The sequence below is a fragment of the Streptosporangium sp. G11 genome, from assembly GCF_051192615.1.
GTDB lineage: Bacteria > Actinomycetota > Actinomycetes > Streptosporangiales > Streptosporangiaceae > Streptosporangium.
On the sequence record NZ_JBPJUQ010000043.1, the window covers coordinates 1 to 56,631 of the forward strand.

Below are 56,631 nucleotides of genomic sequence, written 5' to 3' on the forward strand. Positions count from 1 at the left end.
CAACGAGGCCCTCGCAACCCAAATAGCCGCATAGGCTGCGCCATAACATGGCTGTCCGGAATCACCGTGGCCCCTCAAGTGCACGATGCGCGTCGATGTCCGCACCAAGTTGCAGCATGAAGCTACCGGCGATCTCCAGCACGGCGACAGGAGCGAACTTGCGTATCCGGTCGGTCTTGCTGAGCTGGCGGATCTCCCAGTTCCCCGTGACAGGATCTCCGGTATCGCCCCATAGTTGATGAATTCGCCCGTCCGTGGATCGGGAAGACATCTGATGATCGAATACAGATAGCGACTCATCTCGACTCGACCTCTCTTCCAATCAACTCACCGTTCCGCGAATGTCAGGGGTTCTTCCGCTCGTCGTATGGAAGCTGGAACCAGACCGTTCTCCCCGCTTCGACGTGATCGGCGCCCCAGGTGACGGCCAGCCGGTCCACCCAGCTCAGGCCGCGTCCGCTGAGGCTGTCGTCGTCGGTGGCCCGGATCGCGGGGACGCTGGTGGCCGAGCCATCGTCGATCACCTCGATGTGGACAAGGTCGCGGCCCAACCCCACCCGAACCGTAATGATCCCCTCTGACCCGGCCGAGTCGCTGTACAGGATCGCGTTGGTGACCACCTCACTGACGAGCAGTTCAGCCGTTTCCAGCGTCTCGGCGACCACTTGGCCGTCCAGAAGCTCCACCACCCATTTGCGAGCGGCCCCCGCCGACCGTGCGACGCCGGGAAAGTCTCGTTGCCCCACGACGCGCAGCCTGTCCCAGTCGCCGGTCATCGCGCCGTGGCCGACCCGCTCGTGTGCGTTCATACGCACACCGCCGATACGATCATGTCGGCCGCGTTGTCCGCCTCGGCCCAGACCCAATCGTTCCGCCGCCACAGCGCCGACTACCACGGCCGCCAGGTGAAGACCCACCCCCACGCGCGGTGGACGACCCGGACCCGGAGCCGCACCTTGGACGCGGACATGATCTCCAGCACCGGCGGCCCGGTGGCGGGGACGAGCACCGAAGTGGAAATCCCGAGAACTCGCAGATCCCAGCCCAGCCGTACGAGATGGATGTACTGCTCCTGCTGCGGGTCGCGCTTTCGCGCCGGTGTCGCCATCTTCACACCTCCCTGTAGTTGACCGACTACAATTTCGGAAGCTACCGCAGGCTGTATGGCTTTGGTAGTTACCTCTGGAAGTTTCCAAAGAAAGTTTTCGTACGCGACCCTCGAAGGAAGGGGTGGCCATGGCCGCCGACACGAGTCCCACCGTGCGCAGACGTCGCCTGGCGTCCGAGCTGCGGCGGCTGCGCATCGAGCACGGGCTGTCCATGCAGGAGGTGGCGGAACGCATGGAGCTCACGGCGGCCTCCGTCAGCCGGATCGAGACGGGCCGCAGGGGCATCCGGCCGAGAGACCTCCGCGCCTTCCTCGACATGTACGGGGTTCCCGAAGCCGACCGGGAGCCGCTGCTCGCCCTGTCCAGGGAGGCGCGGCAGCGAGGATGGTGGCAGAACTACGGGGACGTGCTCCCCGGCGAGTACGCGACGCTCATCGGTCTCGAAGCCGAGGCGACGTCTCTCAGGACCTACCAGCAGACGCTGGTGCCCGGCCTGTTGCAGACTGCTGACTACGCACGATCGGTCATCGCGGCCACGCGTCCCGGCGATACACCGGAAGAGGTCGAGCGCAGGGTCTCCGTGCGGATGGAACGCCAGAAACGGCTCACGGACGACAATCCGCTGGAACTCTCCGTCATTCTCGGCGAGGGCGTGGTGCATCAGCACGTGGGAACGGCCCAGATCACCGCCGACCAGTTCAAACACCTCGCCGAGGTCGGCCGTCGGCCCAACGTGATGCTCCAGATCCTTCCCTACCGGGCCGGGGCGCATCCGGCGATGACCGGATCGTTCACCGTCGTGGGTTTTCCCGCTTCGAGTGACCTGGACGTCATCTATCTGGAGAACATGTCCAGCGGCCTGTACCTGGAGGACGCCGCGGACGTCCGCCGGTACGTCTCGGTGTTCGACTACCTCAGGGCAGCGGCCCTCAGCCCCGCCGACACGGCGGTTATGCTGATGAACGCGCCGAACAACCTGGCGTGAGTGTCCAGCCGAAGGGGCGCGCGATGTCCAACCCGGTAGACCTGACCAACGCCGCGTGGCGCAAGAGCTCGCTCAGCGGAGGCAACGGCGACTGCGTGGAGGTCGCGGACCTGGGCGACGTCGTGGCCGTCCGCGACTCCAAGAACCCCGGCGGCCCCAAGCTCGTCTTCACCCGCGACACCTGGTCGGCCTTCGTCACACGGCTGAAGAACGACCTGTAGCTCCCCTGGAGACGACCCGGCGCCGCCCGTGCGCCTCCAAGGCGATTCCCCAGCCAACACTGCGGTGGGAGCAGAGCTTCTTCACTTTCTCTAACGCCGCCATAGGCCCTTTCTCCTTGAGCAGGGGCCTATGGCGGCGAACGGCAGGGATGCCTGCCCCTGCCTACAGGCGCTTCACGAGCCTCTCCGCGCGGGCCCCCACGGCTTCGGCGTCATCGAGGGAATGAACCTGGGCGGACAGGTTGGCGAAAATTTCCTGAGCTTCCTCAAAAACATGTTCCTGCGCCGATGTCTCGGGGGGAGCGATGACCACCTGCAGGTCCACGTTCCTGTCGATCGTGCTGACTCGCTGATCGTTCGAGTCGATCACCCTGGCCTCATCACCCTGACGGAGTCTGTCTATGGCGTATCCCCACGCCTTGACCTGCATGGACACACTATCCAAGCTAGATCGTCTAAACGACCAGGCTTGCGTCAACTGCACCGCGCGGCCATTGGCGATCGCGAAGTCCACCGTGTAGTTGACATGAGCACCAACGAACACATGAGGACGGTGATGTATCAACGACTCGTCGATGTCCGCGCGATGGTAGACATCACGTAGTCGACGCGTGAGCACGTCCTTTGTCACTCCCTGGCGGGGCTGAGTGACCGGATCAATGATCACGTGCTGAAACACGCGTTCCAGCGCCTCACGGGCGTTATCGGCCAGGATCGGCGTCGGCGGGCTGAACTGGACAACGTTGCGATGGTCGTGATGCAGCCTCTGCAGCCACTCCTCGCCCAGAGGCTCGTCGCCCTCCTCCGCAAGTGCACGATGCGCGTCGATGTCCGCACCGAGCTGCAGCATGAAGCTACCGGCGATCTCCAGCACGGCGACAGGAGCGAACTTGCGTATCCGATCGGTCTTGCTGAGCTGACGGATCTCCCAGTCCCCTGTGACAGGATCTCCGGCTATCGCCCCGTAGTTGACGAACTCACCTGTCCGTGGATCGGGAAGACATCTGATGATCGAATATAGGTAGCGACTCATCTTGACTCGACCTCCCTTCCCATCAATGCTCGAACGCGATCGGCGACAGCGGGTGCCCTGTGTTCAAGGAACCAGCCGAGTGCCTCCAGATCGTCGTCACCAACTGGCCACGATGCTGGCACGCCACGCAGGACGTTGACGAGAGCATCGCGGTTGATTTTCTCAAGTACGGTCGCCACTTCCCCAACCGCCTCCTCGTTGAGGCCATGTGAGGCGTCAGGCAGCTCGTTGGGTTCGTCGGCGCACTGGATCAGGTAGGGCTTCTTCCACTGTCCGTCGTTCGCCGGGAAGTAGAGACCGTGATCATGGCTGTAGATGCTCTCGTCGTTTTCGAGGTCGTACAGCCACTGGGGGTCACAGCCGAAGCACCAGTCCCATAGTGCGTAGATGGCCGCCTGCCGCCTCTGGTTGTCGTCTCGCGAACGGGAGGCCAGGGCGTGGCGGCGTTCGATGGCGCTAGGGATGGCGAGACTCGCGTGTGCGAGCCCCGCTTCAAGGCGTCCTCGTCCTGCAGATCAACCGGCGAATTCCTCAGGGATGCGGATGAGACTGCTGTCGCACACGGGTGCACCGATCAGCCGGCCAACGCCTGACACCACATACTCGATAGCCACTGACATCTTGGTGTGATCTTCACAGGCATCGATGCACTTGACCCAGTAGCGACGGTCATCGCTGGCCACAGCCAGAAACGGACTCGCGAAGGTGTTCCCGCCCGGGGTTACGAGCATGGTCATGATCAAATCGTTGAAGCTGTCGTCTCGGCCGCCGACTAGCCCAACCCAGTCTTCCAGCTCAGCCAACGCGACCGCCCTTTTTCTCAATGGACTGGAGGGCCCCGCCTGCCAGGACCATAGAACATGCAGCGGTGAGCCGTCACCCGATTTTGCCACACGAGAACCCCCCTGGCTTTACTTTTTCAACTCACTGCACATGGGAGTGGATTACATTCCAACCGAGCCACACTCATACCACTTCCAACAAGTGGGAACAGCGGCAATCCAAGCGTTCCACCGATCAAAAAACGCCGCGAACAGCGAAAACAGCAACAAGACAATGCAGATGACCAAACGAAACATCTGCCCAGAAGCGGATAAATACCGCAACCAGTTGCCCTAGATTAGGCCATTAGCCACAAAATCAATTAATTACGCCAATGACAGTCGCTCGCCAAAGGACGAGGCGAAGCGGGGCTTACACGCTCCCTGCCCACGTACGACTCAGGGGCAGACGTGCTCTCCTCCGGGATCACGCGGTTCGCAGCCCGCGCGATCCCGGCGGATCACGAAAACTTTCCTTGGCGCCCAACAAGAACCGGCGGGTCAGGTGACCAGGTCCGCCACCAGTTCCAGTTGCTCCATCCGGAGCCTGAGCGTCGGAGTGACCAGGCCGACGACGAGGGAGGTCGCGCCCGCCTCGCGGTAGGCGGCGACCCGTTCGCGGAGCTTGCCGGGCGGCCCGCACATCGTCATCGCGTCGACCAGGCCGTCGGGGAGCAGCGACATCGCCTCCCCCTGGCGCCCGTCCAGGAACGCCTCCTGGATCGCCTCCGCCTCCTTCTCGAAGCCCAGGGAGCGGGCCAGGCGGTTGTAGAAGTTGGTACGGCGCGAGCCCATGCCGCCCAGATAGAGGGCGAGCATGGGACGCATCATGTCGAAGGCCAGCTCCTCGTCGTCGTCGACGAGGGTGAGGATCATCGGCGCGACGTCGAAGCCGTCCAGGCTGCGACCGGCTCGTGCCGCGCCCGCGCGCAGCTGGGCCGTGCGCTCGGCCAGGTGCTCGGGCGGGAAGTGGATCGCCAGCCAGCCGTCGGCCAGCTCCCCGGCGAGCGCGGTGGTCTCCGGGCCCATCGCGCCGAGATAGACGGGGAGATGCTTCTGGACCGGGGAGACGCCCAGGGACAGCTCCTTGCCCTGCCCGCCGGGAAGCGGCAGCGTCATGGTCTCGCCCGCGTAGCTCACCGGGCGGCCTTCCAGAGCCAGCCGCAGCACCGACAGGTAGTCGCGGGCGCGGGCCACCGGCCGGTCGAAGCGCTCCCCGTGCCAGCCCTCCACGACCTGCGGCCCCGACACGCCCACGCCCAGCCGGGCCCGGCCGCCGGAGACCTGGTCGATGGTGGCGGCCGTCATCGCCGCCACCACGGGTTTGCGGCCCGACATCTGCAGCACTCCGGTGCCCAGCGCGATCCGCTCGGTCCGGCCCGCGATCCACGCCATCAGGCTCGCCGGGTCGGTGCCGTACGTCTCCGCGGCCCACACCGACTCGTAGCCCAGCCTCTCGGCCTCGCGGACCAGGGTGAGGTGGTCGGCGGGACCGAGCCCGGCGCCGCCCCAGTAGCTCATGCTGTAACCGAGACGCATCCGATCTCCTCTGCGATGACGGCGGCGAGCAGGTCCGGGGTCTCCTCGGCCAGCCAGTGTGAGGCGTCGAGCTCGCGCATCGACGGCCGTGAAACGCTCTGCCTGCGCCAGCCGAGCAGCCCGCCGCGCGACATGGAGCCGTCGCGGCTGCCGTACAGGACGGTGACGGGCACGGGCAGCGGCGGCCCCGGGCGGTGCCGGTATCGGGCGAGCATCCCGAAGTCGGCGCGGAGGGCGGGTTCGAGGATCGGCCTGAGCACCTCGCGCTCGGCCACCTCCGCCGGGACCCCGCCCAGCTCGATCAGCTGGTCCCAGAACAGCCACGACGGCAGGGACGGCAGCCTGCGCAGCAGGAGCGTGACGTCCGGCGCGGCGAAGGACCCCACCAGGAGCCGTTCCGGCCACCGCCCCCCGGCCTCGGCCTCAGCCTCGGGCGAGGCGCCCGGTCCGGGTGACGCCGGAAGCCCGGCCCCGGAGGCCGGGGCGAGTTCGGTCAGGCGGCGGCAGACCAGGTGGGCCAGGAGCGCGCCGCTGCAGTAGCCGAACAGCGCGTACGGCTCGCGGGCGTTCGCCAGCAGGTCGCGGGCCAGAACGTCGACCAGCGCGTCGAGGTCCTCGATCGGCGGCTCGGCCAGCCTGGCCTGACGGCCGGGGAGGTTCACCGCCCACACGTCGACCTCGTCGGGGAACCGCTCGGCCAGGTCGGTGAGCGAGGCGGGGCCGCTGCCCGCGTTGGGGAAGGTGTACAGGCGGATCCGGCCCCCCGGCCGCTCCCCCACCGGCACGAACCACGGCGCGGTCATCTGGGTCCTTCCGGCGTGGAGACGTCAGGTGCGGGCTCCGGGTGACCCGGCCCCGGCTTCGGAGAGAGGATCAAGAGCCCGCCCCTTCCTGGATGAACGCGGCCAGATCGGCCGGGGTGGGATGGTCGAAGACCGCGCGGACGTTGATCGCCCGGCCCGCGAGCTCCTCCAGCGGGGCGATCAGCCGTACGGCGAGCACCGAGTGTCCTCCGTTGAGGAAGAAGTTGTCGTGCTCGCCGAGCCCCGGGCGGCGCAGCGCCTCCCTCCAGAGCCGCAGCACCCCCTCGGCGAGTTCCGAGCTCGCCGGGGCACGGGAGGCGGGCGGGGACTCGTCCTCAGGGACGGTCAGCCCCCGATAGTCGATCTTGCCGTTGGCGGTCGTCGGGAACTCGTCGGCCAGGACGATCCCCGAGGGGACCGCGTAGTCCGGCAGCCGCGTCCCCGCGTACCGCCACAGCTCCTCCCGCAGGGCGGCTCCCGTCTCCCCGCGGGGCAGGTCCGTGGGCTGCACGAACGCCACCAGCCGGTCGTCGTGGACGATGACGGCCGCGACCTTGACGGCGTCGTGGTGGTGCAGCACCGCCTCGATCTCGCCCAGCTCGATGCGGTGCCCGCGCAGCTTGATCTGGCGGTCGTCGCGGCCCAGCAGCTCCAGGGTCGCGTCGTGCCTGAGCCTGGCCATGTCCCCGGTCCGGTAGAAGCGCCCGTGGCGGGGGTGCTCGCCGAACCGCTCGGCGGTCAGCTCCGGCCGGTTGACGTACCCGGCGCTCACCCCGTCGCCCGCCACGCACAGCTCGCCCGGTACGCCCGGCGGCGCCTCGCGCCCGTCGGCGTCCCTGACGAAGATCCGCGTGTTGGCGAGCGGCACCCCGATCGGCACCGGGTCGGCCGGGGGGCCGAGGATCTCGGCGGCGGTGGACCAGATGGTCGTCTCGGTCGGCCCGTAGACGTTGAACAACCGGCAGCCGAGGCCCAGCAGGTCCGCGGCGAGCGCGGCCGGCATGGGCTCTCCGCCGCAGAGCACGACGCGTCCGGCCAGCTCGTCGCGCGCCTCTGGGGCGATGAGCCGCCACGCCGTCGGAGTGGCCTGCACGACGCGTACGTCCCGCGCCGCGATGAGTTCCAGGAACCTGCGCGGCTGGAGCTGGTCGTCGTCGGAGGCGACGACCAGGGTGCCGCCGACCGTGAGCGGGAGCATCAGCTCCAGGGCCGAGATGTCGAAGGAGGTGGTGGTGGACCACAGCACCGCGTCGGCCGCGCCCGCCCCGAGCCGGTCGGCGAAGTCGAGGACGAGGTTGGCCAGGTTGCCGTGGGTGACGGCCACCCCCTTGGGCCTCCCGGTGGACCCCGAGGTGTAGATCACGTAGGCGATCGACTCCCCGGTGACCGTCGCGGCGACCTCGGCCGGATCCAGCCGGCGCGCGGGCGCGCCGTCGCTGTCCGCACTACCGGCTCCAGGAGCCTGCGGCATGGGGAGTACGGGGATCTCCCCCGCCCAGGGAGCCTCGGACTCGGCGATGACCAGGCGGGCCCCGCAGTCCTCCACCTGGTAGGCCAGGCGCAGTTCGGGCTGGCGCGGGTCCAGCGGCAGGTAGGCGGCTCCGGCCGCCCAGACGCCGAGCACGGCGGCGACCATCTCCGCCGAACGGCTCAGGCCGAGCGCCACGATGTCGCCGGGGCCCGCGCCGTGCGAGACGAGGGTGTCCCTGACGGCGGCCGCCCAGGTGAGCAGCTCGTCGTAGGTGACCTCCCGGTCGCCGTCGCGGATCGCCGTCCCGGTGCGGGTGATGATCCGCTCCAGCAGCGTGGCCGGGCCGTCCCAGGTCCGCGCGGTGTCGTTGAGCCGGTCGAGCAGCCGTCGGTCGGCCGCGGAGAGGGAGTCCAGCTCCCGCTGCGGCCGGTTCGCGTCCTCGGCGGCCCGCCGGAGCAGCGCGGTCATCCGCGCGACGAACGCGGAGATCTCGGCCTCGTCGTGGACCTCCGTGCTGTGCCAGACCCTGAGCGTGAGCCTGCCGGGCTCCTGCACCGCGATGCACTGCAGGTCCAGGCGGCTGCGGTCGAACAGGTCCTCGACGTACTCGGGGACGGAGCCCAGGATGCTGACCTGGTCGTCGGTCCACGGCCGGTAGTTGAACATGTGCCGGAACAGCGGCACCCTCCAGTCGCCGGTGCCGTGCCCTCGCTCGACGAGCACCGCCTCCACCGAGGCGTCCGCGTGCTCGACCCCCTCGAAGAAGGCGTCCTCGACCCGCCGGACCAGGGCCGCGAAACCCTCGTCCGGATCGGCGCGCACCCGCATCGGCAGGGTGCTGACGCCGTAGCCGACATGACCGCGCATCGCGGCCGTCCTGGTGGTGACCGGCATCGCGGCCACCAGCTCGGGTCCGGCGCCGTGGGCGCGCAGGGTCAGCATGAACGCGGCGGCCAGCACGATGTTGTCGGTGGTGCGCAGGCCGGTCCGCAGCGTGTCGAGCGCCCGCCGCGTGTCCGCGTCCACCTCCCAGGAGCAGGTGTGCCCGGCGAAGGTGGGCCGGGCGGGCGACGGCCTGCTGCCGGGGAGCACCATCGCGGCCGGATCGACGTCCCTGAGCCGGTCGAGCCAGTAGTCCAGCGACTCCCGCGACGCCTTCCCCGGCTCCAGCATGGGCGCGGTACCGGAGAGCGCGGCGGGAAGCGGCTCCTGGCTCGTCTGCGCGTCGTAGAAGCCGCCCAGCTCCTCGACGAGGAACTGCATCGAGGTGGCGTCGATGACGATGTGGTGGGCCACCAGGCAGACCACGCTCCCGCCGCCGTCGGGCAGCGCGAAGTGTCCGGCCCGGAAGAGCAGGTCGCGGCCCAGGTCGAAGGGCGCGTCCAGGAACCTCTGGAGGTCGGCGACCAGCGTCTCCTCCGTGGTCTCCCCGTTCACCAGCTTGATCTGAGCGTCCTTCGGGGCGGTGAGGTGCCGTACGGGCGCGCCGTCCACCTCGGGGAAGCGCAGGCGTAGCGCCGGATGCCGCTTGAGCAGGCGGTTCACCGCGATCTGCAGCGGGAGCCTGCGCAGCGGCTCGCGGGTCCTGAACGCCACCGCCAGATTGGACACCCCGCTCGACCCGGCGAGCTGCTCCAGCACCCAGAACGAGTACGGGACCGCCTCGGGTCCGCGGAGCGGCTCGGCGGGCTCCGGCAGGCCCTCCGGGACCCGCGACACGGAAGCCGGTACGAGGTCGGGAGCCGGTACGGGAGCGGGCGTCGCCGGGGCGTGGCGGTGCCCTCCCGGGACGGGGAGTCGCTGCAGGGGGTGGTCGGGGTCGAGGGCGACCCAGTCCACCGGGCAGCCGAGTGCCCACAGCCGGGCGAGCGCCACGAGCAGACCCCGGCGGTCGTCCCCGCAGCCGATCGTCCCCTCGCCCGGTGACTCCTCCGCCGTCCCGATCAGGAGGGACGGCGTGCCTCCCGCACCGGTGGTCCCCGGTCCGGTTCCCACCCGGGGCGAGGCCCCCTGCCCCGGGACCACATCGCGGCGGGTCTCCGGTTCGTGGAACGTTTCATGCCCCGGCACCGGCTCGGGCGCCGTGATGTCGACCGGCACCGATTCGGGTGTCGCCAGATCGTCCGGCACCGGCTCGGGTGTCGTCAGGTCGAACGGCACCGGCTCGGGCACCGCCATCACATCGTCCGGCAGCGGTTCGGGCGCCTGCTCCACCACCTGTTCCACGACGGAGGCGGCCACCCGGGCGATCGCCTCGTCCCGTTCGAGCGTTCCCGAGAAGGCGGCGGCGGCGAGTTCGCCGACGCCCTCTCCCGTGCACCCCAGCGGTGTGACACCCCAGCCGGTCAGGGTCACCGCCAGGGAGTAGGTCACCGCGAACGTCACCGGGTCGTCGTCGCGCTCCCCGGCGAGCCAGGCGTCGCAGAGATCGACGCCGTGCCGCTCGAAGCCTTCCAGGCAGACGTCCATCGCCTCGCTGAACAGCCGCTCGACCCCGTACAGCGAGGCCCCCAGCCGTCCGGCGCCACCGGCGGGAAAGACGAATCTCACGCCCGTCCCGGCCACGCCGCCGGAAAGCGGCTCGTGCCCGGACACCGTCTCGGCGGATGAGGCCGCCGGAGCCACGGTGACGGCCGCGGCGAGGGCGGCGGACGCCTCGGCGGAGGTGGCGGCCACGACCGCGCCCCGTACGGGATGCGGGGTGCGGCCCCGCTGGAGGACGGCCACGGCGTCGGCGAACCGGTCGGCGGCGAGGGTCGCGAAGAACCCCGCCAGGCTTTCCCTTACGGCGTCGGCCTCCTCCGCCGTGCGCCCCGACCAGGCGACGACGCGGGGCCGGAGGTCCGCCGGGAGGTGGACCGGCGGGAAACCCTCCCTCACCGCCAACGGGTCTCGCAGGCGCGCGTTCGAGCCGCCTCCGGGCGAACGGCCGCCACCGGGCCCGCTGCGGGCGGGACCGGTGGGACCGGTACGGGAGACGGCGCCGGGCGGGGAGTCGATCACTGCCTCGATCACGGCGCGTACGAGGTCGCCGTCGAGGAGAGCGTCGTCCAGGCGCCTGAGCGCGATCGCGGTGCCCCGTTCCGCGACGGCCCCGAGGCCCGATCCCGAGACGGTGATCGCGAGGTCACAGAGACCCAGCGCGAGGGCCAGGCAGGCCGCCTCGGCCGTGTCGTGGACGGCGAGCGAGCCCGGTGGGCGCGCGGGGTCGTGTCCGGCGTTCTCCAGCGTGGCCTCGACGAGATCGGACAGGACGGCACCGGGAGAGAGCGGGGCGCGCGGGCCCATGCCGATCACGGCGATCGGCGCGGTATTCGTCACCGAGGCGCCCCGCCGTCCCGGCGGATGCGGGCACGCACGTCCCTGCGGCTGCCCCCAACGGGGCGCAGGCGCGCGGGTTCGCTCCTGACGGGCTCCTGCGCGCCCTCGACGAGGCGGCTGAGCGCCCGCACGTTCGGCCGGGTGAACATCGAGGTGACCGGAATGTCGATACCGAGCACCCCCGTGATGTCCGCGTGCAGCTCGACCAGTGCCATCGAGTTGAGCCCGGCCTCGAAGAAGTTCTCGTCGGGGTCGACCGTCCGGCCCAGGCGGGCCTCGATCATTTCCGCGACCGTGTCGGCGGCCGACACGCGCTGCCCCGGGCGGCCCGGTTGGCCCGGCTGGCCTGGAGGTCGCCCCTCGCCCTCCTCGCGTTGCCGCTCCGCTCCCACCGGCCGACTGCCCTGGATCATCCGGCGCCTTTCGTTAAATTTGTCCGGTTTGCATGGCGAGCCCTGTTCGGGCATGCCATGCACCGATCCTCTGACACCTATTCGGACACGACAAGAGCGTATTTTTCGGCTTTTTTGAATCCGCCGTCACGGGCGTCGCGAGGAAGGCCCCGGAAACGCGTACGGCCACCGCCGCAGCGATGGCCGTACGCGTTTCCGTGGATCAGGCGGGGTTGGAGACCGCCGCCCCGATGGTGTGCACACGCAGGGCGTTGGTGGAGCCCGCGGTGCCGGGAGGCGAGCCGGCGACGATGACGACCTTGTCGCCCTTCTCCAGACGGGAGTTGGCGAGCAGCGAGGCCTCCACCTGACGGACCATGTCGTCGGTGTGGTGGACGAACGGCACCTCGAAGGTCTCCACGCCCCAGGTCAGCGCGAGCTGGTTGCGGACGTGGCGGGCGGAGGTGAACGCCAGCAGCGGGATCGGCGAGCGGTAGCGGGCCAGGCGGCGGGCCGTCTCACCGGACATGGTGAACGCCACCAGTGCCTTGGCGCCGACGATGGCGCCGACCTCGGCCGCGGCGCGGGCGATGGCGCCGCCCGTCGTCTCCGGCAGCCGGTCGAGGCTGTGCGTGGCCTGCAGGGAGCTCTTCTCGGCGGTCGTGGCGATGCGGCTCATCGTCTCGACGACCTCGATGGGGTAGTTGCCGACCGAGGTCTCGCCGGAGAGCATGACCGCGTCGGCGCCGTCCATGACGGCGTAGGCGACGTCGGAGGCCTCGGCGCGGGTGGGGCGCGGGGAGGTGATCATCGACTCCAGCATCTGGGTGGCGACGATGACCGGGCGGGCCTTCTCGCGGCAGAGCTCGATGGCGCGCTTCTGCACGATGGGCACCTCCTCCAGCGGCAGCTCGACACCGAGGTCACCGCGGGCGACCATGATGCCGTCGAAGGCCTCGATGATCTCCGGGAGCCGCTCCACGGCCTGCGGCTTCTCGATCTTGGCGAGCAGCGGGAGGCGGATGCCCTCCTGCTCCATGATGTTGCGCACCACGTCGGCGTCGGAGGGACGCCTGACGAAGGAGAGGGCGACCAGGTCGAAGCCGGTGCGCAGGGCCCAGCGCAGGTCGGTCTCGTCCTTGTCGGTCAGGACGGGGGCGCTGACGTTGACGCCGGGGAGGTTGAGGCCCTTGTTGTCGGAGATCATGCCGCCGATGATCACGCGGGTGGTGACGCGCTGGCCGTCGACCCGGGTCACCTCCAGCCGGACGCGGCCGTCGTCGACCAGGATGCTGTCCCCGGGGCTGACGTCCTTGGGAAGCCCCTGGTAGGACGTGGAGACCTGGTCACGGTCGCCGGGGACCTCCTCAGTGGTGATCGTGAAGACATCACCGAAGCCGAGGCGGACGGGGCCCTCACCGAACTTGCCGACCCGGATCTTGGGGCCTTGGAGGTCTGCCAGCAGACCCACGCCACGCCCGAGCTCGGCGGCAGCCTCCCTCACCCTGTCGTAAACCTCCTTGTGCAGCTCGTGGCTGCCATGGCTGAGGTTGAAACGGGCCACGTCCATCCCGGCCGCGATGAGTTCGCGGAGGCGTTCGGGAGAGGAGGTGGCGGGGCCGAGAGTGCAGACGATTTTCGCGCGACGAGTCACGGATCCCACCCTAATTGGTACAGACCACTTGGTCGTGACGTTGGTCATAGCGCCGATGAAAAATTCGGTGACACAAAGCTACCTTGGGTGAACGTGAGGTTGCGAATCGCCTCTCGCCGCCCACCTGCCGGGCACACGTGTTACGAGAGCCCCGGGCCACGGGTGATCGCGCGTCACACGGGCCGGGCCGGCGCGTCACCGGAGCCCCGGGTCAGTCGCGGACGACCTCCTCCATGACCAGCCCGGCCCCGATGCCCAGCAGCCAGACGTCCTTGGCGATGGCGACGCCCTGCTCTGAGGGGCGCAGGCCGCCCTCCTCCCGCAGACCCGGCGTCTTGAGATAGAGGCCGACCAGCCCTCCGGCGAAGGCGGTCAGCGCGGCGCCCACCGGCAGCGACGGCACCACGGGGACCAGCAGGGCCGTACCGAGGGCGATCTCCGCCGTGGAGAGCAACCTCACAAACTTCACCGGGTCCATGTCCTTCAGGAACGGGTAGGTTCCGGCCGCCATCCCGTGCAGCCCCTCGGCGGTCTCCTGCCCGGCGGCCCTCTTGCTCAGCCCCGAGTTCAGGATGATCAAACCCGCGGCGACCCGGGGCGGGATCTGATGCGGACGCGGCAGGAACCTCATTGGTCCTCACAGTGACAGGAGTGACGGGATGGAACCGGAACCGTTCTCCTTCCCCGGTCCGCCCTCGCCACCCGCCGCTTGATCATCTCTTTGACCGATCCGAGGCCTGACCGATCCGAGGCCTGACCGATCCGGGGCTTGGCCGGTGCCCGGGACGACGCCCGTGCCGGCCCCGAGGATCGCCGGGGGTCACGCCCCGGCCTCCCGGGTGAAGGGAGAGCCGGAGCGCGGGTGGCGGCTCTCAGGGGACCCGCCAGGCCCCGGGCCGATGGGATCAGGGAGCGAGGGGGGCGGCCTTGGCGGCCCCGGCGGCGCTGATGAGGCCGTGACCGTAGAAACCGTTGCGCGACTTGGGACCCTCGCACTTGTGGACCTCGTTCACCACGAGGTCGATCTTGTAGGCGTACTCGCGCGGCGAGGGGCAGGCCTTCTCGGTGGCGGTGGAGTACAGCAGGCGCTGGACGTCGGCGGGGGGCATCGTGAGACCGCCCTTGCCGGGCTTGCCGAAGCGGCTGATCAGGATGGCGGCGACACCGGTGGCGTGCGGGGCGGCCATGGAGGTGCCGACGAGATACTGGTAGTAGGCGCAGGTGCCGCCCTCGCACTCCCGGATGATCGAATCGGACTTCGGCGTGCCGTCGGCGGCGATCTGCCCCTTGGCCTTGAGCGCGTTCTCCGGCGCGGCGGCCAGGATGCCCCTGGTGGTGTCGTACGTGCCGCCGCCGTCGAACTCGTCCCCGCCGGGGGCCGCCAGGTCGGCCTGCTCGACGCCGTAATCGGAGTAGTAGGCCTTGCGCCCGCTCTGGCCCACCGAGGTGACCGAGATGACGCCCTTGGACTCGGCCGGGACGTTGAGGCAGGAGTTGTCGACCTTGCGGGTGCGCTCGACGTCCTTGGGGTAGTCGGGGCTGGTCGCGTCCTTGGTGGGCCTGCCGAGGTCGGTGGAGCCGTTGCCGATGGCGCTGATGAGGGTCACGCCGCGCTTGCGGGCGTAGTCGAGGGCGCGCTGCATGCCGGTGATGATGCCGCGCTGCTCCAGCTGCTCGGCCTTGGAGTCACCGGGGTTGGCCTTGCAGTTGAACAGCCACGGGTCGACGTAGAAGCTCATGTTGACCACGTCGATCCCGGCGTCGGCGGCGTAGGTGAGCGCGTCGATGCTGGGCTTGAGGAAGAACAGGCCGGAGTCCTGGCCCGCGCGCAGGTTCACCAGGGACACCTTGGGGGCGACCCCGGCGATGCCCACCCCGTTGAGCGGTGAGGCGATGGTGCTGGCCACGTGGGTGCCGTGGCCGTCGTCGTCCCAGTCGACCGGGTCCTTGCAGCTCTTGAACTCGCAGGGCCCGTCGAGGGCCTTGCCGTTGGGGTCCTTGGGCCAGTCGGTCACGAAGTTGCGGCTCAGGGCGCGGTTGAAGTTGGGGGCGATGTCGGGGTGCTTGCCGTCGATGCCGGTGTCGATGACGCCGACCAGCACCTTCTTGTCGCCGGGCTCGGTGGTGTAGGAGCCCTCCGGGGTGGCGCCGATCATCTTCATGTCCCACTGCCGTCCGGCCAGCGGCTCGGGCGCACCGGTGGAGGCGGCCGGGGCGGAGGGGGTGCCCGCCCGTCCGAGCGCGTCGGCGGAGGGGAAGGTGGCCGGGGTCGCCGGGATCACGGCCTTCGAGGCGGCCCCGGAAACAGCCCCCGAGGCGTTCCCCGCGCGGGAGGCCCCGGCCACGGGAGCGGCGGGAACCGCGGGAGCGGCGGGCATCGCGGTGGCGAAGCCGATCCTGCGGTCGGAGGAGACCCCCTCGACGGCGTCGCTGCCCGCCAGGCTCTCCACGAAGCGGGGGCCGGGACCGCTGGCGAGGACGTAGCCGATCCTGGGGTCGGCCGACAGGGCGGTGCCGCCGCTCGCGGCGATCGCGTCGACTGCCCGGTCACGGGCGCCGTCCGCGTAGAAGACCAGGTACTCGCGGGCCTGGCCCGCCCCCGTCGTGGCCCCGCCGCCCAGGGCTCCCGCCGTGAGGGTCGCCCCCAGGGCGAGCACCGTGGCCGCGCCCGTCAGGCTTCTGATCCCGCGATTCATCAATCCTCCGCACCTGGCCTGACCAAGAAGAATTATCTTTCAGGCATATGTACGACAAAGCAATCTGAACACACGCTCTGCGCATTTTTACCTGAAACAGCTGGTACGCCGGGTGGTCCCGAGCGTGGCGGGCGGCGCCGCACCCGGAAGGGCCGTGACGCGCCCCGACCCGCCGTGTTCCCACCAGACCGACCGTGGCCTGATCAGATCAGCCGTGACATGCGTGAACCGGTCCTGACATGCATGAACCGGTCCGGGTATCCGCCAACTACCATGGCATACCCGGACCGGTCATGACGTGTCAGACCAGCACTCACTCAGACCAGCGGTCGCGCCGTCGGCGGGATCGCCACCGGCAGGGCCGTCTGGCCCGTGAGGTAGCGGTCGGCGGCCGAGGCGGCCGAACGGCCCTCGGCGATCGCCCACACGATCAGCGACTGGCCGCGGCCCATGTCCCCGGCGACGAAGACGCCGTCGACCGAGGACATGTAGCCCCTGTCCCTGGCGACGTTGCCCCTGGCGTCGAAGAACTCGCCTCCGGCGACCTCGGCGAGCTCCTCCAGCAGGCCCTTCTTCTCCGGGCCCACGAAGCCCATCGACAGCGTGACGAGCTCGGCCGGGATCTCCCGCTCGGAGCCGGGCACCGGCTTGAACCCGGCCCCCGGGCCCTCCACCTCGACCAGGCGCAGCGCCCGGACGTTGCCGTCGGCGTCGCCGACGAACTCGGTGGTGGAGACCGCGTAGACCCGGTCGCCGCCGCCGTCGGCCAGCTCCTCGTGGGCGCTCTCCATCTTGAACAGGATGGGGAACGTGGGCCACGGCTGGCTGCCGGGGCGGTCCGCCGGAGGCTGGGGCATGATCTCCAGCTGGGTGACCGAGGCGGCCCCCTGGCGGATCGCGGTGCCGATGCAGTCGGCACCGGTGTCACCGCCGCCGATCACGACGACGTGCTTGCCCTCGGCGCTGATCGGCGAGACCGGGAAGTCGCCCTCCTGGACCCTGTTGGAGGGCGGCAGGAACTCCATCGCCTGGTAGACGCCCTTCAGGTCGCGTCCGGCGACGGGCAGGTCCCGCCACTGGGTCGCGCCCCCGGCCAGGACGATCGCGTCGAACTCCTCGCGCAGCCGCGCCGCCGTGATGTCCACGCCGACGTTGACTCCGGTACGGAACTCGGTGCCCTCGGCCCGCATCTGGTCGAGGCGGCGGTCGATGTGCCGCTTCTCCATCTTGAACTCGGGGATGCCGTAGCGGAGCAGGCCACCGATCCGGTCGGCCCGCTCGAACACCACCACGTCGTGCCCGGCCCTGGTGAGCTGCTGGGCGGCGGCCAGGCCCGCGGGGCCCGAGCCGACGACCGCGACGCGCCGGCCGGTCTTCGAGGCGGCGGGCTGGGGGGTGACCCAGCCCTCGTCGAAGGCGCGGTCGATGATCTCGACCTCGACCCGCTTGATCGCGACCGGGTCGGAGTTGATGCCGAGCACGCACGCCGCCTCGCACGGAGCCGGGCACAGGCGGCCGGTGAACTCCGGGAAGTTGTTGGTGGCGTGCAGGCGCTCGATGGCCTCCTGCCAGTCGTCCCGGTAGACCAGGTCGTTCCACTCGGGGATCAGGTTGCCCAGCGGGCAGCCGTTGTGGCAGAACGGGATGCCGCAGTCCATGCACCGCGCGGCCTGCTTGGTCAGCGCGGGCTTGGGGAAGTCCTCGTAGACCTCGCGCCAGTCGCGGATGCGCACGTCCACCGGGCGGCGCGCCGGCAGCTCGCGTCCGTGAGCGAGGAAACCCTTGGGGTCAGCCATCGGTCGTACCTCCCTTATCCCTGAAAAACCTGAACGACATGAACGGCATGAACGGTCTTCGACATGTACATCCGCGTCACCCCTGGACCGCGGCCGTCATGACGGCCTCGTCGATGTCGCGGCCCTCCAGCCGGGCGGACTCGGCGGCGAGCAGGACCCGCTTGTAGTCCGTCGGCATGATCTTGGCGAAGCGGGACGGGTCCCAGTCGGCGATGAGCGCCTTGGCCACCGTGGAGCCGGTCTCGGCCAGGTGGGCCTCGACGATCTCGCGCAGCGCCTCGGAGTCGGCCTCGGCCAGCTCCTCGATCTCGACCATCTCCCGGTTGACCCGTTCGACGTCGGGGTCGAGCAGGTAGGCGACGCCGCCCGACATGCCCGCCGCGAAGTTGCGGCCCGTCGGGCCGAGGATGACCGCCTTGCCGCCGGTCATGTACTCGCAGCCGTGGTCGCCGACGCCCTCGACCACCGCGGTGGCGCCGGAGTTGCGGACGCAGAACCGCTCCCCCACGACGCCGCGGATGAAGGCCTCGCCGGAGGTCGCGCCGTACAGGCCGACGTTTCCGGCGATGATGTGCCCCTCGAGCGGGGCCGCGTCGTGCGGCTGGACCGAGATCCGGCCACCCGACAGGCCCTTGCCCACGTAGTCGTTGGCGTCACCGGTCAGCCGCAGGGTGATGCCCCTGGGCAGGAAGGCGCCGAAGGAGTTGCCCGCGGAGCCGGTGAAGCGCACGTCGATGGTGTTGTCGGGCAGCCCGGCGCCGCCGTACCGCTTGGTCACCTCGTGGCCGAGCATGGTGCCGACCGTGCGGTTGACGTTGCGGATGGGCAGGTCGAGCGTGACCCTGGAACCGCCCTTGAGCGCGCCCTCGGCGAGCTGGATCAGCGTGTTGTCCAGCGCCCTGTCCAGCCCGTGGTCCTGGTCCACGGTGCGGCGCAGCGAGGCGCCCTCGGGCAGCTCGGGCTGGTGCAGGATCGGCGCGAGGTCCAGCCCGGAGGCCTTCCAGTGGTTCTCGGCCGGGGTGGTGTCCAGCAGCTCGGCGTGGCCGACGGCCTCCTCGATGCTGCGGAAGCCCAGCGCGGCGAGATACTCGCGGATCTCCTCGGCGATGAACTCGAAGAAGTTGACCACGAACTCGGGCTTGCCGGTGAACCGCTTGCGCAGCTCGGGGTTCTGGGTGGCGACGCCGACCGGACAGGTGTCCAGGTGGCAGACGCGCATCATCACGCAGCCGGAGACGACCAGCGGGGCCGTGGCGAAGCCGTACTCCTCGGCACCGAGCAGCGCGGCGATGACCACGTCGCGGCCGGTCTTGAGCTGGCCGTCCACCTGCACGACGATCCGGTCGCGCAGGCCGTTGAGCAGCAACGTCTGCTGGGTCTCGGCCAGGCCGAGCTCCCAGGGGGCGCCCGCGTGCTTGAGCGAGGTCAGCGGGGACGCGCCGGTGCCGCCGTCGTGGCCGGAGATGAGCACGACGTCCGCGTGGGCCTTGGACACGCCCGCCGCGACCGTTCCGACCCCGACCTCGGCCACGAGCTTGACGTGCACGCGGGCGGCCGGGTTCGCGTTCTTCAGGTCGTGGATGAGCTGGGCGAGGTCCTCGATCGAGTAGATGTCGTGGTGCGGCGGCGGCGAGATGAGGCCGACGCCGGGAGTGGAGTGCCGGGTCTTGGCGATCCACGGGTAGACCTTGTGGCCGGGCAGCTGACCGCCCTCGCCGGGCTTGGCGCCCTGGGCCATCTTGATCTGCACGTCGTCGGCGTTGACCAGATACTCCGAGGTCACGCCGAACCGGCCGGAGGCCACCTGCTTGATGGCCGAGCGCCGGGACGGGTCGTGGAGCCGCTCGGGGTCCTCGCCGCCCTCGCCGGTGTTGGACTTGCCGCCCAGCCGGTTCATGGCGATGGCGAGCGTCTCGTGCGCCTCCATCGAGATGGAGCCGTACGACATCGCGCCGGTGGAGAAGCGCTTGACGATCTCGCCGACCGGCTCGACCTCGTCGATCGGCACCGGCTCGCGCACGCCCTCCCGCAGCTTGAACATGCCGCGCAGCGTCATCAGCTTCTCCGCCTGGGAGTCCACCAGGCCGGTGTACTCCTTGAAGATCTCGTAGCGGCGCGAGCGGGTGGCGTGCTGCAGCTTGAAGACGGTCTCGGGGTTGAACAGGTGCGGCTCGCCCTCGCGGCGCCACTGGTACTCGCCGCCGACCTCCAGGCGGCGATGGGCGTTCTCGGCCCGGGGGTAGGCGCGCAGGTGGCGCTGCGCCGCCTCCTCGGCCAGGACGTCGAAGCCGACGCCGCCCAGGCGGGACGTGGTCCCGGTGAAGCAGGCGTCCACGACCTCCTGGCTCAGGCCGAGCGCCTCGAAGATCTGCGCCCCGGTGTAGGAGGCGACCGTGGACACCCCCATCTTGGACATGACCTTCAGCACGCCCTTGCCGTACGCCTTGATGAGGTTGCGCACGGCCTTGTGCCTGTCGACCTTCAGGGCGCCGGAGTCGACCATGTCCTCGACGGTCTCGATGGCGAGGTACGGGTTGACCGCGCCCGCTCCGTAGCCGACGAGGAGCGCCATGTGGTGCGCCTCGCGCGCCTCGCCGGTCTCGACGACCAGGCCGATCTTGGTACGGGTCTTCTCGGCGATCAGGTGGTGGTGGACGGCACCGGTGAGCAGCAGCGAGGGGATCGGCGCCAGGACGTCGGAGGAGCCGCGGTCGGACAGCACGATGATCCGCGCCCCGCCCTCGATCACCGAGGAGACCTCGGCGCGGATCTCCTCGATGCGGCGCAGCAGCGCCTCGCCGCCGCCCGCGACCTCGTACAGGCCGGAGACCACGTGCGGGTGGAAGCCCGGCAGCGCGCCCTCGTCGTTGATGTGGATGATCTTCGCGAGCTCGTCGTTGTCGAGCACCGGGTAGGGCAGCACGAGCTGGCGGCAGGAGGCGGGGCCGGGGTCGAGCAGGTTGCCCTCGGGGCCGATGGTGCTGGCCAGGGAGGTGACGAGCTCCTCGCGGATCGCGTCCAGCGGCGGGTTGGTGACCTGCGCGAACAGCTGGCTGAAGTAGTCGAACAACAGCCGGGGCTTCTCGCTGAGCACCGCGACCGGGGTGTCGGTGCCCATCGAGCCGATCGGCTCGATGCCCGCCCTGGCCATCGGCCCCAGGATGATCCGCAGCTCCTCCTCGGTGTAGCCGAAGGTCTGCTGCCGCTTGATCAGCGCCTCGTGCGACAGGACCTCGCGCGAGCGCGCGGGCAGCTCCTCGAAGCGGACCAGGCCGGCGTGCAGCCAGTCCGCGTACGGCAGCTCGGCCGCCAGCTCGGCCTTGATCTCGTCATCCTCGATGATCTTGCCCAGCGCGGTGTCGACCAGGAACATCCTGCCGGGCTGCAGGCGGCCCTTGCGGACCACGTCCTCGGGGGCGATGTCCAGCACGCCCGCCTCGGAGGCCAGCACGACCAGGCCGTCCGTGGTGACCCAGAACCGTCCAGGGCGCAGGCCGTTGCGGTCGAGCACCGCGCCGACGAGGGTGCCGTCGGAGAAGGTGATCGAGGCCGGGCCGTCCCACGCCTCCATCATCGTGGAGTGGAACTCGTAGAACGCCCGCCGCGCGGGGTCCATCTCGGTGTGGTTCTCCCACGCCTCGGGGATCATCATCAGCACCGCGTGCGGCAGGCTGCGTCCCGCGAGGTGGATGAGCTCCAGCGTCTCGTCGAAGGAGGCGGTGTCGGAGCCGGCCGGGTCGCAGATCGGGAAGAGCCGCGACAGGTTGCCCGGCAGGTTCTCCGTCCGCAGCATGGCCTCGCGGGCGCGCATCCAGTTGCGGTTGCCCTTGACTGTGTTGATCTCACCGTTGTGGGCGACGTAGCGGTACGGGTGCGCCAGCGGCCACGAGGGGAAGGTGTTGGTGGAGAAACGCGAGTGGACCAGCGAGATCGCGGTCTCGTAGCGCTCGTCGCTCAGGTCGGGGAAGAACTGCTCGACCTGCGAGGGGGTGAGCATGCCCTTGTAGACGATGGTCCGGGAGCTCAGCGAGGGGAAGTAGACGTTCGCCTCGTGCTCGGCCCGCTTACGCAGGCAGAAGGCCATCCGGTCCAGCTCAAGGCCGCTCTCGCCGTCCGGGGACGCCACGAACAGCTGGCCGAAGAACGGCATCACCGCGCGGGCGCTCGGGCCGGGAAGGTCGGGGGTGGTCGGGACGTCGCGCCAGCCGAGGACCGTCAGGCCCTCCTCCGCGGCGATCTCCTCGATCAGCCGCACGGCGACCTCGCGGGCCTGCGCCTCGGCGGGCAGGAAGGCCGTACCGGCGGCGTAGGCACCGGCCGCGGGCAGGGGGAATTCCGCCACCACGCGGAAGAAGGCGTCGGGGATCTGCGTCAGGATTCCGGCCCCGTCACCGGTGTCCGGTTCGCTACCCTGGGCCCCCCGATGGTCGAGATTGCACAGAGCGGTCAAGGCCTTCGCGACGATGTCGTGACTACGGCGACCGGCCACGTCCGCGACCATGGCGACACCACAGGCGTCGTGCTCGTGCGAGGGGTGGTACAGGCCCTGAGGCTCGGGAAAGCCGAGGTGGGCAGCAGGCATTGAATCCCTCCCGTCGTCTTGCTTCTCTCGAACAAGCAAGGGACGACGTTGGCCCTGCTGCGTGGTGGGTAGAGATTACCGTACCCTGCCGGATACCTGCCTACCCGGTGAGATCCTGCCGAATTCGTGCAGGTTCGCCCGGTTCGTTAAACACGTCGCGGTGACACAACATTCCAGGTCCGGGCTCTAAGGTGGCCCAATGGAACCGAGCGACCCCGCCGGCCCGGGCGACACCACCGGTCTGACAGACACCAGCACTCCGGACATTTCAGACGTGTCGAGGCGGCCCGGCGCGCCGGAAACCCCCGGCGGAACCGGGGCCGAGGCGCTCGTCGCGGGGGCGGGCGTCGACGGGCGGCGGCTGCGGAACGCGCTGGCGGCCCTGGGGAACGGCCGCTGGTGGACCCTCGCCGACCTGGTCAGAGAGACGGCGACCTCGCGGCGGACCATCGAGGCGCTGCTGCGCGAGGTGGACGGGGAGCTGGAGCGGTCCGGCGACCGCTTCAGGCTCCCGGCCCCTCCGGCCTGGCTGGAGCCGACCTGGCAGCATCCTGCCTGGCAGGATCCGGCCGGGCGGCGAGATCCGGCCGGGCGGGAGGAGCGAGCCTCCACACCGGCCGGCTCAGAAGTGACCGGTTCCACACCGGCCCGACCGGGACCGAGCGGCTCCACCCCGGCCCGAACGGGGGCGAGGACCCTCGCCCCGGCGGACCCGGTGGCCCACCTGCTCCCCGGCCACGCGGACCTGGTCGCGCGCATGGACGAGCTGATCGCCAAGGCGCCCAGGGGCCGCCACACGCTGGACCACGTCGCCGCGACCGGCGAGACCGTGGTCAGGCGGGCGCTGCTGCTGGACGCCCGGTTCTGGCTGGACGGCGCCCGGCTGCTGTGCGTGGGCGACCACGACCTGACCTCGCTGGCCACCGCGATGCTGCACCCGGGCGTCGAGGTGACCGTCGTCGACGTCGACGAGCGCATCCTCGCCTACATCGCCGGTGAGGCCGACCGGCTCGGCCTGGCCGTGCGGACCCGCTGGGCCGACCTGCGCCTGGGCCTGCCCGCCTCCGCGCGGTCCTGGGCCGACCTGGCGATCACCGACCCTCCCTACACCCCCGAGGGCGTGGGGCTGTTCGTCGCCCGCTGCGCGGAGGGGCTGCGCGACCGCGAGCAGGGCCGGATCATGCTGGCGTACGGCGCCAGCGAGCGCACCCCCGCGCTCGCCCTCAAGGTCCAGCAGGCCCTGTCGCAGCTCAACCTCGTCAACGAGGCGATCTATCCCGACTTCAACCGCTACCTCGGCGCCGAGGCCATCGGTTCGGCCGCCGACCTGTACGTCCTGCGTCCCACGACGAAGACCTGGCCCGCCGCGGCCGCCAGGACCGAGGCGTCCGGCACCGCCATCTACACGCAGGGCCCGCAGTCCGTGGAGTCGGCGGCCTCCCCCGCCGCCCCGGCCGCGGACTCCGGCGACGGGTTCGTCCCCGAGGTGCTGGTGGGCGACTGGCCCCGTGACGTGCTGCCCAGGGCCCCCAGGGCGCGCCTGGCGACCTGGCTGGCCAAGCCCTACGCCAGTGACCCCACCAGGGTGGCGATCTCCGTACCCGCCGGTCTGGAGGCCGCGCTGCCCCGGCTGCTGCTGGCCACCCGCGCCCAGGAGGTCCGGGTCACGCTGGCCGCGGCCCCGAAGGACCTCCCCGCCGACCTGCTGGCCCCCGTCTACGAGCTCACCGCCGAGGGCGTGTCCGTGCGCGCCGTACGAGTGGCGCCACCCGCCGGAAACAGCGGAAACACCGGAAACACAGAAAGCGGCGGGAGCGCGGACGACGCGGCCCGGATCCTGCGCCGCGTCCTGGACAACGCGCACGGCAAGCTCGCCAACACCTGGCGCGAGGCCCTGATCAGGGTCAGGGGCGACCTGACGAAGAAGCAGGCCAGGGCGGTCGTCGCCGCCGTGGCCCCGTGGGCGGGCGACGTCACCGTCCTCGAACTTCCCGCCCACCGACTGCTGGAGCTCCGGGCCGCGGTGGAGAGCTCGCTCAGCGCACCAGCCGACGCTGGATGACCAGTCCGAGGCCGTCCACCGCGACCTGCGGATAGGTGAGATCCACCCGGCCCCCCTCGACGAGGGGGGCGACCCAGCTCACCGTGACGTAGTGCCCGAGGCCGCGGACCTGGGCCCAGCTGCGCGAACCGTCGAAGCCGTCGGGCGTGTCGGGGGCGGGCCTGACGAAGCCGCCGCCCTTGAGCGCCGCCACGAGCCTGTCGGCGGCGGCGGAGTCGGCGAGATTGAAGATCAGGAACTGGCCGGAGACCGTGCCGTCCTCGGTCTCGTAACGGGCCCGCAGCACCTGCGTGCACCCGCCGAGCGCGTCCTCCACGCTCCCCCAGACCCCCTCGGCGCAGTCGGCGAGGGTCTCGGTGGTCCTGAGCATGAGCTTGGTCGTGCCCGACGATACCGAGGGGCCGGGGAACATCTCGGCGACGGTCAGCGGCTGGGGGTCGAGGGCGCGGGTCGCGATGGGCGCGTAGTGGGCCGTACCGGGCTCCGCGCGCAGAACGGCGGCGCGCGGAGCGGGCTCGCCCCCCAGCCACAGGAAGGCCCCCACCCCGGCGACCCCGACCAGCACGACGACGGCGATCCACTTGCGCATGGGCAAGGAGCTTACTGTGACCGGCGGGGCACCGCGGGCTACTGGGCCGGGGCGGGCGCCGGGGAGGCGGCGACGATACGGCGGAAGATCGCCTTTTCCGTGGCGCGGACCGTCAGGGACAGCGAGACGAAGTCGTCCCTCGGACCCGGCTCCACGCCGTCGGCCCTGCCGATCCAGACCAGGCCCGCGTAGTGCCCCATGGCGTGGCCGCTGGCCTCGGTGTGGCCACCGGCGGGGAAGGCGGCCCTGGACGCCTCGAGCGGCCGGACCCAGCCGCCCCGGTGCAGGGTGGTCAGCGTGTTCACCAGCGTGTCGGCGGAGGCGGTGTCGCGGAGGTTGAACAGGGTGTACTGGGCGACGTAGCGGCCGTCGGCGCTGGCGTACAGGCCCCTGGCCACCTGGGTGCACCCTCCCTGGGTGAGCAGGTCGGCGAGACCCTGGCCCCAGATCGCCGCCGCGCAGTCGGTCTCCAGCCGGGGGTTGCCCGCCAGCCTCAGCGTGGTCCTGCCCTCCTTGAGGGTCTTGGCGAAGAGATCCTTGGCCGTCAGCGGCTTGGGGTCGGCCTTGCTCTCCGCGATCGGCGCGAACACCTTGGAGGAGGGCCATCCCTTGTAGACGTCGGGCCGGGGCTCGGTGCCGATGACCGAGGTGGTGACCCGCTCGGGCTCGAAGTCGTTGCCGATCGCGGAGATCGCGAGGGTGAGCGCGACCGCGGCGACCAGCACGCCCGCCAGCGATCCGAACACCAGCACCAGCCGCTGCTGGGTCGTGGTCAGCCCCCACTCCTCCAGCTGGGGGACGCTCCAGGTCTTCGCCTTGCCGGAGGTACGGCGACGCTTGCGTCCGGAGGCGGGGGGCGGGGTTGAGGTTGGGGTGGTCACAGTCCGGTTCCTCCCAGGAAGGTGCCCAGGGCGAAGGTCAGGCCGGCGGCGACCGCGCCGACGACGAGCTGGCGCAGCCCGCTGTACCACCAGCTGCGCGCGGTGACCCGGGAGACCAGCGCGCCCGCGCCGAACAGCGCCAGGCAGGAGATCACCGCCGAGGCCACCAGGCTGGTGACGCCGAGCAGGTACGGCAGGAGGGGCAGGAGCGCGCCCACACCGAACGACAGGAACGAGGAGATCGCGGCGGTCCTGGGCGAGGGCAGGTCATGGGGGGTGACGCCGAGCTCGGCCTCGGTGTGCACCTCAAGGGCCCTGTCGGGGTCCATCGAGATCTGCCTGGCCACCTCGGCCGCCACGGCGGGATCGACGCCCCGCTCCTCGTAGAGCTTGGCGAGCTCCTCCAGCTCGGCCTCGGGGTGGCGTTCGAGCTCGCCCCGCTCGACGTCGATCTCGGCCAGGGCGAGCTCACGCTGGCTGGCCACCGAGACGTACTCGCCACCGGCCATGGAGAACGCGCCCGCGGCCAGCCCCGCGATGCCCGCCAGCAGGATGACCCTGGTGCCGGCGGAGCCGCCGGCGACACCGGCGATCAGGGCGAAGTTGGAGACGAGGCCGTCCATCGCGCCGAACACCGAAGGTCGCAGCCAGCCGCCGTTGACGTCGCGGTGCCGGTGGTGCATCTCGGCACGCCCCCCGGAGGCGTCCGGGCTCACCCTGATCCTTCGGGCGGCAGGCCCCGGGGCTCAGCGCCGGGGAAGGACCGCGGGCCACCGATCTCGGCCCCGGGAGGGAGACACGCCCGCGTGCCGAACGATCCGGCGGCGCGTCCGGGGCCCCGGGGCCTCGACCGTGGAAAGAACGTCAACGTCGTTCTTTCTCGCCTTCGGGAACGGCCTTCGTCACGGCCCCCTCCTGGAGATCGTCTCTCTCCGCGCCCGAGGGGGTCTCGTCCGGGCCGGCGGCACCATCGGGGACGGCCGTGTCCGCGACGGTCCTGCCGGAGGCCGTGCCGACCGTGCTCTCCGAAGCGGTGTCCTCAGGGGCGAGCTTGTCCGAGGCGACCTTGTCCGAGGCCGCGGCCGGAATCGTCCTGCCCGGCTCGTTCTCGGCCCGATCGTTCGCGTCGCGGTCGCTCTCCACCGCTTCGGCCTGGTTCGACGGATGAGCCGGGTCGACCGGGTCTCCGGCCTCGGCCGAGCCTTCGGCCGCCGGCGTCGCCAGGGCGGACCTCGTCTCGCCGTCGTCGCCGTTCTCCGACAGGTCGGCCTGGTCCCGCGGATGAGCCGGATCGACGGGGTCTTCCGCGTCCGACGCGGCCAGGGTGGCGGCCCCGCCCTTCGGCGAATCCTCGCCCTCGTCCCCCTCCGGAGCGGTGGCCCCGTCCTCGAGGTCGGCGGGATCGGTCACCGGGGTGACCCGCTCCTCGTCGGTCTTGTTCCTGACGTACCAGAAGTAGGCCATCGCCCCGATGAACAGGATGATCGAGGTCCACTGGTTGAGCCGCAGGCCGAAGATGTGGTGGGCGGTGTCGACCCGCAGGTCCTCGATCCAGAAGCGGCCCACGGTGTAGCCGGCGACGTAGAGCGCGAACAGGCGGCCGTGGCGGAGCACGAACTTGCGGCCGAGCCAGATGAGGACCAGCGCCAGGCCCAGGTCCCAGATCGACTCGTACAGGAACGCGGGGTGGTAGGTGTCCTCGCCCGGCACCGTGCCCGGCCGGTCGGGGTCGATCTCCAGGCCCCACGGCAGGTCGGTCGGACTGCCGAACAGCTCCTGGTTGAAGTAGTTGCCCCAGCGGCCGATGGCCTGGGCCACCGCGATGCCGGGGGCCACGGTGTCGGCCACCGCGGTCAGGGAGATGCCCCGGCCGCGGCAGCCCAGCCAGACGCCCACGCCACCGAGCGCGACGGCACCCCAGATGCCCAGGCCACCGTTCCAGATGAACAGCGCCTCGATCGGCTCGTTGGGCGCGTCGGGCCCGAAGTAGAGCTGCCAGTCGGTGATGACGTGGTAGAGCCGTCCGCCGACCAGGCCGAACGGCACGGCCCAGACGGCGAGATCCACGATCGTTCCAGGGACACCGCCGCGGGCGCGCCAGCGGCGCTCGCCGATGGCGACCGCGACGACGACGCCGAGCACGATGCACAGTGCGTAGGCCCGGATGGGGACCACGCCGAAGAGATGCCAGACCCCCTGGGAGGGGCTGGGAATCGAGGCGAGGGGCATGTCAGGTGACGTTACCGTGTCGCGCGCTACTTGGCGGCATCAAGAACGGCCTGACGTAGCTCGGCGGGTTTGAAAGCCACCTCGGTGTCCACCTCGGTGCCGTTGAGCTTCAGCGTCGGGGTGCCCGTGAGCTTCTGGGTCTTCATGACGTTGTCGCTGTAGGCGATGTGCGCGGGCGCCTTCTCCTGGCTGGTCACGCACTTGTCGAAACCGGGATCGGTCACCCCGGCCTCCTTGCCCCAGTCGATCAGATCGGGAATCTTGAAGCCCTCCACGGTCTCGGAGGGCTGCTCGTCGAACAGCTTGTCGTGGAACTTGCCCCAGGGGGCGCCTCCGGCGATGCACCGGGAGGCCGCCCCCGCGCGCAGGGAGTTGCCTCGGGTGATGCCCTCGTTGGTCTGCTCCTGGAAGATCGTGATCGGGTGGTAGATCACCTTGGCCTTGCCCTCGGCGGCCAGGTTCTTGATCGTGGCACCGCTGGTCTCCTCGAGCGCCCTGCAGGCGGGGCACTGGAAGTCCTCGAAAACCTCCAGGACCGGCTTGTCCACGCCCGCCTTGGCCATGACGACCGAGCCGTCCGAGGCGACGGTGATCGGCGCGAGCGCGCCGCCGACCTGCTCGGACCTGCTGCTCTCGGCGGCGAACCACCAGCCCGCCCCGACGGCGGCGATCGCGACGACGGCGGCCGTTCCGATGGTCGCCATACGCTTGCGCCTTTCCCTCAGCAACTGCTCTTCGCGCTGTGCCTTGATCCGATCACGCGCCGACTGCTCTCGCGCGGCCTTGCCCATCAGTCAGTCTCCTTTTCGTGGTGCTCCTCATCGTCGTCGCCCTCTAGGTCGTCGTACGGCTCCCGTCCCGGGGTGAGCCCCAGGGCGGAGTCCAGCGCGAAGCGGCCCGGAGGGAACCAGGCGACGAGCACGCCGAGTCCGAAGAGACCGAGGTCACGCAGGATGTCGATGAGGTAGTCGGGCTCCACCCCGGCCGCCAGCTGACCGCCGCCGCCGAAGCAGCCGCAGTCGATGCGCAGCCCGCGCGCCCACGCCGAGGCGATCCCGATGACAAACGCCAGCATGAGCAATGCCGAGATGACACCCGCCGCCCGGGTGAGCAGCCCGACGACCAGCAACACCCCCACGACGATCTCCAGGATCGGCAGGCCGTAGCCGACCACCGTGGCGAGCGATTCAGGGAGCAGTTCGTATGCCTCGACCGCCTGAACCGAGAGCACCGGGGTGCCGATCTTGCCCCAACCCGCGACGATCAGCACGCCCGCGAGCACCAGCCGCGAGACGGTCGTTACCCAGGGTAGCGTCGAAATCACGATACGCGACCTATTGGGCGCGGGGTTATCAGAGGTCACGAGCACCATTCTCCTATCCCAGGCCCCCAGGCACGGACGCCTCCGGCGAACGCAAGGTATCCGAAGGAAACCTCATCACGAGCTGGATAAGCGTCGAATAAGCCTGTCTGACAGGCATAGGCCAGGGCGCGGCCCCCCGGTGAGAGGGGACCGCGCCCTGGGCGAATCCTCAGCCTCGGACGCCCGCCGCCAGTTCGGCGCCCAGCTCGCGGACGGACGCGAGACCCGATTTCTCGTCGGGAGCGTCCAGGACACGGCGGATGAACGCCGAACCCACGATGACGCCGTCGGCGTATCCCGCGACCTCGGCGGCCTGCCGTCCGGTGCCGACGCCCAGGCCGACACAGACCGGCAGGGAGGTCTGGAGGCGGGTGCGCTCGACCAGGCCCTGCGCGGCCGCGCCGACCGAGTCGCGGGCGCCGGTGACGCCCATCAGCGACGCCGCGTAGACGAAGCCGGTGCAGCTGTCGACGACGGCCTTGATGCGGGCCTCGGTGGAGCTGGGCGCGACCAGGAAGACCGTGTCGATCTCGGCCTGGGCGCTGGCCTCGCGCCAGGGGCCGGCCTCCTCGGGGGTCAGGTCGGGCGTGATGGTGCCCACCCCGCCCGCGTTCGCCAGGTCCTGGGCGAAGCGCTCGGCACCGTAGCGGTCGATCGGGTTCCAGTACGTCATGACCAGGGTGGCGGCACCGGTGGCGGCCACACCCTCGACCGTGCGGAGCACGTCGGCGATGCGGGTGCCGTTGGTCAGCGCCCGGTGGACGGCGTCCTGGATCGTCGGACCGTCCATGAGGGGGTCCGAGTAGGGCAGGCCGATCTCGATCACGTCGCAGCCCGCCTCCACCATGGCGGTGGCGACGGCGATCGCACCGTCCTTGCTGGGGAACCCAGCGGGCAGGTATCCGATGAGGGCGGCGCGGTCGTCCGCCTTAGCCTTGGCGAACACCGTCTGAAGAGTCGTCATCGTTACTTCCGTTGCGGTTCGTCCTCTCCGGCCCGCCGGAGAGGAGGCAAGTCGGCCGTCAGAGGGGTTTCAGAGGTTGAAGTACTTCATCGCGGTGCCCATGTCCTTGTCGCCCCGGCCCGAGAGGTTGACCAGGATCGTCGCCCCGGGACCCATCTCGCGACCGAGCTTGAGGGCTCCGGCGAGCGCGTGCGAGGACTCGATCGCGGGGATGATGCCCTCGGTGCGGGCGAGCAGCGAGAAGGCGTCCATCGCCTCGGCGTCGGTGATGCCGTGGTAGGTGGCGCGGCCGCTGTCCTTGAGCCAGGCGTGCTCGGGCCCAACACCGGGATAGTCGAGCCCGGCCGAGATCGAGTGCGACTCGATCGTCTGGCCCTCCTCGTCCTGCAGCACGTAGGTGCGCGAGCCGTGCAGCACGCCGATGGAGCCCGCGGTGAGGGTGAGGGCGTGCTCGCCGCTCTCCAGGCCCCGGCCGCCCGCCTCGTAGCCGTGCAGCTGGACGTCCCGGTCGTCGAGAAAGGCGTGGAAGATGCCGATGGCGTTCGATCCCCCGCCGACGGCGGCGGCGACCGCGTCGGGCAGCTTGCCGGTGAGCTCCAGCATCTGGCGGCGGGCCTCGACGCCGATGATGCGGGCGAAGTCGCGGACGATCTCCGGGAACGGGTGCGGGCCGGCGATGGTGCCGAAGAGGTAGTGGGTGCGGTCGACGTTGGCGACCCAGTCGCGGAACGCCTCGTTGATTGCGTCCTTGAGGGTCTGGCTGCCGTTGGTGACCGGGACGACGGTGGCGCCGAGCAGCTTCATGCGGGCGACGTTGAGCGCCTGGCGCTCGCAGTCGACGGCCCCCATGTAGATGACGCACTCCAGGCCCATCAGGGCGGCGGCGGTCGCGGTGGCGACGCCGTGCTGCCCGGCACCGGTCTCGGCGATCACCCGCGTCTTGCCCAGGCGCTTGGTCAGCAGGGCCTGGCCGAGCACATTGTTGATCTTGTGGGCGCCGGTGTGGGTCAGGTCCTCGCGCTTGAGGATGATCCGGGCGCCGCCCGCCTGCTCCGCGAAGCGGGGGATGTCGGTCAGCGTGGTCGGCCGCCCGGCGTAGGTACGCAGCAGGTGGTCGAACTCCCGCAGGAACGCCTCGTCGTTCTTCGCCTTGTCGTACTCCGCCGCGACCTCGTCCAGCGCCGGGATGAGCGCCTCGGGCACGTAGCGCCCGCCGAAGACGCCGAACTTGCCGTGGATGTCCGGATCGTCGCCGTGGGCGGCGTTGCCCGCGAGGTCGGCGGTGGTGATGACGGTTCCCTCGTGCGTTGTCACTGCTTACTGCCCCTCAGGTCGGGATGCGGGATGGGCACCGGCGGTCACCAGGTCGACCACGGCGGCCCGCGGGTCCTTGCCGGTGACCAGACTCTCGCCGACCAGGACGGCGTCGGCGCCCGCCCTGGCGTAGGCGAGCAGGTCGTGGGGGCCGCGCACGCCCGACTCGGCGATCTTGATGATGCCCTCGGGGATCTTGGGAGCCAGCTTGGCGAACACCTCGCGGTCGACCTCGAGGGTCTTGAGGTTTCGCGCGTTGATACCGATGATCTTGGCTCCGGCGGCGAGCGCCCGGTCGAGCTCCTCCTCGGTGTGCACCTCCACCAGCGGGGTCAGCCCGATCGACTCGGCCCGCTCGATGAGCGAGACCAGCGCGTTCTGGTCGAGCGCCGCGACGATCAGCAGCGCCAGGTCGGCGCCGTAGGCGCGGGCCTCCCACAGCTGGTACGAGGTGACGATGAAGTCCTTGCGCAGCACCGGGATGTCGACGACGGCGCGCACGGCGGCCAGGTCGTCGAGGCTGCCGCCGAAGCGCCGCCGCTCGGTGAGCACGCTGATGACGTGGGCGCCGCCCGACTCGTAGTCGCCGGCCAGCGCGGCGGGGTCGGCGATCGCGGCCAGGGCGCCCTTGGACGGGCTGGAACGCTTGACCTCGGCGATGACCGCCACCTGGTCGCCGTTCAGCGCCGCGTACGCGTCACGGGGGGCGGGTGCCCGCCCGGCCCGCTCCTTGAGCTCGGCCAGCGTCACCCTCTCCTGCCGCTCGGCCAGATCGGCGCGGACTCCTTCGAGGATTTCCTCAAGCACGCTCACTTGTCCTCCTCCTCGTGCAGCTCCGGGGCCAGGTTCGCGAACGCTGCCGTATCCCTGGTTCGCTCGCTCCGCTTCACGAGTAAGGCCCCTCCCGATCGACTGCCCTTGTTTCGCCGATGCTATCGGCCCGGCCGGGGTCGCCCCGCCACGGGGTGAGACCTATCGGTGACTATGGGGCCAGGAATTCCCCAAAAGGAAGATTTCGCACTATCCAAAACACGGCCATCAAAGCGAGCAATAACCACGCGTAGATCGGGCGCATGAAATTCCCGGCGGGCGCGCCACCGGGTTTTCCGGTGGATCCACCGCCCGACCAGGCACGCAGCGTCCATCGGCCCCAGAGCAGGACCAGCACCGGGATCATGAGCACGACGAGCGGGTTGAGTCCCAGGGCCGTCACGGGATCTCCGTGGGCGAGCGCGTACACCGTTCGCAGGCCGCCGCAGCCGGGGCAGTAGAGGCCGGTGAGCATGAGGAACGGGCAGGTCGGATAGTGGCCGGGCTCGTTGGGATCCACGGCCCCCACGAACGCGACCGCCGCGCCCGCCGCCAGCGCGGCGCCGAGCGGCGCCAGCACGGCCACCGCGCGCGACCCGCGCGAACCCGCGATCTTCCCCGTCACCACGGCCCGTCAGCCCCTTCACCGGTGGCCGGCTCTCTCCCGGCCACCCTACCCACGCCGCCACTCACGCCACCGGACGTGGCCCCGCCGGGAGCCCGCCGGAAACCCGGCCGGTCGCGGGGCCTGGCGGGTACGAGACCGTGGCGGGACCGGGCGCCACGGGAATGTACCGGGCGCGCCACCGTGGTGAGATCGGGGCCGGTCGCGGACCGGCGCCGGGCACCGGTGCCCGCGTCAGGTGCCCAGGGAGGCGCTGCCGACGATGGCACCGACCGCGACCAGCCAGGCCAGCACCGCCAGCCAGCACAGGATGCCGAAATAGGACAGGACCAGGCCCGCGATGGCCATCCCCCGCCCCTCCTCGCCCGTCCGCTTGATCTGTCCGAGCGAGATGTGGCCGAGCACGACGCCCACGATCGAGGTGAGGCCGCAGATGAACAGCCCCGCGATGCCCATGATCAGCGCGGCGATGGCCATGCCGTTGTTGCCCCGCGGCGGCGGCGCGCCGTACCCCCCGTAGGGGTCGTAGCCGCCACCGGGCGGGCCGTACCCTCCAGAGCCGTAACCGCCGGAGCCATAACCACCGGAGCCGTAACCGCCGGACGAACCGTGGTCACCCGACGAGCCGTAGCCCCCCTTCCCTGGGGGCTGGCCATAGCCACCCGACTGATTGCCATAGCTCATGAATGACCCCCACTTATCCGAGTTGCGGGCGAAATCCTAGCGAAAACGCTACGGGGAGGAGGAGATCCGTTCACGCTTGTAAGCGCGTTGTGAGCAAGTCGTGGCCGAGGGCTCAGGCCTCGGCACCTCGGGCGGCGAGGTCCGAGAGGGCATGGAACGACGCTGGAAGGTGCTAAATGTCGGAAATGACGAAATGACCGGCCCACGGAGGCGCGAGAACCGGCCCGGCGTTCCGTCAGGGGCCCGGGGGTCGCGGGATCCGAGCCGGTGCTCCGTCAGGGGTCAGCCGGTCGGGGGCGCGGGAGTCCCTGCCGACGTCCGCCAGAGGTCAGAGGTCGGGGATCGGGGGATCCGGACCGGCGTTCTACCAAAGGTCAGCGGTCGCGGGGGTCCGGGTCGGCCGTCGGGTCGGTGCCCTCGTCGAGGGCGTCCCACAGTGCCCGCTCGCTGGGGGCGCTCTCGGCGGGAGCGGGACGGCTCTCGCCGGCGGGACCGGCCCCCTGCCGGTCGTAGCGGCCGGACATGCCCGGCCAGCGCCCGCCGCGCAGGATCACCGCCACTCCCCCGGCCAGCAGCAGAAGCCCTCCGGCGGAGGCGAGGAGCGGCCAGGCGACGGCCGACGCGACCTGCGGGGCGGTCGCCGCGGACATCGGCGCCTGCTCGGCGGAGATCCGCAGCGCGGCGCTCGCGCCGCTCCCCCACCAGGAACCGGCGATCATCCCGGCCCCGCCGAGCGCCATCACCGCTCCGACGAGCCCGCGCCACACGCCTCCCGTCGCGAGGACGGCGACCACCGCGGCGAGCGCCGCCCAGGCGGCGGGGCCGAGCGCGGGGACCAGCTCGGCGGCGGAGATCGCCACCTCGCGGGTGTCGTACGTCACGGTGAACCAGTCGCGCCCGGCGGCGAGGAGCACGAGCGCGGCGCCCGCCACGCACGTCACCAGCCAGATCCACAGCTCCCGCCTGGCCGTCACGCCCGGGTCACCGCCAGCTCGTCGGCGTCGAAGCAGGTCCGGTCGCCGGTGTGGCAGGCCGCGCCCACCTGGTCGACCCTGAGCAGGACGGTGTCGCCGTCGCAGTCGAGCGCGGCGGACTTGACGTGCTGGACGTGGCCGGAGGTGTCGCCCTTCACCCAGTAGGCTCCGCGGCTGCGCGACCAGTAGGTGGCCCTGCCGGTGGTGAGCGTGCGGTGCAGCGCCTCGTCGTCCATCCAGGCGAGCATGAGCACCTCGCCGGTGTCGTACTGCTGGACGACGGCGGGCACCAGCCCGTCGGCGGTGCGCTTCAGCCTGGCCGCGATGGCGGGGTCAAGGGACATGCGGCAATTGTGCCGCAACCAGGGAGAGGGGTAGCGCCCGGCAGGGCCTCGCGAGCAGGCCGGGGGCTCCCTTGAAGATCGATCCGGCGAGCCACCTGGCGGTGGTGGAGGCCACCACGCGGCCGTGCGCGTTCACCAGGAAGGCGGGGCCGCCGATCCCGCGGAGCAGTGGCGAGACGGCGATCTCGAAGCGGCGCACGAACACGTCGGCCGCCGCCACGCCGACGAACTCCCCGCCCTTCACCACGGGCACCGACAGGGTCAGGGAGTACTCGGTGGTGCACAGGAAGTCGACGTAGGGGCCGGTGAGGGTGTGCTCGTCGCCGGAGCGCGGCCCGGCGAACCAGTCCCAGTGGGTGTAGTCGTAGAAGGCGCTGCTGGCGGGATCCATGTCCCTGACCAGCTGCACGGGCTCTCCCGTGGCGCCCTCCTGCCACCACTCCAGATACCAGGGCGCGTCGGCCAGCAGGCCGGGCGCGGCGATGAAGCCGATGCCGGAGACCAGCCCGCCCAGCCGGGGAAAGAGCAGCGGCCGCAGTGCGGCCAGATCGCCGCTCACCGGCGCCGGGCCCACGAGCCCCGCCACGGCGTCGCGCACGTGGTGGAGCTTCTCGAAGACGCCTTCGACGATGTCGCCGACGGCGACGGCCGCCGCGGCCACGCCACCGGGTGCCAGCAGCGCACCGTGTTCACTCACTTGACCCCACCGCCTTGGAGAACGCGCTGGACCTGGACGACGCCTCGACGACCGCCTCGAACGACCGCCGCGGGGATCCGGCGATCACGGCTCTCTCAGACGCAGTTCGATGAGGTGTTCCACCGCGTCGAGCACGTGCCGCTCGGCCAGGGACCTGGCGTGATCGTCGTCTCCGCGGTGAATGGCCTCGGCGATGGCGTGATGCTGAGCCGGTATTCCATCGTCTCCCCCGTGGGCGAGCCAGAGCAATGGTCCGATGTCAGCCTGTAACCGGATCTCTTCCTGAGTGAGTCGTGCCGACTGGGACGCCGCGGCCACCTCGATGTGGAAACGCCCGTGCAGCCTGCGCAGGTGGCCCTGGTCCCGGGAACCGGCCATCTCCTGCAGCGTACGGCGCAGTGGGGCGACGTCCTCGGGCAGTGCCCGCCGCGCGGCCAGCCTGGCGGCGGCCCCGGCGATGGCCGCGTAGTGGTCGCCCAGGTCGCGGAGCTCCTCCGCGGTGAGGGCGCGCAGCCGGTCGAGCGCCTCGGGGGCCTCGCGCGGGACCCGCACGAAGCTCCCGCCCCCGCGTCCCCGCCGCGTCTCGACCATGCCCTGCTGGCGCAGGGCCATCAGGGCCTCCCGCAGGGTGACCGTGGACACGCCCAGCTGGGCGGCGAGCTCGGCCTCGCTGGGCAGTTGCTCGCCGTCGGCCACCAGTCCGAGCACGATGGCGTCGGTGAGCCGCCTGACCACGGCGTCGACCCGCGCGGTGCTGTCGACCGGCGCGAACGCGGCCAGGCGGGCACCACCGGAGATACCGGAGATGTCTGCCACGGTCATACACCCCTCACCTTCGCGGTCGTCTCCCCGGTCATGCAGTGTCCCACTCGCGGCCCGTCCGGACCCCGCCCGGACCCCGCCCGGCCTCAGCGACCAGGCGCCGGGGCGGGCGCCGAAACGGGCACTGAAACGGGCGCCGCGATGAACGCCGGCGTGAGCGGGGGGTTGCGGAAGCCTCATTTCGCCGGCCCCCCGACGGTGATACCGGATCGGCTCTTGCGGGAAAACATTTAACCTCATATGTTTTCGGCCATGTCAGACCCAGCGGTGAGGCTGACCGGCCTCCGCAAGAGCTTCGGGGCCGTGGACGCGGTCACCGGTGTCGACCTCGACATCGCCGACGGCGAGTTCTTCGCCATGCTCGGCCCCTCGGGATCGGGCAAGACGACCGTGCTGCGGATGATCGCGGGCTTCGAGACGCCCACGGCGGGCACCGTCGAGCTGGGCGGGGTCGACGTCACCCGGCTCGCCCCCTTCGAGCGCGACGTCAACACGGTCTTCCAGGACTACGCGCTGTTCCCGCACATGAACGTGGCGGACAACGTGGAGTACGGCCTGCGGGTCAAGCGGGTCCCCCGGGCCGAGCGGCGCGAGCGGGCGCGGGCCGCGCTGGCCTCGGTCCGGCTGGAGGGCATGGAGCGGCGCAGGCCCGACCAGCTGTCGGGCGGCCAGCGCCAGCGGGTCGCCCTGGCCCGTGCCCTGGTCAACCGCCCCCGGGTGCTGCTGCTCGACGAGCCGCTCGGCGCCCTGGACCTCAAGCTCCGCGAGGAGATGCAGGTCGAGCTCAAGTCGATCCAGCGCGAGGTCGGCATCACCTTCCTGTTCGTCACCCACGACCAGGAGGAGGCGCTGACCATGAGCGACCGGGTGGCGGTGTTCGACCGGGGCCGCGTCGAGCAGGTCGGCACCCCCGCCGACGTCTACGAGAGGCCCGCGAGCGCCTTCGTCGCGGGCTTCGTCGGCACCTCCAACCTGATCTCCGGCGAGGCCGCCCAGGCGGTGCTCGGCAGGGAGGGCACGTTCAGCGTGCGCCCCGAGAAGCTGCGCGTCGCCGATCTCGACGAGACGGTCGACGGCGCGGAGCACAGCGCGACGGGCACCGTCGCCGAGGTCGTCTACGCGGGCCCCGCCACCCGGTTCGTGGTCGAGCTCGACGCGGGCGGGCGGCTCATCGCGCTCCAGCAGAACCTGCAGGTCTCGTCCATGGACGTGATGGGCCTGCGCGGCAGCAGGGTCCGCCTCGTCTGGAACCGGCGGCACGAGTTCGCGATCGTCCCGTAAAGAGCGCAAGACCCGTAAAGACCGTGAGAAAGGTCGTCATCCCATGCGGTCCACCCCCCGGATTGCCATCCGGCACAGCGCGGTCGTCCTCTCCGCGCTCGCGCTGGCCACTGTCACCGCCTGCGGCGGCGGCTCCGCGGCGCCCTCGGGAGCCTCGGCCGCGCCCGGCCAGAGCGGCTTCACCCCGCCCAAGATCGAGGCGCTGAAGGCGCTGGGCCAGGGCGAGGGACAGGTCAACCTGGTCAACTGGGCCGGATACGTCGAGGACGGAAGCAACGATCCCAAGGTCGACTGGGTCACCCCGTTCGAGAAGGCCACCGGCTGCCAGGTCAACTCCAAGACCGCCGGGACGTCCGACGAGATGGTCACCCTGATGAAGACCGGCGAGTACGACGCGGTCTCCGCCTCCGGGGACGCCTCGCTGCGCCTGATCGCCGGGGGGACGGTCGCCCCGGTCAACACCGCGCTGATCCCCAACTACGCCGACGTGTTCGCCGGGCTGAAGGACAAGGCGTGGAACTCGGTCGGCGGGGTCGCCTACGGCGTGCCGCACGGCCGGGGGGCCAACCTGCTCATGTGGCGCACCGACACGGTCAAGCCCGCCCCCGACTCCTGGAGCGTGGTCTTCGACCCCGCCTCGCCGTACGCGGGGAGGGTCACCGCGTACGACTCCCCGATCTACATCGCGGACGCGGCGCTGTACCTGATGGCGACCAAACCCGAGCTCGGCATCAAGAACCCGTACTCCCTGGACGACAAGCAGTTCCAGGCCTCGGTCGACCTGCTCAAGCAGCAGAGGAAGATCATCGGCGAGTACTGGTCCGACTACACCAAGGAGGTCCAGGCCTTCAAGGGCGGCGACTCCGTGGTGGGCACCACCTGGCAGGTCATCGCCAACGTGGCGCTGGCCGACAAGGCGCCCGTCGAGGTGACCCTGCCCAAGGAGGGCTCCACCGGCTGGTCGGACACCTGGATGGTCGCCGCCGCGGCCAAGAACCCCAACTGCGCCTACCGGTGGCTCGACTGGATCATCTCGCCCCAGGCCAACGCCCAGGTCGCCGAGTACTTCGGGGAGGCGCCGTCGAACGCGAAGTCCTGCGACCTGACCGCCGACCCGAAGCACTGCGACACCTTCCATGCGACCGACGAGGACTACTACTCGAAGGTCTGGTACTGGACCACCCCGATCGCCCAGTGCCTGGACGGGCGCACGGACGTCAGGTGCAAGGACTACTCCGAGTGGACCAGGGCCTGGACCGAGATCAAGGGCTGAGCCCCGCGGGAGCCGACCGGGAATGAGACGACGTTGAACACCACCGCACCGGCGAGACCCACGCCGTCCGGCGCCCCCGCCGCGCCGCCGCGCCGCACCGCCCGCCGCAGGCTCGCCGCCTTCCTGCACCGGCACGCGGGCGTGCGGCTGTCGCTGCTGCTGTCGGCCCCCGCGCTCTGGCTCGGCCTGGCCTACCTCGGCGCCCTGGCCGCCCTGTTCGTGACGGCCTTCTGGAGCACCGACACCTTCACCGGCGACCTGGTCAGGGAGCCGACCTGGGGCAACTTCCAGGAGCTGCTCACCGCCGACGTCTACCGGACGATCGCGCTGCGCTCGGTCGGCGTGGCGGTCGCGGTGACGCTGATCGACCTGGTGATCGCCTTCCCGATGGCGTTCGCGATGGCCAAGCTGGCCTCGCCGCGCGCCCGGCGCTGGCTGGTGATCGCGGTGCTCACCCCGCTGTGGGCCTCCTACCTGGTCAAGGCGTACGCCTGGCGGGTGATGCTCGGCTCGGAGGGCATCCTCGGCTGGGGGTACGGGCTGACCGCCACGATCCTCACCCTGTCCTACCTGTGGCTGCCGTACATGATCCTGCCGATCTACGCCGGGCTCGAACGGCTGCCCGACTCGCTCCTCGACGCCGCCGGAGACCTCGGGGCGCGCGGGTGGCGGACGTTTCGCACGGTGGTGTGGCCGCTGGCCTTCCCCGCGGTGGTGGCGGGCTCGATCTTCACCTTCTCGCTGTCGCTCGGCGACTACATCACCGTGAAGATCGTGGGCGGTACGTCGCAGCTGATCGGCAACGTCGTCTACGACAACATCGGCGCGGCCAACAACCTCCCCTTCGCCGCCGCGGTCGCCACCGTCCCCGTGGTGATCATGCTGGTCTACCTCGCCGCGGTCCGCCGCACCGGCGCCATGGAGAACATGTGAACCTGTCCCGTACGGCGCGGACGGCGCTGTGGGCCATGCTGGCCGCCGGGCTCGGCGTCGTCTACGTGCCGCTGCTGATCGTGCTGCTCAACTCCTTCAACACCGACCGTACGTTCGCCTGGCCGCCCAGCGGGCTCACCGGGCGGTGGTGGGAGGCGGCCTGGAACTCCACCGGTGTGCGCGACGCGCTGTGGACGTCGGTCCAGGCGGGGCTGGGCGCCACGGCGATCGCCCTGGTTCTCGGCACGATGGTGGCCTTCGCGATCCAGCGCTACGACTTCTTCGGCAAGAACGTGGTCTCGCTGCTGATCCTGCTGCCGATCGCGCTGCCCGGCATCGTCACCGGCATCGCGCTCAACAACGCCTTCCGCGCGGTGCTCGGACCGTTCGGGGTGAGCCTGGGCCTGTTCACGGTGATCGTCGGCCACGCCACCTTCTGCGTGGTGACCGTCTACAACAACGTCCTGGCCCGGCTGCGGCGCACGGGCACCTCCCTGGAGGAGGCCTCGGCCGACCTGGGCGCCGACACCTTCACCACGTTCCGCCTGGTCACCTTCCCGATGATGCGCTCGGCCCTGCTCGCGGGCGGGTTGCTGGCCTTCGCCCTGTCCTTCGACGAGATCATCGTGACCACGTTCACGGCGGGCGCCGGGGTGCGGACCCTCCCCCTGTGGATCTTCGAGAACCTGTTCCGGCCCAACCAGGCGCCCGTGGTCAACGTGGTCGCCGCGGCCCTGATCGTCGCGTCGATGGTCCCGATCTACATCGCCCAGCGCCTGTCGGGCGGCGGCACCGGGGTCCGCTGAACGAGACCCCCGCCCCGGCCGGGGCGGCTCAGCGGTCGTCGTGGAGCACGTCGGCGGCGTGCACGACGATTTTGGGGTCGGGGGTGCCGATGACCTCGTGGTCCTTGTTCTCGTACTCGAACAGGCTCAGGACGTGGCGCATGGCCTCGACCCTGGCCCGCTTCTTGTCATTGCTCTTGATCACCGTCCACGGGGCCTCCTCCGTGTCGGTGTTGACGAACATGTCCTCCTTGGCGGCGGTGTAGTCCCCCCACTTGTCGAGCGACTGCAGGTCCATCGGTGACAGCTTCCACTGCCGCACCGGGTCGACCTGGCGGATCACGAACCGGGTGCGCTGCTCGGAACGCGAGACCGAGAACCAGAACTTCACCAGGTGGATGCCGTCGCGGACGAGCATCTTCTCGAACGCCGGGGCCTGCTCCAGGAACTCCAGGTATTCCTCGGGGCTGCAGAAGCCCATCACCCGCTCGACCCCGGCGCGGTTGTACCAGGAGCGGTCGAAGAAGACCATCTCTCCGGCGGCCGGCAGGTGGGAGACGTAGCGCTGGAAGTACCACTGGGTGCTCTCGCGCTCGCTGGGCTTCTCCAGCGCCACCACGTTCGCCCCGCGGGGGTTGAGGTGCTCCATGAACCGCTTGATCGTGCCGCCCTTGCCCGCGGCGTCGCGTCCCTCGAAGAGGACGACCAGGCGTCCCCCGGTGTCCTTGATCCAGTACTGGAGCTTGAGCAGCTCGATCTGGAGCAGCCGCTTGAGCCGGTCGTACTCCTGCCGGCTCATCCGCTCGTCGTAGGGATATTTCTCCCGCCAGGTGTCGACCGGGCTGCCGTCCCTGCGGATCAGGACGGGGTCGTCGTCGTCATCGTCGTTGACCCGCAGGTCGGACAGCTCGTCGAGCAGGTCGCTGCGGTCTATGGCCGCGTGGACGTCCACCACGGGGAACTGGCCGCCCGAAGGCTCGCCGCCAACCAACTCTGCCATCGGTCCCTTCCTTCGGGCGGGCGTAGGGCCCGCCTCCGTCATGCCTCTACCTCGCTCTGACCAGGCTAATCCTTGGTGGATGTCCCTTTTTCCCGTGAAGTGAGCCACTTCGGTCAAAAACCTACTAAACCAGTAGGTCTTGACGGGATTCTGAACGTGTGTTGAAGTGATGCCGTGCGCCCAGAGCTCCAGCCGGTGGCGGGCGGGCACGTCGCCCCGTCCCGCGCCCGGCCCTTCCCGTGTCGCCGCTGACCTTCCGACGACCCTTCGGCGGAACGCGCCCCGCGCCGCCCCTCCCGCCCGGTACGACCAGCCAGAAAGGCCTCAACCATGCCCGTCGAATTCTCAGGCGCCGACGGCGGTGACACCCACGACGCCCTCGCGGCCCCCGCGAAGGCACCGCCCCCACCGGCGGGCGGCCGGGGGCGCGCGCACCGCGGGTACGTGTGGAGCCGGGCGCGGCTCCTCCCCGCGTCCGCCCCCGCCGGGCCCGGCGTGATCCGGGCCGCCACTCCCCCGGCGGGCACGACCCCGGGCGGCCCGGAAGACGCGGAGGCCGGCGAACCCCCGCTGAGGGTGGTCACCACCCGCCACCCCGGGCGGTGGGTGGCGGCCCTGGGCGTCGCGGTGCTGCTGGCCATGGCGGTCAGCGCGCTGGTCACCAACCCGGCCTGGGAGTGGGAGGTGGTCGGGGAGTACCTGTTCGCGCCCTCCGTGCTGCGGGCGGTCGTGTTCACGCTGGAGCTGACCGCGCTGGGGATCGTCTTCGGCTTCCTGCTCGGCACGGTCCTGGCGCTCATGCGGCTGTCGGGGAATCCGCTGCTCAACTCGGTCGCCTGGGGCTACATCGCCCTGTTCCGGTCGGTGCCCCTGATCCTGCAGCTGCTGTTCTGGTACAACCTGGCCCTGCTGTACCCGAGGATCTCCTTCGGCGTGCCGTTCGGCCCGGCGTTCTTCGACATCGGGACGATGGATCTGATCGGCCCGGTCACCGCCGCCGCGCTGGGCCTGGCCCTGCACCAGGCCGCCTACGCCGCGGAGATCGTCCGGGCGGGACTGCTCTCGGTGGACCACGGCCAGCGGGAGGCCGCCGCGGCGCTGGGCATCCCCAGGACCAGGCAGCTGTTCCGGATCGTCCTGCCACAGGCCATGCGGTCGATCGTGCCGACCGCGGGCAATGAGATCATCGGCCTGGTCAAGGGCACCTCGGTCGTCTACATCATGGCCCTGCCCGAGCTCTTCTACCAGGTCCAGGTGATCTACAACCGCAACGGCAGGGTCATCGCCCTGCTGCTGGTGGCGACCATCTGGTATCTCGTCATGACCTCCGTGATGTCCGTCGCCCAGCACTACGTGGAGCGGCACTACGGCAGGGGCCGCGCATGAGCGCCGCGATGGTCGAGTTGCGGGACGTGCACAAGAGCTTCGGGCCGCTGGAGGTGCTGCGCGGAGTGGACCTGCGGGTCGCCCCGGGCGAGGTCACGGTGATCCTGGGCCCGTCGGGGTCGGGGAAGTCCACGCTCCTCCGTACCGTCAACCACCTGGAGAAGGTCGACAGCGGTTCGGTCAGCGTCGACGGCGAGCTGGTGGGCTACCGCAGGTCCGGCGACAGGCTGTACGAGCTGCCCGAGCGCGAGATCCTCCGGCAGCGGACCAAGATCGGTTTCGTCTTCCAGAACTTCAACCTCTTCCCGCACCTGACCGTGCACCAGAACGTCACCGAGGCGCCCCGGTCCGCCCAGCGCAGGCCGAGGGCGGAGGTGGACGCGCTGGCGACCCGGCTGCTGGAGCGGGTCGGGCTCTCCGACAAGGCGCACTCCTACCCGCGCAAGCTCTCCGGCGGCCAGCAGCAGCGGGTGGCCATCGCCCGCGCCCTGGCCCTGGAGCCCAAGGTCATCCTCTTCGACGAGCCGACGTCCGCGCTGGACCCCGAGCTCGTCGGCGAGGTGCTCGACGTGGTGAAGGGCCTCGCCGGGAGCGGCACCACCATGATCGTCGTCACCCACGAGGTCGGCTTCGCCCGCGAGGTCGCCGACACCGTGGTCTTCATGGACGAGGGCCGGATCGTCGAGCGGGGCACCCCCGCCGAGGTGCTGGACGCCCCCCGGCACGAGCGCACCCGTCTCTTCCTCAGCAAAGTCCTTTGACTCCCCCGAAATCCCGTTCCACCCAACCTCAGCAAGGACCGACATGTCGTTCATATCGAGGCTCGCCCCCGCCATCGCCGCCCTGCCTCTCCTCCTCACCGTCGCCTGCGGCGCCGGAACCTCGGCCGGTACGACGGACAGGGCCGAGGCCGCCCCGGCCGCCGCCCCGGCCTCCCCGTCGGGGACCGGCGGGGTGAAGATCAACACGTCGCCCGAGCAGAACCGTGTCCGCGCCGACAAGGTCGAGGCGATCGCCGCCAAGGTTCCCGAGGCGATCCGGTCCAAGGGCGCGCTGACCGCCGGATTCAACGGCGAGGGCGCGCCGCCCCTGGTGTTCCTGGCCGACGACGACACCACCCTGGTCGGCGTGGAGACCGACCTCGCCCACCTGATCGCCGACGTGCTGGGCCTGCCCCTGAAGGAGGAGAACACCTCCTGGGAGAACCTGTTCCTCGCGGTCAAGTCCGGCAAGTACGACCTGGTGCTCAACAACGTCACGGTGACGGAGGAGCGCAAGGACACCTACGACTTCGCCACCTACCGGGTGGACCAGCTCGCCTGGCAGGTGGGCAAGGACAGCCCGATCACCAAGATCGAGAAGGCGGCCGACATCGCCGGGCTGAACGTCTCCGTCGGATCCGGCACCAACCAGGAGAAGATCCTGCTGGAGTGGGACGCGCAGAACCAGAAGGCCGGGCTCAAGGCCGCGAACATCCAGTACTACCAGAAGTACGGCGACGTCCTGCTCGCGCTGAAGTCCGGCCGCATCCAGGCCTACCTGGGCCCGAACCCCCCCATCGCCTACCAGGTCGCGGTGGGCGGCGACAGCAGGATCGTCGGGACGCTCTCCGGCGGCGGGTCGGTCGAGGGCCTGATCGCGGTCATGACCCTGAAGGGCAGCGGCCTGGTCCAGCCGGTCAACGAGGCGATCAACACGCTCATCGAGAACGGCAAGTACGCCGAGGTGCTCAAGCGCTGGGGCCTGGACAACGAGGCGCTGCCCACGTCGCGGATCAACCCGCCCGGCCTGCCGAGGCAGGCCAAGTGACGATCGACTCCGCGAGGCCCGCCGCCCCGGGCACCGAACGTCCCCTCCGCCCGGCGCCGTCCCCGTACCCGAGGCACGCTCCACCGGCACCGGCACCGGCACCGGCACCCGCACCCGCACCCGCACCCGCACCCGCACCCGCACCCGCACCCGCACCGAGCGGGCGTACCCCCGAGGGGCACGCTTCGGGCGAACCCTTCGAGGTACGGTACGTGGCCGTCCGCGACCCCGAGGTCGAACCGCTCCTGGAGGACCTGCACGCCGAGTACACCAGCCGGTACGGCCCCAACGAGGAGATCAGCCGCTATCCCGACGAGCGGTTCACCCCGGAGCACGGGGGCGCGTTCCTCATCCTCGTCGAGCACGGGCGGACCGTCGCCGGGGGCGCGTTCTTCCGCCACGACGAGGAGACCGCCGAGCTCAAGCGGATCTGGACCCACCCCGGCCACCGCAGGCGGGGCCTGGGCGTCGCCGTCGTACGGGAGCTGGAACGGGAGGCCGCGCGGCAGGGCTACCGCAGGATCTATCTGACCACGGGCCCCCGGCAGCCCGAGGCCGCCGGGCTGTATCTCTCGACCGGATACAGCCCGCTCTACGACCTGGGGGCCGACCCGGAGACGGTCGGCCCCCACCCCTTCGAGAAGATCATCCGGGGATCGGGACAGACGCCCGCCGACGGCCGGGGCCGGTCCCGCTAGGAGCGGGCGGAGGAGACCCAGGAGGCGTGCAGGTCCGCGTAGACGCCGGGCTGTCGTACCAGCTCGGCGTGCGGGCCGCGCTGCACGATCCGGCCCTCGTCGAAGACGAACACCTCGTCGGCCGCCTCGGCGGTGGAGAGCCGGTGGGCGATGGAGACGGCGGTGCGGCCCCGCGTGGCGCCTTCCAGGGCGCGGGCCAGCCGCACCTCCGTCGCCGGGTCCACCGCGGAGGTGGCCTCGTCCAGCAGCAGCAGGTCGGGGTCGGCCAGGTAGGCGCGGGCGAGCGCGACGAGCTGGCGCTCGCCCGCCGACAGCGACTCGCCGCGCTGGCCGACCCTGGTCGACAGGTCGGCGGGCAGCCCCTCCAGCCAGTCGGTGAGCCCCAGCTCGGTCATGGCCAGCCGGATCTCCGCCTCGGTCGCCGAGGGGCGGCCGAAACCGATGTTCTCCGCCAGGGTGCCGTCGAACAGGAACCCGTCCTGCGGCACCATGACGATGCGGCGGCGCAGCGAGGAGAAGCGGACGGTCCGCAGGTCGTGCCCGTCGACCGTGATCCGCCCGGAGACCGGGTCCATCAGGCGGGTGAGCAGCTTGGCGAAGGTCGTCTTGCCCGAGCCGGTCTCCCCCACCACGGCGATCCGCGAGCGCGGCGGGATGTCCGCCGAGACCCCGTGCAGCACCGGCGCCCCTCCGGGATAGGAGAACTCCACGTCCTCGAAGGAGACCGAGATGGGGCCGCGCGGCAGCTCGACGCCCTCGGGACCCGGGTCGGCGACGTCGGCGGGGGTGTCGAGCACGCCGAGGATGCGCCGCCACCCGGCCACGGCGTTCTGCGCCTCGTTGAGCACCTCGGTGGCGATCTGCATCGGCGAGACGAACAGCGTGATGAGGAACAGGAAGGCGACCAGGCGGCCCTCGGTGATGTCGCCCGCCAGCCCGAGCCGTACCCCGACCAGCACCACGGCGGCCAGGGCCACTGCGGCGACGATCTCGGTCAGCGGGAACACGGTGGCGACGATCCGCTGGGTGCGGGCCTGGGCCGCCTTGTTGGCCTCGATCGCGACGTCGAGGCGCTCCGCCGTACGGGCCTCGGAGCCGTGGGCCCTGATCACGGCCGCGCCCACGACCGACTCGCTGATGGCCGAGAGCAGGTCGCCGGTACGCTCGCGGACCCGCGTGTAGGCGCCGGACAGCCACCGCTGGAAGCGCGGCAGGACGACCATGAGCGGCAGGAAGCACAGCCACACCACCAGGGCGAGCTGCCAGGAGTAGACGAACATCAGCACGGTGGCGACCAGGAGCTGCCCCAGGGCGATGATGATCATCAGCCCGCCCCACTGCATGAACACGCTGATCTGGTCGACGTCGCCGGTGACCCGCGAGACGAGGGCGCCGCGACGCTCGGAGTTCTGGGTGAGCACCGACAGGTCGTGCACGTGCCGGAAGCCGCGCACCCTGAGCGTGGCGAGGGAGGACTCGGTGGCCCGGTAGAGGCGGACGTTCATCAGGTACGCGCACAGCGCGGTGAACACCACGGCGGCGGCGCACAGCAGCACGGCGGTGCGGATGTAGGCCACGTCCGGGGCGCCTCCCCCGAGCCTCGTGTCGATGGTCTGCTGGACGGCGATCGGCACGATGATCTTGCCGACCGTGGCCACCACGGCCAGCGCGAGCGTCCCGGCCATCCCCTTGCGAAACTCCGGCGTGAGCGACAGGCCGTGTCTGACGGTGGCCAGGCCCGAGCGCTCGACCCCCTGGAACGCGCTCACCGGCACCGTCCTCCCAGCGGACCGCGGCCCCGGTCGCCCCGCGTCGGCCCGGCGGGGTGTTCCCCCGGACGGCAGTGCTTCCTCACGCGCTGACCTCTTCCTCTTGCTCGGCGTCGAGCGCCTCGCGCTCGGCGCCCTGACGTTCGTAGGCGGTGACCAGGTTGCGGTAGCCCTCGCAGCGGGCGAGCAGCTCCGCGTGGGTGCCCCGGTCGACGACCCGGCCGTGGTCGAGGTAGACGACCTCGTCGGCCAGGGCGATGGTGGCCATCCGGTAGGCGATGACGACCACGGTGGAGACCTGGGCCGCGTCCCGCAGCCCGTACAGGATCCTGGCCTCGACCTGCGGGTCGACGCTGGAGGTGGCGTCGTCGAGGACGAGCAGCCGCGGGCGGCGCACCAGCGCGCGGGCCAGGGCGATCCGCTGGCGCTGGCCGCCCGACAGGGTGGTGCCGCGCTCGCCGACCCGGGTGTCCAGCCCCGAGGGCAGGGCGCTGACGAACCCCTCGGCCTGCGCCAGGCGCAGCGCCGCCCAGACGTCCTCGTCACCGACCGGCAGGCCGAGGGTGACGTTGCCGCGCACGGTGTCGTCGAACAGGAACGTCTGCTGCGGCACCAGCGCCACCGCGTCGCTGACCCCGTTCCTGGCGACGTCGCGCAGGTCCGTGTCGTCCACGAGCACGGCGCCCTCCGCCGGGTCGACCAAGCGGACGAAGGTCTGGGCGAGGGTCGACTTCCCGGAGCCGGTGGGGCCGACCAGGGCGACGGTGCGGCCGGGCCGGACCTCCAGGTTCACGTCGCGCAGGACGGGGAACTCTCCGTCGCCGTACGCGTAGCCGAGGCCGCGGACCTCCAGCCTGGCGGGTTCGGTGCCGGGCAGCTCGACGGCGCCGTGCTCCATGGAGCCGGTGGCGTCGAGCACGGCCTGGACCCGCTCGTAGCCGACGACGGCCCGGGGCAGCTCGGCGAGCACCCAGCCCAGCGCGCGGATCGGGAAGGCCAGCAGGGTGAACAGGTAGGCGACCTGGACCAGCACGCCGGCGCCGATCGCGCCGCTCTCCAGCCGCATCGAGCCGATCAGCAGCACGGCGAGCACGCCCAGGATGGGCAGCGCCTCCAGCATCGGATCGAACAGGCCGCGGACCCGGCCCACGGCGATGTTGGCGTCGCGCAGCTCGTTGGCCTTGGCCAGGAACCTGGCGGTCTCCTCGTCCTCGCGGCCGAGGGTCTTGACGACCAGGGCGCCGTCGAAGCTCTCGTGGGCGATCTCGCTGACCTCGGCGCGCAACTGCTGGGCCCGGGTGGCCAGCGGATTGAGCCTGCGCTGGTAGACCAGGTTGAGCACGGCGATCGCGGGAAAGACCAGGAAACCGACGAGGGCGAGGATCGGATCGGTGATCACCATTGCGACGGCCGCGGTGACCAGCATCACGACCACGCCGACCGCCATCGGCAGCGGGGCGAGCGGCGCCCAGGCGGCCTCCACGTCGGACCCGGCGTTCGACAGCAGCTGCCCGGTCGGGTGCCTGTGGTGCCAGGCCAGGGGGAGCCTCAGATACTGGCGGGTGACGTCGCGGCGGGAACGGGCCTGCATCCGATACTGCATGACCCCGGCGAAATACCGCCGCCCGGCCACGCCCAGCGCCTTGAGCAGGGACGCCCCGAGGATGAGGAGCGCGCCGAGGGTGAGCGTGCCCGTCGTGATCTGCCCGCTCCTGAAGGCCGGGAACACGACATGGTCGGTGGCCCAGCCCAGCGCCCACGCCGAGGCGACGGTCATCACGCCGTACAGGGCACTGGACAGCACCGCGGCGGAGAAGATCGATCTCTCCGCCCGGATGGCCACCCCGAGGACCCCGAGTCCCCTGCGCATGACTGCGGTGGTCATCTTGCTCGCCACGCGGGGGGTGTCCTCTCGACAGGAAACGTTGCTACCTAAGTCCCTATCACTCTGGATCATGCGGTTATTCCCGAACCACCTTCGGTAATGTCACGCTTACACCTCCGGTGTTCGCACAACGACGTTGTTAGGATCTTCGATGAACTACGCCCGCGCCGAACGATCCGCGCTCAGCGACCTGTTCGCCGAGCTCGGGCCGGACGCCCCCACACTCTGCGAGGGCTGGACCACCTTCGACCTCGCCGCTCACCTCGTCGTCCGCGAGCGCCGCCCCGACGCCGCCGGGGGCATCATCCTCAAGCCGCTGGCCGGGCACACCGCCAGGGTGCAGGAGTCCATGAAGACCAGGAAGGGCTACGCGGGCCTCGTCGAACTCGTGCGCTCCGGGCCGTCGGGGATCTATCGTCTCCCCCGCCTGGACGAGGCGGCCAACACGACGGAGTTCTTCGTCCACCACGAGGACGTGCGGCGTGCGCAGCGGGTCTGGGAGCCGCGGGAGCTGCCCGCCGAGCTGGAGGAGAGGTTCTGGAAGCAGGTCCACGGCGGCGCCCGGCTGTTCCTGCGCCGCTCTCCCGTCCGGGTGGCCCTGCACCGCATCGGCAGGGGTGTCGCCGTCGGCGGCCCCAAGGACGGCCCGCAGGTCGAGGTGACGGGCACGGCCGGGGAACTCCTGCTGTTCTGCTTCGGCCGCCAGTCCCACGCCAAGGTCGACGTGAGCGGCGACGACGAGGCCGTGGCCAAGCTGATGGACGCCTCCCTGGGCGTCTGAGCGGGACGTCTCCCCGGACCTGTGACGGGAAACCGGGGAGGCTAGCGGACGTCGTCGCCCCGGTCCCAGCTTCCGGCCTTCGCCAGACCTCGGGCGATCATGTAGCCGACGGTGAGGAAGGTGATGTACTTGATGGCGTGCTCGGCCCCGAAGGGGTCACCGTAACCACGCGAGTCGCCACCGACCGCGAAAGCCGTGATCACGATCGCGATCAGGATGACAACGTAGGCGATGAACTCGGTCGTCTGAAATGCCGGTCTTGTCTCCGTAGTCCCCCTGCGGGAGACGTTACGCGGCCGATCACCTGGCTGGCCTGGTCCGACGGACGATGCCATCGTCATCACTCCTTGTCGATTAATAATTACCCTTAGTTACTATACGTCGACAAATTCCCCCTTTTTAAGGTCACAAACGCCGTGGTCGTCGCCTACGCGCCGCCCGTCCCGCGCGGCGCCCTGGGCGGGAGCGGGAAGAACCCGCTGGTACGGCGGATGTAGTCGGCGTAGCCGGGACGAGATCGCGACAGCTGCGCCTCCAGCAGCGGCTTGCCGGTCTTTCCGGCCAGGAAGTACGTCATGAGCACCGGCGACAGCACGGTCAGCACCCCCGGCCACTGGTCGGCGGCGACCAGGAACAGGCCCCACCACACGCAGGCGTCACCGAAGTAGTTGGGGTGGCGGGTGTAGCGCCACAGCCCCGTGTCCAGCACCTTCCCCCTGTTGCCCGAGTCGGCCCGGAACCGGGCGAGCTGCCGGTCCCCGACCGCCTCGAACAGAAATCCCACCAGCCAGAGGGCGGCCCCCGCCCAGGCGATCCAGCCCGGCGGCTTCGTGCCGAGCATGGCCACCTGGACGGGGAGCGAGACGAACAGCAGGGTGACGCCCTGGGTGAGGTAGACGACGCGGACGGCGTACAGGGTCCGGTTTCCGGTGGCGCGGCCGAGCATCCGCTCGTAGCGCGGGTCCTCGCCCTCCCCGGCGTTGCGCCGCCCGATGTGCAGGGCCAGCCGGAGCCCCCAGATCGCGGTGAGCGCCGACGCCAGCAGCCTCAGGACGGGATCGCCGTCGGACAGCAGGTAGGACACCAGGGCGACGAGCGCGAACCCGAGCCCCCAGGCCACGTCGATCACCGAGTGGCGTCCCACCCGCAGCGCCACGGCCAGGGTCAGCGCCAGGAGCACGGCGAGGGCGGCGGCCGAACCGAGCAGGGACCAGCCGAGGGCGGACAGGTCAAACATCCCCCACCTCCGATCGCCCGGCCGGACCGGTGGCCCTTTTCAGCAGGATCTGGTGGACGTCCATCCTGCCCTGCTCGAAGGCGAGGGCCCCGCCGACCAGGTAGAGCCGCCAGACCCGGGTCATCTCCTCGCCGACCATCGCGACGGCCTCCGCGTGGCGGGACTCGAAGGTCCGGTACCACTCGTTCACGGTCGCGACGTAGTGCCCGCCCATCGCCTCGGCGTGCTCGAAGACCAGCCCCGACGCCTCCAGCAGCCCGATCGTCGCCCCGACCGGGCGCATGTGCATGTCGGGGGCGATGTACGCCTCGATGAACGGCCCGCCGCCCGGGTGGCCCGCGCCGCGCGACATCTGCTGGACCAGCACCCGGCCGCCGGGCCGCACCAGCCGGTGCAGGGCCGCGGCGTAGAGCGGGTAGTTGTCCTGGCCGACGTGCTCGCCCATCTCGATCGAGCCGATCGCGTCGTAGGGGCCGCCGGGACCGCTGTCGACGTCGCGGTAGTCGCGCAGCCGGACGGTCACGTCCAGCCCCTCGGAGCGCGACTCGACGAACGCCTTCTGCTCCTTCGACAGGGTGACCCCGGTGGCCGACACGCCGTACTCGCGGGCGGCGTGCAGGATCAGCGAGCCCCACCCGCAGCCCACGTCGAGCAGGCGCATGCCGGGCCGCAGGCGCAGCTTGCGGCAGACCATGTCGAGCTTGCGGCGCTGGGCGGCGGCCAGGGTGTCGCCCGGCTCGAAGTACGCCGAGGAGTAGGCCATCGACTCGTCCAGGATCAGCGAGTAGAAGTCGTTGGACAGGTCGTAGTGGTGGGAGATCGCCGCCCGGTCCCTGCTCCGGGTGTGGGCCCTGCCGCCGAGCCGGGCCTCGGTGGCGGGCGCCGGCGGCGGGGGGCCGAGCGCGCCGCGCACCCTCACCAACGCCCGCGCGGCGCGCAGCGGGGCGACCCTTGGCCTGACCGTGCTGACCGTGCTGACCGTGCTGACCGCGCGGGCCGCGCGGGCCGCGCGGGCCGCGCGGGCCGTGGCCCAGACCCGGCGCAGCCCGTCGGCCAAGTCGCCCTCCACGTCCAGGTCCCCGGTCACGTACGCCCTGGCCAGGCCGAGCTCTCCGGGGCTCCACAGCAGGCGCCGCAGCGCGCGGGGCGAGCGCAGCACGACGGCGGGGGCGTCCGGCGGCCCGTACGCGCCGCCGTCCCAGGTGCGCAGCCGCAGCGGGGGCTCCCCGCCGAACAGGCCGCGCAGCAGCGGCGCGAGAACGGCCGCGGCGCCGGTGGCTGTGGGTGCGGTGACGGTCATGCTTCCCTCCCGAGGGTGAACTGCCAGACGTCCAGGTAGCGCGAGCGGAAACCCGCCTCCGAGTAGGCGAGGTAGAGCGTCCACATCCGGTGGAAGACCTCGTCGAAGCCGAGCTCCCCGATGGCGTGGACGCGCTCCAGGTAGCGCTCCCGCCACAGCCGGAGCGTCTCGGCGTAGTCCTCGCGCAGCGAGAACCGGTCCACGACCCGCAGGTTCCCCAGGTTCTCCTCGACCGCCCTCACCGAGGGCAGCATGCCGCCGGGGAAGATGTACTTCTGGACCCAGGTGTGGGTGTCGAGGGTGGCCAGCATCCGGTCGTGCGGCATGGTGATCGCCTGGATCGCGATCCGGCCTCCGGGGGCGAGGAGCTCATCCAGGGTGCGGAAGTAGACGGGCCAGTAGCGCGCGCCGACCGCCTCGACCATCTCGACGCTGACGATCGCGTCGTAGCGGCCGCCCACCTCGCGGTAGTCGGCCAGCAGGACCTCCACCCGGTCCGGCAGCCCCGCGTTCGCGGCCCGCGCGGTGGCCAGCGCCCACTGCTCCTGCGACAGCGTGACGGTGGTGACGGTCGCGCCGCGCGAGGCCGCCCGCAGCGCGAGCTCGCCCCAGCCGGTGCCGATCTCCAGCAGCCGGGTGCCCGGCCCCACCCGCGCCCGGTCCAGCAGCCGGTCGATCTTGGCCCGCTGGGCGTCCGCGAGCGTCCCCCACGACGCGGGCCCCTCGAACAGGGCCGCGGAGTACGTCATGGTCTCGTCGAGGAACTCGGCGAACAGCTCGTTGGACAGGTCGTAGTGGCGGTGGACGTTGCGCCGGGTGTCCTCCTCCGCGCCCAGCTCGTCGACGGGCATCCTGCGCACGGCCAACCGCCGCAGCCGCTGCAGCGCGGGCGGGACGAGCGTGGTCAGCCGCTCGGCCATCACGGTGAGCACGGCGGCCAGTTCGTCGGCGTCGTCGGCCTCCCAGTCGCCCGCCATGTACGCCTCGCCGAAGCCGATCAGCCCCGAGGCGCCGACCCTGCGGTAGAAGTCGCCGGGGCGGCGTACGCGCATCACCGGGCCGCCCGCGCCGAGCCGCTCCCCGCCGGGCAGCTCGACCGTCAGGGGCAGCCGCCGTACGGCGCGCAGGAAGAGCCACCGGGCGAGGGCGCCGCGCGGGCGCGAGGTGGGAACGGCGAAGACGTCGGGCCAGAGCGCGGGGGCTCGTCCGGTCGTCGTGGTCATCTGGGTCCTCCGGGGGGAACGATCCTCAAGCCGCGCAGGTACAGGGAGACGCCCTGGCGGCGGATCCTGGCGCTGCCCGCCAGGGGGGCCATCGGGTGCCTGGCGGCCAGGCGGTGGAGCCAGGCCCCGGTCGCCGGGCGGCGGCGCCCGCGTACCCCGGCCACGAAGGGCGGCTGCCCATCGCGGTGCAGGACGACGCTGAGCGCGAGCCGCTCACCGGGTTCGGGGAGGCTGAGGCGGTAGCGGCCGTCCACGCCGTTGAACGGCGAGACGCGAAACTCCTTGGCCACCTCGCGCTCGCCGGGGCGCAGCAGGTAGCGGTGGCGCCCGCCGTAGGTGTTGTGCACCTCGGCGACCACGGCCACGCCGTCGGCGGTGTCGCACCAGTAGACGGTCAGCGGGTTGAACACGTGACCGAGCACCCGGGCGTGGGTGAGCATCATGACGCGGCTCGCGGTGATCCCGTGCCCGGCGAGGAACGCGTCGACGTTCTCCCTGATGCTCAGCGCGGGGTCGCCCGCGTGGTCGCGCGCGTGGAACGCGGCCAGCCACCGGTCGCGCGGCATCCGGTCCAGGTCGACCAGCCACATGTAGGAGCCGTAGGCGAACTCGTTGCGCACCGGCGCCGACCGGACATGGGTGATCACGCACTCGTACAGCGCGCTCTCCTCCGCCTCGCGCGGCGGGGTCACCAGCGCGCCCCGAGCGCCTCGGCCGCGCGCACGCCCGAGCGGCACCCGTCCTCGTGGAAGCCCCAGCCGTGGTACGCCCCCGCGTAGGCGACCACGTCCCCGGTGAGGCGGGGAAGCCGCTTTTGGGCGGCGACCGACTCGGGGGTGTAGACCGGGTGCTCGTAGACCATCCGGGCGATCACGTGCTCGCCGGGGATCTCGTCCCCGAGGGTCACCAGGTGCGGTTCGGGCGCGTCGAGCCGCTGCAGCCGGTTCATGTCGTACGTGACCCGCACCCCGCCCGCGCCCGTGCCGCACGACTCCATCCGGTAGTTCCACGAGGCCCGCGCGCGCCGCGCCCCGGGCAGTACCGAGGGGTCGGTGTGCAGGGTCGCCGGGTTGCGGGAGTAGCGGAACGCGCCGAGGACGTCGCGCTCGTCGGGGGTGGGGTCGGCCAGCAGGCGCAGCGCCTGGTCGGGATGGGTGGCGACCACCGCCGCGTCGAACCGGTGGACGGCACCGTCGGCGTGGATCTCCACGCCCTCACCGGTGCGGCGCAGCGCCCGCACCGGGGTGGAGGTGTGCACGGCGGTGAGGGACTTGGCGATCCTCTCGACGTACTCGCGCGAGCCGCCGGTGACCGTACGCCACCGCGGCGAGCCCGAGACGCCGAGCATGCCGTGGTTGGCCAGGAACGCGAACAGGTAGCGGGCCGGGTAGCGCCCGGCGACGGACGGGGGGCACGACCAGATCGCGGACACCAGCGGTGTCGCGAAGTGGGCGACGAAGTACGGGGAGAAACCCGCGACGAACTCGCCCAGCGTGCGGTCGTCACCGCGCTCCATCGCCTCGCGGGCCAGCCGGTGGAAGCGCGGCACCTCGGCGAGCATCCTCAGGTACGCCGGGCGGACCAGGCTGGAGGGCCGGGCGAACAGTCCTGGCGCCTTCTTGCCACCCGCGTACTCCAGGCCGCAGCCCCCGCACGAGACCGACATGCTCATGTCGGACGGCTGGGTCCGCACGCCCAGCTCGGCGAAGAGCCGGACGAGGTGGGGGTAGGTCCGCTCGTTGTGGACGATGAACCCGCTGTCCACCGCCAGCGTGCGGCCGCCGCCGGATGGTACGTCGTGGGTGTGGGCGTGCCCGCCGATCCGGTCGTCGGCCTCGAACACGGTGACGTCGCCGCTCCGCCGCAGCACGTACGCCGCGGTCAGACCGGCCACCCCGCTGCCGATGACGGCGATCCTGCGCCTTTCCATCAATGTCCTCTCACAACGGGGCCGGTCGGACCGGCCGGAAACGCGTACGCCGACGGCTCGGGCACGTCGGGCCGCTCAGACCGTCGGCCGGGGCAGCCCGGCGGCGGCTCTCTGGAAGGCGTTCGTCACCGGCCCCGCCTCGGATGACCGATCAAGCGACAGAAGGGTGAACTCCACTGCGAGCCGGTGCCAGAGCGCGGCCCGGCGGAGCATCGCGTGCCCCTCCCCCGCCACCTCGATCTCGGCCACTCCCGCGCCGGGCCCCGGCCCCCGGAAGGCGGGCACGTCGGCGTCGCGCACCCGCCCGGCTCCGCGTGCCCGCACGGGGTCGTGCGCCCGCACGGAGCCGCGCCGCGACCGCTCGGCGTAGGCCCAGGTGGCGCGCGGATCGGTGACGGTGTCGCGGTCGCCGTGCGCGAGCAGCACGCGCGTGTCGCCGAGGTGTCCGGCCGGCTCGCCCGCGGGCAGCCAGGGCGCCAGGGCCGCGACCGCGACCACCAGGGGGTGCCCCGCCATCCGCAGCGCGGCCCGCGCGCCCATCGAGTGGCCGATGAGCACCG

General features: G+C 71.0%; 52 protein-coding genes (1 of these 52 only partly in view). 13 read left to right on the plus strand and 39 right to left on the minus strand.

The annotated features are described in order from the left end of the window. Positions 1 to 61: 61 nt before the first annotated feature. The 3 genes from ACSDR0_RS31360 to ACSDR0_RS31370 form a co-directional block, all read right to left on the minus strand. Positions 62 to 271 (minus strand): hypothetical protein, encoded by a 210-nt coding sequence (locus ACSDR0_RS31360; RefSeq protein ID WP_435292516.1) that lies wholly within the window; start codon positions 269 to 271, stop codon positions 62 to 64. 73 nt (positions 272 to 344) lie between these two features. Beyond that, a complete protein-coding gene (locus tag ACSDR0_RS31365) occupies positions 345 to 809 on the minus strand; it encodes an ATP-binding protein (protein WP_435292517.1) in 465 nt (154 codons plus the stop codon). An 80-nt stretch (positions 810 to 889) separates the two neighbouring features. Beyond that, positions 890 to 1,108 (minus strand): hypothetical protein, encoded by a 219-nt coding sequence (locus ACSDR0_RS31370; protein ID WP_435292518.1) that lies wholly within the window; start codon positions 1,106 to 1,108, stop codon positions 890 to 892. A gap of 128 nt (positions 1,109 to 1,236) precedes the next feature. On the opposite strand from ACSDR0_RS31370, the gene ACSDR0_RS31375 reads away from it, so the two are divergent. Then, positions 1,237 to 2,094, plus strand: a complete 858-nt coding sequence (locus tag ACSDR0_RS31375; protein ID WP_435292519.1) for a helix-turn-helix domain-containing protein — start codon at positions 1,237 to 1,239, stop codon at positions 2,092 to 2,094. 23 nt (positions 2,095 to 2,117) lie between these two features. Further along, positions 2,118 to 2,315 carry a DUF397 domain-containing protein gene (locus tag ACSDR0_RS31380; RefSeq protein WP_435292520.1) on the plus strand — a complete coding sequence of 66 codons (198 nt, stop codon included), beginning with the start codon at positions 2,118 to 2,120 and terminating at the stop codon, positions 2,313 to 2,315. A gap of 163 nt (positions 2,316 to 2,478) precedes the next feature. On the opposite strand, the gene ACSDR0_RS31385 is transcribed toward ACSDR0_RS31380, so the two are convergent. Then, a complete protein-coding gene (locus ACSDR0_RS31385; protein WP_435292521.1) occupies positions 2,479 to 3,348 on the minus strand; it encodes a DUF3037 domain-containing protein in 870 nt (289 codons plus the stop codon). A 59-nt stretch (positions 3,349 to 3,407) separates the two neighbouring features. On the opposite strand from ACSDR0_RS31385, the gene ACSDR0_RS31390 reads away from it, so the two are divergent. Further along, a complete protein-coding gene (locus ACSDR0_RS31390; protein ID WP_435292522.1) occupies positions 3,408 to 3,560 on the plus strand; it encodes a hypothetical protein in 153 nt (50 codons plus the stop codon). 303 nt (positions 3,561 to 3,863) lie between these two features. Here ACSDR0_RS31390 and ACSDR0_RS31395 read toward each other — a convergent pair whose 3' ends face one another. The 10 genes from ACSDR0_RS31395 to gltB all read right to left on the minus strand — a co-directional run bounded on the left by ACSDR0_RS31395 (position 3,864) and on the right by gltB (position 22,423). Further along, positions 3,864 to 4,151 carry a hypothetical protein gene (locus tag ACSDR0_RS31395; protein WP_435292523.1) on the minus strand — a complete coding sequence of 96 codons (288 nt, stop codon included), beginning with the start codon at positions 4,149 to 4,151 and terminating at the stop codon, positions 3,864 to 3,866. 519 nt (positions 4,152 to 4,670) lie between these two features. Continuing rightward, positions 4,671 to 5,708 (minus strand): LLM class F420-dependent oxidoreductase, encoded by a 1,038-nt coding sequence (locus ACSDR0_RS31400; protein ID WP_435292524.1) that lies wholly within the window; start codon positions 5,706 to 5,708, stop codon positions 4,671 to 4,673. Further along, positions 5,687 to 6,511: a thioesterase II family protein gene (locus ACSDR0_RS31405; RefSeq protein WP_435292525.1), complete on the minus strand. Its 825-nt coding sequence runs from the start codon at positions 6,509 to 6,511 to the stop codon at positions 5,687 to 5,689. Before ACSDR0_RS31405 ends, ACSDR0_RS31400 begins: the two co-directional genes overlap by 22 nt. 70 nt (positions 6,512 to 6,581) lie before the next feature. Then, positions 6,582 to 11,303, minus strand: a complete 4,722-nt coding sequence (locus tag ACSDR0_RS31410; RefSeq protein WP_435292526.1) for an amino acid adenylation domain-containing protein — start codon at positions 11,301 to 11,303, stop codon at positions 6,582 to 6,584. Then, positions 11,300 to 11,716 (minus strand): acyl carrier protein, encoded by a 417-nt coding sequence (locus tag ACSDR0_RS31415; RefSeq protein WP_435292527.1) that lies wholly within the window; start codon positions 11,714 to 11,716, stop codon positions 11,300 to 11,302. The genes ACSDR0_RS31410 and ACSDR0_RS31415 overlap by 4 nt, the downstream gene beginning before the upstream one ends. Positions 11,717 to 11,918: 202 nt before the next feature. Then, positions 11,919 to 13,349, minus strand: a complete 1,431-nt coding sequence (gene pyk / locus ACSDR0_RS31420; protein WP_435292528.1) for a pyruvate kinase — start codon at positions 13,347 to 13,349, stop codon at positions 11,919 to 11,921. Between the two features lie 211 nt (positions 13,350 to 13,560). After that, positions 13,561 to 13,980, minus strand: coding sequence for a hypothetical protein (locus ACSDR0_RS31425; RefSeq protein ID WP_435292529.1), 420 nt, complete (start codon positions 13,978 to 13,980; stop codon positions 13,561 to 13,563). A gap of 274 nt (positions 13,981 to 14,254) precedes the next feature. Beyond that, a complete protein-coding gene (locus ACSDR0_RS31430; protein ID WP_435292530.1) occupies positions 14,255 to 16,045 on the minus strand; it encodes a S8 family peptidase in 1,791 nt (596 codons plus the stop codon). A gap of 317 nt (positions 16,046 to 16,362) precedes the next feature. Further along, complete coding sequence (locus ACSDR0_RS31435; RefSeq protein WP_435292531.1) at positions 16,363 to 17,841, minus strand: glutamate synthase subunit beta; 1,479 nt, start codon at positions 17,839 to 17,841, stop codon at positions 16,363 to 16,365. Positions 17,842 to 17,917: 76 nt separating this feature from the next. Next, complete coding sequence (gene gltB, locus ACSDR0_RS31440; RefSeq protein WP_435292532.1) at positions 17,918 to 22,423, minus strand: glutamate synthase large subunit; 4,506 nt, start codon at positions 22,421 to 22,423, stop codon at positions 17,918 to 17,920. 199 nt (positions 22,424 to 22,622) lie between these two features. Here gltB and ACSDR0_RS31445 point away from each other — a divergent pair, with 199 nt between their 5' ends. Beyond that, positions 22,623 to 24,485 carry a bis-aminopropyl spermidine synthase family protein gene (locus ACSDR0_RS31445; RefSeq protein ID WP_435292533.1) on the plus strand — a complete coding sequence of 621 codons (1,863 nt, stop codon included), beginning with the start codon at positions 22,623 to 22,625 and terminating at the stop codon, positions 24,483 to 24,485. On the opposite strand, the gene ACSDR0_RS31450 is transcribed toward ACSDR0_RS31445, so the two are convergent. From ACSDR0_RS31450 to ACSDR0_RS31520, 15 genes are all read right to left on the minus strand, one after another. Then, positions 24,460 to 25,074: a hypothetical protein gene (locus ACSDR0_RS31450; RefSeq protein WP_435292534.1), complete on the minus strand. Its 615-nt coding sequence runs from the start codon at positions 25,072 to 25,074 to the stop codon at positions 24,460 to 24,462. The genes ACSDR0_RS31445 and ACSDR0_RS31450 overlap by 26 nt on opposite strands. 38 nt (positions 25,075 to 25,112) lie before the next feature. Beyond that, on the minus strand, positions 25,113 to 25,955 hold the full coding sequence (locus ACSDR0_RS31455) for a hypothetical protein (protein WP_435292535.1): 843 nt from the start codon (positions 25,953 to 25,955) through the stop codon (positions 25,113 to 25,115). Beyond that, positions 25,952 to 26,671, minus strand: coding sequence for a VIT1/CCC1 transporter family protein (locus ACSDR0_RS31460; protein ID WP_435292536.1), 720 nt, complete (start codon positions 26,669 to 26,671; stop codon positions 25,952 to 25,954). The genes ACSDR0_RS31455 and ACSDR0_RS31460 overlap by 4 nt, the downstream gene beginning before the upstream one ends. Before the next feature lie 148 nt (positions 26,672 to 26,819). Then, entirely contained in the window at positions 26,820 to 28,184 is a 1,365-nt protein-coding gene (gene lgt, locus ACSDR0_RS31465) for a prolipoprotein diacylglyceryl transferase (RefSeq protein ID WP_435292537.1), read from the minus strand. A 26-nt stretch (positions 28,185 to 28,210) separates the two neighbouring features. Beyond that, positions 28,211 to 28,975, minus strand: coding sequence for a DsbA family protein (locus tag ACSDR0_RS31470; protein ID WP_435292538.1), 765 nt, complete (start codon positions 28,973 to 28,975; stop codon positions 28,211 to 28,213). Then, positions 28,975 to 29,508 (minus strand): MauE/DoxX family redox-associated membrane protein, encoded by a 534-nt coding sequence (locus tag ACSDR0_RS31475; protein WP_435292539.1) that lies wholly within the window; start codon positions 29,506 to 29,508, stop codon positions 28,975 to 28,977. Before ACSDR0_RS31475 ends, ACSDR0_RS31470 begins: the two co-directional genes overlap by 1 nt. A 208-nt stretch (positions 29,509 to 29,716) precedes the next feature. Continuing rightward, positions 29,717 to 30,511 carry a tryptophan synthase subunit alpha gene (gene trpA / locus ACSDR0_RS31480; protein WP_435292540.1) on the minus strand — a complete coding sequence of 265 codons (795 nt, stop codon included), beginning with the start codon at positions 30,509 to 30,511 and terminating at the stop codon, positions 29,717 to 29,719. Between the two features lie 69 nt (positions 30,512 to 30,580). Next, the gene (gene trpB / locus ACSDR0_RS31485; RefSeq protein WP_435292595.1) at positions 30,581 to 31,801 is read right to left on the minus strand and encodes a tryptophan synthase subunit beta; all 1,221 of its coding nucleotides are present in this window, start codon (positions 31,799 to 31,801) and stop codon (positions 30,581 to 30,583) included. 27 nt (positions 31,802 to 31,828) lie between these two features. Then, a complete protein-coding gene (gene trpC, locus ACSDR0_RS31490; RefSeq protein WP_435292541.1) occupies positions 31,829 to 32,638 on the minus strand; it encodes an indole-3-glycerol phosphate synthase TrpC in 810 nt (269 codons plus the stop codon). A gap of 169 nt (positions 32,639 to 32,807) precedes the next feature. Next, complete coding sequence (locus ACSDR0_RS31495) at positions 32,808 to 33,263, minus strand: DUF2752 domain-containing protein (protein ID WP_435292542.1); 456 nt, start codon at positions 33,261 to 33,263, stop codon at positions 32,808 to 32,810. A 231-nt stretch (positions 33,264 to 33,494) separates the two neighbouring features. Then, positions 33,495 to 33,944, minus strand: a complete 450-nt coding sequence (locus ACSDR0_RS31500; protein WP_435292543.1) for a DUF4190 domain-containing protein — start codon at positions 33,942 to 33,944, stop codon at positions 33,495 to 33,497. Between the two features lie 374 nt (positions 33,945 to 34,318). Continuing rightward, entirely contained in the window at positions 34,319 to 34,918 is a 600-nt protein-coding gene (locus tag ACSDR0_RS31505) for a TIGR02234 family membrane protein (protein ID WP_435292544.1), read from the minus strand. Beyond that, positions 34,915 to 35,262 (minus strand): phosphoribosyl-AMP cyclohydrolase, encoded by a 348-nt coding sequence (gene hisI / locus ACSDR0_RS31510; protein WP_435292545.1) that lies wholly within the window; start codon positions 35,260 to 35,262, stop codon positions 34,915 to 34,917. The genes ACSDR0_RS31505 and hisI overlap by 4 nt, the downstream gene beginning before the upstream one ends. After that, a complete protein-coding gene (locus ACSDR0_RS31515) occupies positions 35,252 to 35,959 on the minus strand; it encodes a cache domain-containing protein (protein WP_435292546.1) in 708 nt (235 codons plus the stop codon). The genes hisI and ACSDR0_RS31515 overlap by 11 nt, the downstream gene beginning before the upstream one ends. Before the next feature lie 84 nt (positions 35,960 to 36,043). Further along, positions 36,044 to 36,781, minus strand: a complete 738-nt coding sequence (locus ACSDR0_RS31520; RefSeq protein ID WP_435292547.1) for a FadR/GntR family transcriptional regulator — start codon at positions 36,779 to 36,781, stop codon at positions 36,044 to 36,046. A gap of 252 nt (positions 36,782 to 37,033) precedes the next feature. Between ACSDR0_RS31520 and ACSDR0_RS31525 the strand changes: the two genes are divergently transcribed. The 4 genes from ACSDR0_RS31525 to ACSDR0_RS31540 are packed head-to-tail and all read left to right on the plus strand — an operon-like array spanning position 37,034 to position 41,074. Then, positions 37,034 to 38,062 carry an ABC transporter ATP-binding protein gene (locus tag ACSDR0_RS31525; RefSeq protein WP_435292548.1) on the plus strand — a complete coding sequence of 343 codons (1,029 nt, stop codon included), beginning with the start codon at positions 37,034 to 37,036 and terminating at the stop codon, positions 38,060 to 38,062. A gap of 43 nt (positions 38,063 to 38,105) precedes the next feature. Then, entirely contained in the window at positions 38,106 to 39,335 is a 1,230-nt protein-coding gene (locus ACSDR0_RS31530; protein ID WP_435292549.1) for an ABC transporter substrate-binding protein, read from the plus strand. A 33-nt stretch (positions 39,336 to 39,368) separates the two neighbouring features. Further along, entirely contained in the window at positions 39,369 to 40,268 is a 900-nt protein-coding gene (locus ACSDR0_RS31535) for an ABC transporter permease (RefSeq protein WP_435292550.1), read from the plus strand. Further along, the gene (locus ACSDR0_RS31540) at positions 40,265 to 41,074 is read left to right on the plus strand and encodes an ABC transporter permease (protein WP_435292551.1); all 810 of its coding nucleotides are present in this window, start codon (positions 40,265 to 40,267) and stop codon (positions 41,072 to 41,074) included. Before ACSDR0_RS31535 ends, ACSDR0_RS31540 begins: the two co-directional genes overlap by 4 nt. A gap of 28 nt (positions 41,075 to 41,102) precedes the next feature. Here ACSDR0_RS31540 and ppk2 read toward each other — a convergent pair whose 3' ends face one another. Then, a complete protein-coding gene (gene ppk2, locus ACSDR0_RS31545; protein ID WP_435292552.1) occupies positions 41,103 to 42,053 on the minus strand; it encodes a polyphosphate kinase 2 in 951 nt (316 codons plus the stop codon). A 330-nt stretch (positions 42,054 to 42,383) separates the two neighbouring features. Between ppk2 and ACSDR0_RS31550 the strand changes: the two genes are divergently transcribed. The 4 genes from ACSDR0_RS31550 to ACSDR0_RS31565 all read left to right on the plus strand — a co-directional run bounded on the left by ACSDR0_RS31550 (position 42,384) and on the right by ACSDR0_RS31565 (position 45,946). Beyond that, positions 42,384 to 43,439 carry an amino acid ABC transporter permease gene (locus ACSDR0_RS31550; RefSeq protein ID WP_435292553.1) on the plus strand — a complete coding sequence of 352 codons (1,056 nt, stop codon included), beginning with the start codon at positions 42,384 to 42,386 and terminating at the stop codon, positions 43,437 to 43,439. After that, positions 43,436 to 44,200, plus strand: coding sequence for an amino acid ABC transporter ATP-binding protein (locus tag ACSDR0_RS31555; protein ID WP_435292554.1), 765 nt, complete (start codon positions 43,436 to 43,438; stop codon positions 44,198 to 44,200). Before ACSDR0_RS31550 ends, ACSDR0_RS31555 begins: the two co-directional genes overlap by 4 nt. Positions 44,201 to 44,243: 43 nt before the next feature. Then, the gene (locus ACSDR0_RS31560; protein ID WP_435292555.1) at positions 44,244 to 45,248 is read left to right on the plus strand and encodes an ABC transporter substrate-binding protein; all 1,005 of its coding nucleotides are present in this window, start codon (positions 44,244 to 44,246) and stop codon (positions 45,246 to 45,248) included. Between the two features lie 212 nt (positions 45,249 to 45,460). Then, complete coding sequence (locus tag ACSDR0_RS31565) at positions 45,461 to 45,946, plus strand: GNAT family N-acetyltransferase (RefSeq protein ID WP_435292556.1); 486 nt, start codon at positions 45,461 to 45,463, stop codon at positions 45,944 to 45,946. Here the strand turns inward: ACSDR0_RS31565 and ACSDR0_RS31570 are convergent. Together ACSDR0_RS31570 and ACSDR0_RS31575 are read right to left on the minus strand one after the other, a co-directional pair. Continuing rightward, positions 45,943 to 47,715: an ABC transporter ATP-binding protein gene (locus tag ACSDR0_RS31570; RefSeq protein WP_435292557.1), complete on the minus strand. Its 1,773-nt coding sequence runs from the start codon at positions 47,713 to 47,715 to the stop codon at positions 45,943 to 45,945. The genes ACSDR0_RS31565 and ACSDR0_RS31570 overlap by 4 nt on opposite strands. A gap of 82 nt (positions 47,716 to 47,797) precedes the next feature. Next, a complete protein-coding gene (locus tag ACSDR0_RS31575) occupies positions 47,798 to 49,600 on the minus strand; it encodes an ABC transporter ATP-binding protein (protein WP_435292596.1) in 1,803 nt (600 codons plus the stop codon). A gap of 151 nt (positions 49,601 to 49,751) precedes the next feature. Between ACSDR0_RS31575 and ACSDR0_RS31580 the strand changes: the two genes are divergently transcribed. Next, on the plus strand, positions 49,752 to 50,381 hold the full coding sequence (locus ACSDR0_RS31580; protein WP_435292558.1) for a TIGR03085 family metal-binding protein: 630 nt from the start codon (positions 49,752 to 49,754) through the stop codon (positions 50,379 to 50,381). Positions 50,382 to 50,422: 41 nt separating this feature from the next. Here ACSDR0_RS31580 and ACSDR0_RS31585 read toward each other — a convergent pair whose 3' ends face one another. From ACSDR0_RS31585 to ACSDR0_RS31615, 7 genes are all read right to left on the minus strand, one after another. After that, a complete protein-coding gene (locus ACSDR0_RS31585) occupies positions 50,423 to 50,584 on the minus strand; it encodes a hypothetical protein (RefSeq protein ID WP_435292559.1) in 162 nt (53 codons plus the stop codon). A gap of 224 nt (positions 50,585 to 50,808) precedes the next feature. Beyond that, positions 50,809 to 51,618, minus strand: coding sequence for a DUF1295 domain-containing protein (locus tag ACSDR0_RS31590; RefSeq protein WP_435292560.1), 810 nt, complete (start codon positions 51,616 to 51,618; stop codon positions 50,809 to 50,811). After that, the gene (locus ACSDR0_RS31595; protein ID WP_435292561.1) at positions 51,611 to 52,918 is read right to left on the minus strand and encodes a class I SAM-dependent methyltransferase; all 1,308 of its coding nucleotides are present in this window, start codon (positions 52,916 to 52,918) and stop codon (positions 51,611 to 51,613) included. Before ACSDR0_RS31595 ends, ACSDR0_RS31590 begins: the two co-directional genes overlap by 8 nt. Next, on the minus strand, positions 52,915 to 54,141 hold the full coding sequence (locus ACSDR0_RS31600; protein ID WP_435292562.1) for a class I SAM-dependent methyltransferase: 1,227 nt from the start codon (positions 54,139 to 54,141) through the stop codon (positions 52,915 to 52,917). The genes ACSDR0_RS31595 and ACSDR0_RS31600 overlap by 4 nt, the downstream gene beginning before the upstream one ends. Continuing rightward, entirely contained in the window at positions 54,138 to 54,833 is a 696-nt protein-coding gene (locus ACSDR0_RS31605) for a DUF1365 domain-containing protein (RefSeq protein ID WP_435292563.1), read from the minus strand. The genes ACSDR0_RS31600 and ACSDR0_RS31605 overlap by 4 nt, the downstream gene beginning before the upstream one ends. Next, the gene (locus ACSDR0_RS31610) at positions 54,830 to 56,071 is read right to left on the minus strand and encodes an NAD(P)/FAD-dependent oxidoreductase (protein WP_435292564.1); all 1,242 of its coding nucleotides are present in this window, start codon (positions 56,069 to 56,071) and stop codon (positions 54,830 to 54,832) included. Before ACSDR0_RS31610 ends, ACSDR0_RS31605 begins: the two co-directional genes overlap by 4 nt. Before the next feature lie 75 nt (positions 56,072 to 56,146). Beyond that, positions 56,147 to 56,631 carry the 3' portion of an alpha/beta fold hydrolase gene (locus ACSDR0_RS31615; RefSeq protein WP_435292565.1) on the minus strand. 244 nt of this gene lie beyond the right edge of the window, so the window shows 485 of its 729 coding nt (coding positions 245-729); its start codon lies beyond the right edge, outside the window; its stop codon occupies positions 56,147 to 56,149.

What these genes read in the sequence shown, in the direction of transcription:
- ACSDR0_RS31415 (WP_435292527.1), bottom strand. Translation starts at nt 11,716, where the DNA reads ATGATCCAGGGCAGTCGGCCGGTGGGAGCGGAGCGGCAACGCGAGGAG.
- ACSDR0_RS31590 (WP_435292560.1), bottom strand. Translation starts at nt 51,618, where the DNA reads ATGTTTGACCTGTCCGCCCTCGGCTGGTCCCTGCTCGGTTCGGCCGCC.
- ACSDR0_RS31560 (WP_435292555.1), top strand. Translation starts at nt 44,244, where the DNA reads ATGTCGTTCATATCGAGGCTCGCCCCCGCCATCGCCGCCCTGCCTCTC.
- ACSDR0_RS31400 (WP_435292524.1), bottom strand. Translation starts at nt 5,708, where the DNA reads ATGCGTCTCGGTTACAGCATGAGCTACTGGGGCGGCGCCGGGCTCGGT.
- trpA (WP_435292540.1), bottom strand. Translation starts at nt 30,511, where the DNA reads ATGACGACTCTTCAGACGGTGTTCGCCAAGGCTAAGGCGGACGACCGC.
- gltB (WP_435292532.1), bottom strand. Translation starts at nt 22,423, where the DNA reads ATGCCTGCTGCCCACCTCGGCTTTCCCGAGCCTCAGGGCCTGTACCAC.
- ACSDR0_RS31445 (WP_435292533.1), top strand. Translation starts at nt 22,623, where the DNA reads ATGGAACCGAGCGACCCCGCCGGCCCGGGCGACACCACCGGTCTGACA.
- ACSDR0_RS31380 (WP_435292520.1), top strand. Translation starts at nt 2,118, where the DNA reads ATGTCCAACCCGGTAGACCTGACCAACGCCGCGTGGCGCAAGAGCTCG.
- ACSDR0_RS31580 (WP_435292558.1), top strand. Translation starts at nt 49,752, where the DNA reads ATGAACTACGCCCGCGCCGAACGATCCGCGCTCAGCGACCTGTTCGCC.
- ACSDR0_RS31370 (WP_435292518.1), bottom strand. Translation starts at nt 1,108, where the DNA reads ATGGCGACACCGGCGCGAAAGCGCGACCCGCAGCAGGAGCAGTACATC.
- ACSDR0_RS31375 (WP_435292519.1), top strand. Translation starts at nt 1,237, where the DNA reads ATGGCCGCCGACACGAGTCCCACCGTGCGCAGACGTCGCCTGGCGTCC.
- ACSDR0_RS31430 (WP_435292530.1), bottom strand. Translation starts at nt 16,045, where the DNA reads ATGAATCGCGGGATCAGAAGCCTGACGGGCGCGGCCACGGTGCTCGCC.
- ACSDR0_RS31405 (WP_435292525.1), bottom strand. Translation starts at nt 6,511, where the DNA reads ATGACCGCGCCGTGGTTCGTGCCGGTGGGGGAGCGGCCGGGGGGCCGG.
- ACSDR0_RS31500 (WP_435292543.1), bottom strand. Translation starts at nt 33,944, where the DNA reads ATGAGCTATGGCAATCAGTCGGGTGGCTATGGCCAGCCCCCAGGGAAG.
- ACSDR0_RS31575 (WP_435292596.1), bottom strand. Translation starts at nt 49,600, where the DNA reads ATGACCACCGCAGTCATGCGCAGGGGACTCGGGGTCCTCGGGGTGGCC.
- ACSDR0_RS31530 (WP_435292549.1), top strand. Translation starts at nt 38,106, where the DNA reads ATGCGGTCCACCCCCCGGATTGCCATCCGGCACAGCGCGGTCGTCCTC.
- lgt (WP_435292537.1), bottom strand. Translation starts at nt 28,184, where the DNA reads ATGCCCCTCGCCTCGATTCCCAGCCCCTCCCAGGGGGTCTGGCATCTC.
- ACSDR0_RS31520 (WP_435292547.1), bottom strand. Translation starts at nt 36,781, where the DNA reads ATGACCGTGGCAGACATCTCCGGTATCTCCGGTGGTGCCCGCCTGGCC.
- ACSDR0_RS31450 (WP_435292534.1), bottom strand. Translation starts at nt 25,074, where the DNA reads ATGCGCAAGTGGATCGCCGTCGTCGTGCTGGTCGGGGTCGCCGGGGTG.
- ACSDR0_RS31360 (WP_435292516.1), bottom strand. Translation starts at nt 271, where the DNA reads ATGTCTTCCCGATCCACGGACGGGCGAATTCATCAACTATGGGGCGAT.
- ACSDR0_RS31425 (WP_435292529.1), bottom strand. Translation starts at nt 13,980, where the DNA reads ATGAGGTTCCTGCCGCGTCCGCATCAGATCCCGCCCCGGGTCGCCGCG.
- ACSDR0_RS31595 (WP_435292561.1), bottom strand. Translation starts at nt 52,918, where the DNA reads ATGACCGTCACCGCACCCACAGCCACCGGCGCCGCGGCCGTTCTCGCG.
- ACSDR0_RS31365 (WP_435292517.1), bottom strand. Translation starts at nt 809, where the DNA reads ATGAACGCACACGAGCGGGTCGGCCACGGCGCGATGACCGGCGACTGG.
- ppk2 (WP_435292552.1), bottom strand. Translation starts at nt 42,053, where the DNA reads ATGGCAGAGTTGGTTGGCGGCGAGCCTTCGGGCGGCCAGTTCCCCGTG.
- ACSDR0_RS31435 (WP_435292531.1), bottom strand. Translation starts at nt 17,841, where the DNA reads ATGGCTGACCCCAAGGGTTTCCTCGCTCACGGACGCGAGCTGCCGGCG.
- ACSDR0_RS31470 (WP_435292538.1), bottom strand. Translation starts at nt 28,975, where the DNA reads ATGGGCAAGGCCGCGCGAGAGCAGTCGGCGCGTGATCGGATCAAGGCA.
- ACSDR0_RS31525 (WP_435292548.1), top strand. Translation starts at nt 37,034, where the DNA reads ATGTCAGACCCAGCGGTGAGGCTGACCGGCCTCCGCAAGAGCTTCGGG.
- ACSDR0_RS31550 (WP_435292553.1), top strand. Translation starts at nt 42,384, where the DNA reads ATGCCCGTCGAATTCTCAGGCGCCGACGGCGGTGACACCCACGACGCC.
- ACSDR0_RS31555 (WP_435292554.1), top strand. Translation starts at nt 43,436, where the DNA reads ATGAGCGCCGCGATGGTCGAGTTGCGGGACGTGCACAAGAGCTTCGGG.
- ACSDR0_RS31385 (WP_435292521.1), bottom strand. Translation starts at nt 3,348, where the DNA reads ATGAGTCGCTACCTATATTCGATCATCAGATGTCTTCCCGATCCACGG.
- ACSDR0_RS31610 (WP_435292564.1), bottom strand. Translation starts at nt 56,071, where the DNA reads ATGGAAAGGCGCAGGATCGCCGTCATCGGCAGCGGGGTGGCCGGTCTG.
- ACSDR0_RS31600 (WP_435292562.1), bottom strand. Translation starts at nt 54,141, where the DNA reads ATGACCACGACGACCGGACGAGCCCCCGCGCTCTGGCCCGACGTCTTC.
- hisI (WP_435292545.1), bottom strand. Translation starts at nt 35,262, where the DNA reads ATGTCCCTTGACCCCGCCATCGCGGCCAGGCTGAAGCGCACCGCCGAC.